Source organism: Streptomyces sp. SM10, assembly GCF_002910915.1.
Lineage (GTDB): Bacteria > Actinomycetota > Actinomycetes > Streptomycetales > Streptomycetaceae > Streptomyces.
The window spans coordinates 1-43,848 of sequence record NZ_NEUF01000162.1 but is presented as its reverse complement, the minus strand read 5'-3'; the positions used below and the strand labels follow the sequence as shown (position 1 = coordinate 43,848).

Below are 43,848 nucleotides of genomic sequence, written 5' to 3'. Positions count from 1 at the left end.
CGGACAGGTTCACGTTCGGTCTGTGGACCGTGGGCTGGCGTGGCAACGACCCGTTCGGTGAGCCGACACGTCCCGCGCTGGACCCGGTCGAGTCGGTCGAGCGGCTCGCGGAGCTCGGTGCGCACGGGGTGACGTTCCACGACGACGACCTGATCCCGTTCGGGTCCTCCGAGACGGAGCGCGCCCGGCTGATCGGCCGGTTCAAGGACGCCCTGTCCCGCACCGGGATGAAGGTCCCGATGGCCACCACGAACCTGTTCACCCACCCGGTCTTCAAGGACGGCGGGTTCACCGCGAACGACCGCGACGTACGCCGTTTCGCGCTGCGCAAGGTCATGCGCAACATCGACCTGGCCGCCGAGCTCGGCGCGACCACCTACGTCGCCTGGGGCGGCCGCGAGGGCGCCGAGTCCGGCGGCGCGAAGGACGTCCGTATCGCCCTGGACCGGATGAAGGAAGCCTTCGACCTGCTGGGCGACTACGTCACCGAGCAGGGCTACGACCTGCGCTTCGCGATCGAGCCCAAGCCCAACGAGCCCCGCGGCGACATCCTCCTGCCCACGATCGGCCACGCCCTGGCCTTCATCGAGCGCCTCGAGCGCCCCGAGATGGTCGGCGTGAACCCGGAGACCGGCCACGAGCAGATGGCCGGGCTGAACTTCCCCCACGGCATCGCCCAGGCCCTGTGGGCCGGCAAGCTCTTCCACATCGACCTCAACGGACAGTCCGGCATCAAGTACGACCAGGACTTCCGCTTCGGCGCCGGCGACCTGCGCCAGGCCTTCTGGCTCGTCGACCTCCTGGAGACCTCCGACTACACCGGATCCCTCCACTTCGACTTCAAGCCCGTACGCACCGACGGCATCGACGGCGTCTGGGAATCCGCGAAGAACTGCATGCGCAACTACCTCATCCTCAAGGAACGCGCCCTCGCCTTCCGCGCCGACCCCGCCGTCCAGCAGGCCCTGACCGCCTCCCGCCTGGACGAACTCGCCCAGCCCACCGCCGACGACGGCCTCAAGAGCCTCCTCGCCGACCGGTCCGCCTACGAGAACTTCGACGCCACCGCCGCAGCGGAGCGCTCCATGGCCTTCGAAGCCCTCGACCAGCTCGCCATGGAACACCTCCTCGGCGTCCGCTGACCCACCCCCCGGGGCACCCGGCCCACCACCGGGCGCCCCGGACCTCCCTGCCGTGACACCGCCGGATCCGCGCAGGGTCTTGACCACCAGCCCGTGGGAGCGTTCCCATGGGCACGGCCCGGCATCCCCTCCCACCGCAAGGGCACCACCGTGACAGAACCCTCCCCGGACGGACGGATACGACCTCGCAGCCGCCGCACCAGGCGGATCGTCGTCCCCTTCACCGTCGTCTCCGCGATCGTCGCCGGCACCGTTCTGTCGGGGTGCGGCCAGCAGCGGGACGAGGACGTCTACACCGTCATGAACTCCTCGACCGACGAGTCGTACCACCGCTGGGACGGTGACACCCTCAAGCGCTGCAGCAAGGAGCTCGGGGTCACCATCGAGCAGCAGAGCGTGCCGGCGGCGCAGCTGATGACGAAGGCGCTGCGCATGGCGTCATCGAAGTCGCTGCCGGACGTCCTCCAGCTGGACGCCTCCGAGATGCCGACGTTCGCCGAGGCGGGCGGGCTGATACCGCTCAAGGACCTCGGGCTGACCACGACGGACATCCCCGAGGGGATCGTCGACTTCGGTTCGTTCGACGGGGAGTACTACGGGGCCGCGCGCACGGTGAACACCCTGGCGCTGTTCTACAACAAGGACACGCTCGACAAGGCCGGCCTGAAGGTCCCCACCACCTGGGCCGAGATGCAGTCGACCGCCAAGAAGCTGACCCAGGGCAAGCGGTACGGCCTGGCGCTCAGCGCGGGCGGCGCGGAGGACGGCGTCTTCCAGTTCACGCCGTTCATGTGGTCCAACGGCGGTGACGAGTCCAAGCTCGACACCCCCGAGGTCGCGGGCGCCCTGGACTACTGGAAGGGCCTGCTGAAGGACGGTTCGCTCTCCAAGTCCACGGTCAACTGGACCCAGGCCGACGTGAACGACCAGTTCATGGCCGGCAACGCGGCCATGATGATCAACGGTCCGTGGCAGGTCGAGACCCTGAACTCCAAGAAGGGGCTCGACTGGGGCATCGCCGAGATCCCCGTCCCCGAGGCGGGCGACGACTCGGTCGGTCCACTGGGCGGCGGTGTGCTCACCGTGCCCAACACCGGTGACACCGAGCGCGAGAAGATGTCCGCCAAGATCATCGGCTGTATGTCGGGTGAGCAGGAGGAGATCTCCTACGCCATCAACAGCTGGATGGTCCCGGCCAACACCAAGGCGGCCGACATCTGGCGGAAGAAGACCCCGGAACTGGCGGCGCTGGCCGACCAGGTCGCCACCGCCCGTTCGCGTACCGCGAAGGTGGGCGCCCAGTGGTCATCGGTCTCCCTCGCCCTGCAGAGCGCCTTCCAGTCCGCGCTCACCGGCGAGTCCAGCGAGGCCGCGCTGAAGCGTGCCCAGCAGCAGGTCACGAGCGGGAACTGAGGTAACGAACCATGTCATCCACCACTGCCTCGGCCGCCGCGCCGCCGGCCGACCCGAAGGCCCCCGCGGCCCGTGCGGTCAGGAAGCCCGTGAACCCGCGGAGCGCCAAGCGGCGCAGGACGCTCGCCCAGTGGGGGTTCATCGCCCCCGCCGTGATCTTCATGGCGCTGTTCTTCGGCTACCCGCTCGTCCGCAACATCGTCATGAGCTTCCAGGACTACTCGCCGTCCACGTTCTTCACCGGCGAGGCGCCGTTCAACGGCCTGGACAACTGGAACAACGTCTTCAGCGACGGGCTGTTCGGCAAGGCCCTGTGGCAGACGATCCTCTTCACCGTCGGGTCGCTCGTCGGCCAGTTCTGCATCGGTCTGGCACTCGCCGTCTTCTTCACCCGCCGCTTCCCGCTGAACGGCATCCTGCGGTCGCTGATCCTGCTGCCGTGGCTGGTCCCGATGGTCGTCTCCGGCATCGTGTGGCGCCGCATCTTCGACCAGGACACCGGTGTCCTCAACTCCTTCCTGGGCACGGTCGGCCTGCCCGTTGACACGCCGTGGCTGACGAGCACGGGCATGGCGCTGATCTCGGTGATCCTGGTGAACATCTGGATCGGCATCCCGTTCAACATGGTGATCCTCTACGGCGGCCTCCAGGAGGTCCCCAAGGAACTGAACGAGGCAGCAGCGCTCGACGGCGCCTCGGCCTGGCGCACGTTCCGCTCGGTGACCCTGCCGATGCTCAAGCCCGTCATCACCGTGGTGCTGGTGCTCGGCTTCATGTCGACGGTCAAGATCCTCGACCTGGTCCTCGCCCTCACCGACGGCGGCCCCGCCGACTCCACGCAGACGCTCGGCACGCTCACGTACCAGAACTCCTTCGTCCAGATGGACTTCGGGGCCGGTGCCGTGGTCGGCAACATCCTGATCCTGATCTCCGCCGTCTTCGCGGTGTTCTACCTGCGGGTCAACCGCAACGAGGGGAAGTGACCGGCATGGCGACCACCACCCAGATCCCCGCCGCCCCGGCTCCCGCGGTCCACCGGCCGGGGCGTCGCTGGGGTGCGACCGTCTTCGGCGTCGTCGTCCTCGCGGTCATGCTGTTCCCGCTGTACTGGATGATCAACACCGCGCTGCAGCCGGACGCGGGCCTCGTCGACGTGGGCCCGGTCCCGACGGGTGTGGACTTCTCCGGCTTCACCTCGGCGATCACGGAACAGGGCGGCAACCTGCTGACCTCGCTGGCCGTGGCGCTCGGCGCCGTGGCCATCTGCCTGGCGATCTCCGCGCCGGCGGCGTACGGCCTGGCGCAGTTCAAGCTGCGCGGCAGCAAGACGATCGTCTTCGGCACCCTGATCACCCAGATGGTGCCGGGCATCGTCATCGCCAACGCCCTGTACAGCGCGTACGTGGACCTCGGCCTGGTCAACTCCTACTTCGGCCTGATGCTGGCGGACGCCTCGCTGGGCATCCCCTTCGCGATCGTGCTGATGCGTTCGTTCATGGTGTCGATCCCGCGCGAGGTCATCGAGGCCGCCGAGGTCGACGGCGCGGGCCGCATCCGTACGTTCGTCCAGGTCGTCCTGCCGATGAGCCGCAACTCGCTGATCACCGCCGGGCTGTTCTCGTTCCTCTACGCGTGGAGCGACTTCATGTTCGCGCTCACGCTGAACACGACCGACGACGTCAAGCCGATCACGCTCGGCATCTACCAGTACATCGGCGCGCACGTCGGTGACTGGGGATCGGTCATGGCGGCCAGCGTGCTCTCCGCGGTGCCCGCGGCGGTCCTCCTCGTCCTGTCCCAGAAGTACATCGCCGCCGGGATCACCGGCGGCTCGGTCAAGTAAGGGTTTCCATGACTGACTTCCCGGTCTTCCCGCCCGGATTCGTCTTCGGCGCGGCCACGGCCTCGTACCAGATCGAGGGCGCCGTGGAGGAAGACGGCCGCGGCCCGTCCATCTGGGACACCTACAGCCACACGCCCGGCAGGACGGACGGCGGCGACACGGGCGACGTCGCCTGCGACCACTACCACCGCTACCCGGAGGACGTCGCGCTCCTGCGCGACCTGGGCGTGGAGTCGTACCGATTCTCGATCGCCTGGTCCCGGATCCAGGCCACGGGCAGCGGGGCTGTCAACCCGAAGGGGCTGGACTTCTACTCCCGGCTCGTCGACTCGCTCCTGGAGGCGGGGATCGAGCCGGCCGCCACCCTCTACCACTGGGACCTGCCGCAGGCCCTGGAGGACAAGGGCGGCTGGCGGGTCCGGGAGACGGCGGAGCGCTTCGGCGAGTACACCGCGATCATGGCCGAGCACCTGGGCGACCGCGTGCCGCGCTGGATCACCCTGAACGAACCCTGGTGCAGCGCGTTCCTCGGCTACTCGGTCGGCCGTCACGCACCGGGCGCCCAGGAGGGCCGCGGGGCGCTGGCCGCCGCGCACCACCTGCTGGTCGGCCACGGCCACGCGATGAACGCACTGCGCGCGGCCGGTGTCCGCGAGGCGGGCATCACCCTCAACCTGGACCGCAACGTCCCGGCGACCGAGTCGGACGCCGACCTCGCGGCGGTCGTCCGCGCGGACACCCAGCACAACCTGGTGTGGACCGATCCGCTCCTCGGTGGCCGCTACCCGGCCACCGAGGAGGAGACCTGGGGCGAGCTGATCACGGGCCAGGACTTCCGCCGCGACGGCGATCTGGAGCTGATCTCCCGGCCGATGGACTTCCTGGGCATCAACTACTACCGCCCGATCGTCGTCGCCGCCGCCCCGCACCGCGAGGCGGACCCGGCGCTGCGCGTGGCCACGGACAACCGGTACGCGGAGGGCCAGTACCCGGACGTACGGCGTACGGCGATGGGCTGGCCGGTCGTCCCGGAGTCGTTCACGGACCTGCTGACCGCGCTCAAGCAGACGTACGGCGACGCCCTGCCGCCCGTGCACATCACGGAGAACGGCTCGGCGGAGTTCGACAGCGTGGAGGCGGACGGCTCGATCCACGACGCGGACCGGGTGGAGTACCTGCGCACGCACCTGACGGCGCTGCGCGCGGCCATGGACGCGGGTGTCGACGTGCGCGGCTACTACGTGTGGTCCCTGCTGGACAACTTTGAGTGGGCGCTGGGCTATGCGAAGCGGTTCGGGATCATCCGGGTCGACTACGACACCCTGGAGCGCACCCCGAAGGACAGCTACCGCTGGTATCAGCAGCTGATCACGGCGCACCGGGGCTGACCGGCAGATTCCCCGTCGGGGGCGTACGCGCGCAGCAGCGGCGCGTACGCCCCCGTCGGCGTGTCCGGACCGTTCGGCCTGCCGCACCGCTTCGGAGGCCAGGGCGATCGCCACGCCCGGGCTCGCGAGGACGGCGCCGGCGACAAACACGGGGCAGCTCCCCAGGCACCGATGGCAGCGCCGACCAGCGGGTAGCCGAGGGGGGCAAGACCGACCATGGTGAGCATGACGACGGAGGTGACCCGGCCGAGACAGGCCGGGTCCGCCGCGTTCTGGATGAGGGCGTCGTTCCGGCCGTCATCAGACCGATTCCGAGATGTACCACCACCTCCTCCAGGTCCCACACCTGTCCTCGCGAAGGCCGTCGCTCACCACGACGAGACCTCCACACGGCTGGTCACCGAAGCCGGGGGACCTGAACCGATACGCGCGGGGCGATCACGGCCGGTGGCACTCGGGGCCTTACGCCAGGTCCGCCCGAGCTCGCCTGTCCTCGACGTGGAGGACGCCCAGTTCGGTGCCGTCCCGATGACGTTTGGACCGTCCGAGCACGCCGACGGCGATCTCCGACTGATCACGGGGCTCATCAGGGCCGACATAGGTGAGGATGTCGTTGTGATGCCCGGTGACAACCCACCCCTCGACGTCCTTGGGGTGGATCACCCCGAAGTCTCCTGCCGAGGATCCGGCACGCGCCGGGCCGAACTGCTTCAGTAGCTCGGTGGCCTGCTCAGCGAGCTCTCCGTCCGGAGCGGTCAGGACGACACACGTGCCGTGCTCGAACAGCACCCAGGACTTGCGGGGGTCGGCGAGAAGCCGCTGCCAGACGTCTACCAGTATCTCGGTGTCCACGGCGGTCATCATGCCGCAGAGCGCCGACACAGGGCCACGGTCACCCGGGACCTGACTGTGTGTACGCGACTCCTCGGCCTGTGCGCCCACCAGGCTCACCCCCGGTCCCGGCCCACGTTCGAGGACGCCGCGTCCCGGACGTCGGCGGCCGCGTCGGCGGGCAGGAGGTGACCTTCACGCACCGCGGAGGCGCCCGCCGCCGCGACCCGGGCGACATAGCGGGTGTGCGAGGGGTACAGCCGGTTCAGCTGTTCGCCGGTGAAGGGCAGGTGCGTCCCGAACAGCACGCAGAAGGTCTCCCCGGTGTTGTCCCCGGTGTTCAGGGCCGTGGGGGCCTCGACCTGCGGGAGTCTGATGCCGCCCCGGGCCAGCCCGTCGGCGTCCCGGGCCTTGGTACCGTCCGCGGCGAACTCCAGCGGCGGCGCGGCCGGAGGAAGCACACCGCGCTCGACCCAGCGTTCCAGGTGCGCGTAGGCGGCCGCGATCACGTGGTGCAGCGGCACGTCGCTGTACGGCGGCCTGTCGCAGGAGAACGTGGGCGCGGAACCGAGGTCACGGGTGAGCAGCGGTTCACGGTAGGCCTGGCCGAACCGGCCGGAGTGCGCGGCGCCGGCCACCTCCCAGCGCCGGTAGCCCTCGTCGTCGGCCCGCCGGACGGGGGCGCGGACATCGGTCTCCGAGAGCACGTGGAAGACCGGCTCGCCGCCCCTGCGGCCGGGTGCGGAGCCGACGACGAAGCCGTAGCCGTCGAACACCGGCTCGGTCTGCGGCAGTACGTGGTCGTAGTAGACCGTCATCCGGCCGGCCGACTGCGACGCGCCGATGCCCAGCAGCGTGCGCGCCCGGAGCGGGCCGAGCACCTTGCCCGTCCCCGCCCGCAGGGCGGCGGCCGCTTGCGCGTAGACGTCGTAGGACATCTCGTCGGCGGTGAAGCGTCCCTGGCCCGTCACGTCGAGCCCTCCGTAGCGGGCGGGGCTCCACTCGCGGAGCTGGTCCACACCGACGCGCTGGGCGGAGACGCCCACCCAGGCGTACCCGGCGCGCATGATCTGGTCGGGCGCCCAGAGAGCGTCCAGGTCGTAGCCACCGCTGACGTTCTGCCACTCCGTCAGCACCGTGCCGTTGAACCGGGCCGGGCTGCCCGGCCGCCGTACGACGACGCGGGTCGTGTACGGGACGTCGTCCGCGAGCCGTTCCCCGGTGGGTCCGTACGCATCGGCGTCGCCCGTCAGGTAGAACTCCTCCTCGACGTATCCCGCCCCGGCGAGACCGGGTGCGGAGAGCCAGGGGTAGGTGCCGGCCGGGTCCGCCGCCTTCGGGTCGCCGGGCACGGAACCGGCTACCGGGCCGTGCACCGCCGCCGGTGTCCCCGCCCGGGGCGCCGGGCCGGGAGTCCCCGCAGGGACCGCCGTCGCCGTCGCGCCCGCGCCCGCGCCCGCGCCCGCGCCCAGAAGAACGGTGGCCAGGGAGACCGCTGCCAGCCGTAAGGGTGTGCGCCACAGGACCATGAGTGTGCCTCTCTCCCGGCGGCGGGCCGTGCGCCCGCCCTCACCCACGACGGTCCCGGCAAGTCGGCGGCCACGCACCGGCGAAACCACCGGCCACGTGGCGCGGCAGACGGTCGTCGAAGCCAGGGCGGTCGGCGACGGGCAGCGGGAACCGGACAGCGGGGCCAGTTGCTCTCGCGCCGGGCGCCCGGGCTACGACGAGCGGCCGTCGAGTGGCACGACGACCTGGACCAGAAGGCGTTGGGCGGCATGTACCGGCAGATCTTCGAAACGGTCATGGCCTCTGGTGGCCCGCCGGACGCGGCCACAATGGCAGACATCGCGGGGCGGGGAAGGGAGACACTCGCCGTGGACGAGCCAAGGCGCCCTGGGCTTTGTGATGACCATGCGCATCCGGGTCCGGGTTCCGGACCTGAGAGGTGAGGCGTCGGGCGATGAGGAACGATCAGGAATCGGCTCCTGCCCCTGGCCCGAGATCAACCTGTTCGCCGACATCCGTTCGATCCCGATTCACCCGCGGTCGTCCCCGCCGCAATCGGCGGCCGCAGGTGTGACACCGGTAGCGGTCCACCCCGCGAGCGCCCCGAGCAGTCGGAGTGGATCGGCCCGGCAACCGGCCGGGCCGAAGGTCGCCCTCGACCGGCCGGTCGCCGTCCACACCCCGCCGGCGAAGGGCACCCGACGCCGCGCGTGCACCTGCACTCGGCCGGGTCACCTCAGGGCGTACGCCGCCGGGTTCTCCATCACCTCGTACATCACCCGGGCCGCCGCGCCCCGCGCCGCGTCGCCGGAGACGGAGGACGCCCGCAGCCGGCTGCCGTTCTCGTGCCAGCGGCCGGAGACGACCCGGGCCGTGAGCTGGGCGTCGGCGGACTTCTCCAGCCAGGGGATCAGGGTGCGGTACAGCCCGCCGAGGACGACCGCCTCCGGGTCGAACAGGTTGACCGCGCCGGCCAGGACCACGCCGAGTCGGTCCCCCGCCTCGCTCAGCGCCGACACGACCCGCTCCTGGCCGGCCGCGGCGCGCTGTTCCAGCTCGGCGATCCCGCGCACCCCGGTGTCCGGGTCGATGCCGGCCGCCCGCAGGAGGGCTGCGCGGCCTGCGTACTGCTCCAGGCAGCCGTGCGCGCCGCACCGGCAGAGCGGGCCCCGCGGGTCGACGACGACGTGGCCGATCTCGCCGGCGAAGCCGTGGGCACCCCGCAGCATCTCGCCGTTCACCACGAGCGCGCCGCCCACGCCGATCTCACCCGTGACGTAGAGGAAGGTGCGTACGCCACCGAGACCGCCGAACCACAGCTCGGCCAGGGCCGCCAGGTTGGCCTCGTTGTCGGAGCCGACGGCCAGGGCCCGCCCGGCGGGGCGCAGGGTGCTCAGCGCCTGCCCGAAGATGCCCTCGGCCGCGACCCTGCTCCAGCCGAGGTTGGGTGCCTGTCGGACGACGCCGCCGGAGACCAGGCCGGGCAGTGCCAACTCCACGCCGACCACCCGTAGTTCCTGTTCCTGGGTGGAGGCGATGACGCGGTTGGTGAGCCGGGCCGCGTGGGCCAGGACGTCGGCGGGCGGGACGTCGCGGTGGTCGGTGTGCTCGGTGACGCGGACACGGTCGGTGCCGGTGAGGTCGACGGCGCAGACGGAGACGTAGTCGATGTTGATCTCCACGCCGAGTCCGGCGGGGCCCGTCCGCGCGAGCTTCAGGACGGTGCCGGGGCGTCCGGCGGATCCGCTGGAGGTCTTGCCGGACTCACTGAGGCAGCCGACGGCGAGGAGTTCCTCGACGAGGGAGGAGACGGCTGCCCTGGTGAGCCCCACGAGGCTCGCCACCCTGGCCCGGGTGACCTCACCCTCGTCACGGACGGTCCGCAGGACCAGGCTGAGGTTGTGACGCCGCACGGACTCGTGCCCGGCCTTGGCCGCGGGAGAGGCGAGATTGTTCTTCATCAGACCCTCGAGCCTAACGGCGAAGGGCCGCACCCCATGGGTGCGGCCCTTACTGCCTACCGGATCCGTCAGCTGCGGATCAGGCTGCGGAGCACGTACTGCAGGATGCCGCCGTTGCGGTAGTAGTCCGCCTCGCCGGGGGTGTCGATGCGGACGACGCCGTCGAACTCGACGCCCGTGTCGGTGGTGACCTTGACCGTGCGCGGCGTGGTGCCGTCGTTCAGCTCGGTCACGCCGGTGAAGGAGAAGGTCTCCTCGCCGGTGAGGCCGAGGGACTCGGCGGTCTGCCCCTCCGGGAACTGGAGCGGGAGGACGCCCATGCCGATGAGGTTCGAGCGGTGGATGCGCTCGTAGGACTCGGCGATGACGGCCTTGACGCCCAGGAGCGCGGTGCCCTTGGCTGCCCAGTCGCGGGACGAGCCGGAGCCGTACTCCTTGCCCGCCAGGATGACGAGCGGGGTGCCCGCGGCCTGGTAGTTCCGCGAGGCGTCGTAGATGAACGACACCGGGGCGTCGCTCTTCGTGAAGTCGCGGGTGAAGCCGCCCTCGGTGCCCGGCGCGATCTGGTTGCGCAGGCGGATGTTGGCGAACGTACCGCGGATCATGACCTCGTGGTTACCACGGCGCGAACCGTAGGAGTTGAAGTCACGGCGCTCGATGCCGTGCTCCGTGAGGTACTTGCCGGCCGGCGTGTCGGCCTTGATCGCACCGGCCGGGGAGATGTGGTCGGTGGTGACCGAGTCGCCGAGCTTGGCGAGCACCCGGGCGCCGGTGATGTCCTCGACCGGGGTCGTGTCCATCTGCATGCCCTCGAAGTACGGGGGCTTGCGCACGTAGGTGGACTCGGAGTCCCACTCGAAGGTGTTGCCGGTCGGGATCGGCAGCGCCTGCCACTGGGCGTCGCCCGCGAAGACGTCCTGGTAGGACTTGTTGAACATGTCCTCGCCGATGGAGTTGGCGACGACGTCGTTGACCTCGGCCTCGGAGGGCCAGATGTCCTCGAGGAAGACGGGCTTGCCGTCCTGGTCGACGCCGAGGGCCTCCTTGGTGATGTCGACCTTCATCGAACCGGCGATGGCGTACGCGACGACCAGCGGCGGGGACGCCAGGTAGTTCATCTTGACGTCGGGGTTGATCCGGCCCTCGAAGTTGCGGTTGCCGGAGAGCACCGAGGTGACGGCCAGGTCGTGGTCGTTGACGGCCTTGGAGACCTCGTCCGGGAGCGGGCCGGAGTTGCCGATGCAGGTGGTGCAGCCGTAGCCGACGAGGTTGAAGCCGACCTTGTCGAGGTACGGGGTCAGGCCCGCCTTGTCGAAGTAGTCGGTGACGACCTTCGAGCCCGGGGCGAGGGTGGTCTTGACCCACGGCTTGCGGGTCAGGCCCTTCTCGACGGCCTTCTTCGCCACGAGCGCCGCGGCGACCATGACGTACGGGTTCGAGGTGTTGGTGCACGAGGTGATCGCGGCGACGGTGACGGCGCCGTGGTCCAGCTCGTACGTCGTGCCGTCGGGGGCCGTGACGGTGACCGGGTTCGAGGGGACGCCGTTGGAGGCGGCCGGGGAGTCGGAGGCCGGGAAGGACTCCTTGCCCGCCTCCTCGTCGTCCGAGACGTAGTTGCGCACGTCCTGGGCGAACTGCGCCTTGGCGTTCGCGAGGACGATGCGGTCCTGCGGGCGCTTCGGGCCGGCGATGGAGGGGACGACCGTGGAGAGGTCGAGCTCCAGCTTCTCGGAGAAGTCGGGCTCGGCCGCCGGGTCGAGCCAGAGGCCCTGCTCCTTGGCGTACGCCTCGACGAGCGCCACCTGCTGGGCGTCGCGGCCGGTCAGACGCAGGTACTTCAGCGTCTCGTCGTCGATCGGGAAGATCGCGGCGGTGGAGCCGAACTCGGGCGACATGTTGCCGATGGTGGCGCGGTTCGCGAGGGAGGTGGCGGCGACGCCCTCACCGTAGAACTCGACGAACTTGCCGACGACGCCGTGCTTGCGGAGCATCTCGGTGATGGTCAGCACGAGGTCGGTGGCGGTGGTGCCGGCCGGGAGCTCGCCGGTCAGCTTGAAGCCGACGACGCGCGGGATGAGCATGGAGACCGGCTGGCCGAGCATCGCCGCCTCGGCCTCGATGCCGCCGACGCCCCAGCCCAGCACACCGAGGCCGTTGACCATGGTGGTGTGCGAGTCGGTGCCGACGAGGGTGTCGGGGTAGGCCTGGCCACCGCGGACCATGACCGTGCGGGCCAGGTGCTCGATGTTGACCTGGTGGACGATGCCGGTGCCCGGGGGGACGACCTTGAACTCGTCGAAGGCGGTCTGGCCCCAGCGCAGGAACTGGTAGCGCTCCTTGTTGCGGCCGTACTCCAGCTCGACGTTCTGCGCGAACGCGTCGTTGGTGCCGAACTTGTCGGCGATGACGGAGTGGTCGATGACCAGCTCGGCCGGGGCCAGCGGGTTGATCTTCGCCGGGTCACCGCCGAGCTCCTTGACGGCCTCACGCATGGTGGCGAGGTCCACGACGCACGGAACACCCGTGAAGTCCTGCATGATCACGCGAGCCGGAGTGAACTGGATCTCCTGGCTGGGCTGAGCCTGCGAGTCCCATCCACCCAGCGCCCGGATGTGGTCGGCGGTGATGTTCGCGCCGTCCTCGGTGCGGAGCAGGTTCTCCAGCAGCACCTTCAGGCTGTAAGGGAGGCGCGCGGAGCCCTCGACCTTGTCCAGCTTGAAGATCTCGTACGACTCGTCGCCCACGCGCAGCGTGCTGCGGGCGTCGAAGCTGTTCGCCGACACGACAGTCTCCTTCTTCAATGTGCGCGTTCAACCGCGCCGCGCCTCATGTGCGGCCGGCGCCGCCTGCGGCCCCCACCATCCGCTAAGGTAAGGATTAGTTAGGTAACCCTTACCGAGCGGCGGCTGCGGTGCGCTTCGGCAGATATCTCGATGTCGAGATAACTCTAGTACATCGCCGCCGCGCGGTCATGCCCGGGAGTCCGTGTCCGGTGCCACTCCGCGATGACGCACGGCCACGAACCAGGTCCGGACGGATCCCGTCCGGATCCGGAGGGGCCGTCCTCGGCGGTGCGGGCGGACCGGTGCGCCCGAGCGTGACGCGTGATCACCGTGCGCAGCACTCCCCGGTGCCCGGAGAGGCAGCGGCTCACCGACCACCCTCCGCCCAGAGAAGGCTCGCATGTTGTTCACCACCACCTCCGAGGCCGTGCGGGCGTGGGTCCACGGCTGGGCCCTCTCGCGCGGCGCCGGCGAACCGAGCTCGAAGCCCTGGGGCTTCACGGTGACGATCGGACTCCCCGGCCACCCCGTGAGCCACATCCTGCCCTCCGCGGACGAGGCGAACGTACGGGCGCTCACCGCGAGCGCCACCGTCCCCGGCGTCAGGCTCAAGGCATTCGTGCCGGCCGAGTCGCTCGCCTCCTGGATCGCGCCGGGCTGGGCCCTCACCGGCACGCCCGGTTTCCTCATGTCCACCGCCTTGCGTCACGACGCCGTCCGCACACCACCGCCGCTCCCCACTGGTTACCGGCTCCGTACCTGGACCCGCTCCGGCGTCGCCCACGCACGGGTGCACGACCCCGACGGCACCACCGCCGCACACGGCCAGGTCTCGATCGACGGCACCGCGGCCGTCGTCGACAGGGTCGAGACCCACCCGGCCCACCGGCGCCGCGGGCTCGGCCGCGCGGTCATGAACACCCTCACCGGAACCGCCGCCGAACGGGGCGCCACGGTGGGCCTGCTGGCGTCGACGACGGCGGGCCGCGCCCTGTACGAGGCGACGGGGTGGCGCGTGGCGGCGCCGCTGACCAACGCCCTGCGGGGGCCGGACCCGGGCCGGGAAGCCCGGGCCGGGCATTCGTCGGCCAGCGCCGCCGCCGCCTTGAACGCATCCTCGGAGCAGTAGAAGAGGTGCTCCAGGCCGACCCAGGAACGGACGCGGCCGCCGGGAGCCGTTGCGGATCAGCGTGCGGGGGTGACGGGAGCTCATGCGTCGGCCCCCGTCCAGAAGCCCTCGTGGACGGCCGCGGCGGCGGCGTGCAGGTACGGTCCGGAGACCTCGACGGTGCGCTGTCCCGCGGCGAGGACGGTACGGCAGGGCAGGGCCATGGTCGGGTTCTCCTCGTCGGCGCCGGGCAGAGCGAGGAGCTCGTCCTCGCCGAGGGCGTGCGCGTCCGGGTCCTGGCAGCGGTGCGCGGAGCACCTGCACGTCCACGTCAACACCCTGCGCTACCGCCTCCAGCGCGTCGAACAGCTCACGGGGCACAGCCTGGCCACCCTGCACGACCGGGTGGACTTCGTCCTGGCGCTCGGCATCAGGTGAGCAGACCAGCCTGACCGTGTCACGCTCCGGCTCCCCCGGCACGGCGGAGCCGGCGACTTCAGGAGATCTTCGTCCTGCCCCCGCGTGATCCGCCGTCCCACCCATCCGGCCACCGAGTCCCGGTCAACTCAACCGCGAACCGCGCGACTTCGCCTCGCCGAGCACCCCATCCACGGCCGACGGAGGTCCGGTGGGACCACCATGGAGCCCCCCGCGGGCCGCCTCACCGCCCGACGGGACAGCTGACCGAAACGTGAACAGGGGTGGTCCCGACCCTCAGTGCGAAGTCAATCTCCACCGGTCGGCATCGAAACGGCGGAATTCTCCGCCGCATGTCGTGCCCCTCGCCCCCCGGAGACCCGGCGTTCCTCATCCATGCCCCATGCCCCGACATCTACCCAGCGGTGAGTCTCACTCCTCGGAGGTACGTGTTGTCGCCTCGTCCTGCACGCACGGCCTGACGCACCTGCTCGACGCACTCCCCTGCGAGGCACGCGGACGGTACGCGCCGATGGAGTACACGGACAGCGTGCGGTTCGCCGTGGACACGCTGCTGCCCCGTCTCCCCGAGCCGCGCAGGCTGGCCTCCCTGGCGCTGCACCCGACGTGCTCGACCGTCCACCTGGGGAGCGGCGACGCCCTGGTCGCGCCCGGCCGGGCGGTCGCCGACACCGCGGACGTGCCCGACAGCTGGGGCTGATGCGCCTTCGCCGGTGGCCGCGGGCTGCTGCACCCCGAACTGAGCGCCTCGGCCACCGCCGCCCAGGCGGCGGAGGTCGTGGCCGGACAGTACGCGGCGCACGCCTCGTGCAACCGGACCTGCGAGATGGGGATGACCCGGGCGACGGGCCCGCCCCTACCGCCATGCCCTGGAGCTGCTGGAGGAGGCGGCCCGGCCGAGGGTGTGACGCCGGGGCGTGACGCCGGACGCCGGACACGCATGAGCGGGCCGCTTCGGGATACCCGCACCCGTGACAGAGGAGGCACAGATGCCGCTCACATTCCGCAAGAGCTTCCAGATCCTTCCGGGCGTCCGGCTGAACATCAACCGCCGCTCGTGGTCCGTCACGACGGGTGGACGGCACGGCCCGAAGCGCACCCACAGCAGCACCGGCCGGCGCACCACGTCCATGGACCTGCCGGGGCCCTTCGGCTGGCGGAAGACGACGCGTCGCCGCCGGAGCTGAGCCCACCCGTTCGGCGCAGTCCGGCACGCCGGGCCGTGGGGCACGTCCGATGCTCGAATCGGGCGCCCGCCCTGCGGTCCGGCACACGACGGTCACCCGAACCGCACACCCCACCGCGATCTTCATCTCATATCTGAGATAGCGTGCAGGCATGGAAGACGACTACCTCGCACGCATCGGCAAGCTCATCCGTGACGCCCGCCAGCACCGTGGCTGGACACAGAGTCAGCTCGCCGAGGCGCTCGCCACGAGCCAGAGCGCCGTCAACCGCATCGAGCGCGGCAACCAGAACATCAGCCTTGAGATGATCGCCCGTATCGGTGAAGCCCTCGACAGCGAGATCGTGTCGCTCGGGTATTCGGGCCCCATGCATCTGCGGGTGGTCGGCGGGCGCCGGCTCTCCGGCTCCATCGACGTCAAGACGAGCAAGAACGCCTGCGTCGCGCTGCTCTGCGGCTCCCTGCTCAACAAGGGCCGCACCGTCCTGCGCCGGGTCGCCCGTATCGAGGAGGTCTTCCGGCTGCTGGAGGTCCTCAACTCCATCGGTGTCCGCACCCGCTGGATCAACGACGGCGTCGACCTCGAGATCCTGCCGCCCGCCCAGCTGGAGCTGGAGGCCATCGATGCGGACGCCGCGCGCCGGACCCGCTCCATCATCATGTTCCTCGGCCCGCTGCTGCACCGGCTGGACCGCTTCACCCTGCCGTATGCCGGCGGCTGCGACCTCGGCACGCGCACGATCGAGCCGCACATGATCGCCTTGCGCCGCTTCGGCCTGGAGATCGCGGCGACCGACGGGCTCTACCACGCACAGGTCGACCGCGGGATCAGGCCCGGCCGCCCCATCGTCCTGACCGAACGCGGCGACACGGTGACCGAGAACGCCCTGCTGGCCGCCGCCCGCCACGACGGCACGACGGTCATCCGCAACGCGTCCTCCAACTACATGGTCCAGGACCTGTGCTTCTTCCTGGAGGCGCTCGGCGTACGCGTCGACGGCGTCGGCACGACGACCCTGACGGTGCACGGGGTGCCGGAGATCGACGTGGACGTCGACTACTCCCCCTCCGAGGACCCGGTCGAGGCGATGAGCCTGCTGGCCGCCGCCGTGGTGACGGAGTCCGAGCTGACGATCCGTCGCGTCCCGATCGAATTCCTGGAGATCGAGCTCGCGGTCCTGGAGGAGATGGGCGTCGACTGCGACCGCACGGCGGAGTACGCCGCCGACAACGGCCGCACCCGGCTGGTGGACCTGACGGTCCGGCCCTCCAAACTCGAGGCACCCATCGACAAGATCCACCCGATGCCCTTCCCGGGCCTGAACATCGACAACGTGCCGTTCTTCGCGGCGATCGCCGCCTCCGCGCACGGCCAGACCCTGATCCACGACTGGGTCTACGACAACCGCGCCATCTACCTCACCGACCTCAACCGCCTGGGCGGCCGGCTCCAGCTCCTGGACCCGCACCGCGTCCTGGTCGAGGGCCCGACCCGCTGGCGCGCCGCCGAGATGATGTGCCCGCCTGCCCTGCGCCCGGCCGTGGTCGTGCTGCTGGCGATGATGGCGGCCGAGGGCACGTCGGTGCTGCGCAACGTCTACGTCATCAACCGCGGCTACGAGGAGCTGGCGGAGCGGCTGAACTCGGTGGGGGCGCAGATCGAGATCTTCCGGGACATCTGACGGGCGGGGTGTTGTGCCCCTTGGAGGCAAGGGGCACGGCACCTAAACATGCCAGCTGACCTGCGGATACCTACCTTCACAGCCCTCCACTGATCACTGTTGTTTTTCAGCACCTTGTGCAACGCACGTGCAAGATGATCTTGAATGATTGACGGTACGTCAGGGAAGCCTGAGTACCCGTCAGCCTTCACGGAGGGTTGTCGCCGAAGTGGCCTCGCAACGTCCGATGTCGGCCGTGTCACGCCCACCACGTCTGGTCGACGAGGTGAACCGCCATCTGCCCCGACGTCTCCGGCCTCGCGAGCCTGGGTCCGGCCGCGCATCCGAGTCCTCCGGCTGACCACCAAGCCACGCAGAAGAGGACCCGCACACGCGGGTGCGGGTCCTCTGCCGTAGACGGGCGCCGTGTCAGCAACGGACCTGCGCTGATGAAGCGACCGTTGGCCTGGTCGTACTCCCGCGCGGCGATGTGCGTCAGTCCGGTGGGGGTGTCGATGCCGGCACCGGGCCTTGACCCGGTCAATGCCGCCAATCTCTCACGTTGCCACGATCCCCGTCGGTGTCGATGGTGAGACGCGTGAGGCTCTTGGCCCCGTCCCCCACGATCAGGTGTCGTACGGCTGCGCCCCCGCGAGTCCCGTTCTGGTGTCGGTTGCAAGGACGCGGCCGCCGAGGCGGATGTGCTGGATCTGCTTGGTGATGCCGTCGGCCATGGCGACGGGCATTTCGGGGTGCAAGCCACTCCTACGAGCCCGACTCACCGACCAGGCCGAGGGTTTCACCCGGCCGGACGGTGAGGTCGACGCCCTTGAGGACTTCGGTGTCCGGGGCGCGCCATCCCTTGCCGGGGAAGGAGACCCGCAGGTCCCGAACGGCGAGCAGGTCGTCCGTCGGACCGGCGTTTTCCTGGGTGCTCATGCGGTGGCGGTCCTTGCTGCTCGGTGTTGCCAGGGGGCGCGGGTGGGGGCATCGTCGAGTACGGCATCGAGCAGGCGCAGCAGGCCGAGCACCTCCGCCTGGACCCGTACGTCGAGTGCGGTGGTCGGTTCGTCCGCGATCAGGAGTTCGGAGTCGCAGGACATCGCGCCAGCGATGAGGACGCGCTGGGCCATGCCACCGGAGATCTCGTGCGGGTAGAGGCGCAGGGTGCGTTCCGGCTCGGGAATCTCCACGAGGCGCAGGAGTTCCAGGGCACGGGCGGTGGCTTCCTTGCGGGTGAGCCCGAGGTGGTGGCGGAGGGGTTCCATGAGCTGGCTGCCGATGGTGAACGCGGGGTCGAGATTGCTCATGGGTTCCTGCGGGGCGTACCCGACGGTCTTGCCGCGCAGGGCGCGGTGGTCGCGTTCGCTCATGCCGACCGCCTCCCGGCCATTGACCGTGATGCTGCCGTGCGTGGCGCGGCCGCTCTCGGGCAGGATGCCGAGGATCGAGAACGCGGTCTGGCTCTTGCCCGAGCCGGATTCGCCGACGAGTCCGACGATTTGTGCCGTCGGGCTGTGCGTAGGCGACGGCGAGGCTGCGCACGGAGAGAAGAGCCCCACGGGGCGTTTCCGGCCAGGCGGAAACCTCCGGGACTGCGGCCGCCGCAGGGGCGGGCGCCTGCGGCGGGCGGACCGCGGTCGGGGGATGTTCCTCCAGCGCGTCCCGCACGGCCCCGGCCATGAGAACGAGCGCGCAGTTGGTGAGGGCGAGCCCCGGCCACAGGATGAGCAGGGGTGCGTGCTGGATGTTCTGGAACGCCTCGTTGAGCATGGCGCCCCAGGTGGCCGTCGATCCGCTGCCGACGCCAAGGAATTCGAGACCGGCCTGGAGTGCAATGGCGATGGCGGCGACGAGCGCCACCTGGATGATGATGGGGCCGCGCACGACGGTCAGTACGTGCCGGGCGACGATTCGGGCGTCGGACAGCCCCGAGACCTTCGCGGCGTCCACGTACAGCTCGCCCCGCACGTTGGCGACGATGCCGCGCATCAGGCGGAAGAAGTTGGGTGCCACCAGGACGCCGAGCACGGTCATCAGGACCCAGACGTTGGGGCCGAGGATGACGCGGGAGGCCAGCAGGACGACCATGGCGGGCAGCGCCATGACGAGATTGACGGCACAGTTGGCGACGGAGTCGAACCGGCCGCCGCCCCCGGCGGGCCGCCGAGCGTGACCTGCTCGGGCGGGCGCGGGTGCACCGCCCCCGTCCCCTTCGACAGCACGGCGCGAGCACGGGTGTGGGACTGGGACGACCTGCCCGAGCTGATCGCCGCGCTCGGCGTAGACATCACCGCAGCGGCGTAGGCGTAGGTGGGGGGCCCCGATCACCGGCCCCCCACCATCACGACTTGATAACACTGTGGCCAATCCGACCCCGCCGCTCCCCAGTTGGCGCGAAAATTCACCACAGAGCAGGACCTTCAGATCTTACTTGACCTTACATTATTTAGTTTGACTAAGTAAATCTTTAGGTCTGTACTCGTGCGTGAACTTCCTGGAGGGATGAATTAAATGAAGAACCATTGGGGGCGGGTAATTCGCGAGGCGCTCCAAAGCGGCGACGGCACACTGCGGCTCGTCTTCCTGCTGGGCGCCGGCGTCTTCGCCGCCGCGACGGCCGTAGCACTGCTGATCGCCGCACGGGTCACCGGATTGCTCTAGGTGCGACCACGCCGAGCGGGCAATGCTGCATCACATGCGTGAGGTAACAACGTTATTGCGCCGTGATCTGCGGCAGGCGGCGCGTCCTGCACAGCACGCCAGAGATCACTTGCGTCGTTATTGTTACGTGACCCAATGTGGGTGGATCCTCCGGCGTGCCCGGAAACAATCCGCTGATCTTCGCCCCGCCACCATCCCCCGGTGGCGGGGCGTTCGCGCGCCCGGGAGGTGACCCCGTGGCCGACCCGATCACCGACGCCGACCGCGAGACGGTCCGCCGCCTGCACGTCGAGGGCAAGTCCCGAAACCAGATCGCCCGGGAGACCGGCCGCAGCGCCGTCACCGTCTCGAAGCGCCGCCGAGCTCGGCCTCGCATTCAGCGGCGGGGCGCTCGTCGCCGCAGCCACCGAGGCGCGACGACAGCGATCATCCTCGGTCGCGTCGTCCACCTCGTGGGCGCGAGCGACGCTCGGGCCGAGGGCCGACTGCGAGGTCTGACCGCCTCGCTCGCCTACTGCGACGAGATCACTGGGTTGCCAACAGCCGCTCCGGCTGATCGACGTGAGGCTCAAGATCTGACGGTCGACGCGCACATGTACGACCCAGGGGCCTTGTGATGTCATGGACTCGTTCCGAAGAGCTCCTAACACGATCATGATCGGGCCTTCTTGAGTGGTCTCCAGCAGATCAAGCCGCAGGCGAGGGAGACGAAGGCGTCGTGGAGTTCGGTCCGGCGCTCCCATCGGACAGCGAGGCGCTTGAAGTGGTGGAGCAGGGCAATGGTCTGCTCGACGACGTAGCGGAGCTTGCCCAGGCCCTTGATGTTCGGTGATCCCTTGCGCGAGATGGCGGGCAGGATCCGTCGGTGACGCAGCTCGTCGCGGTTGGGGTTGGAGTCGTAGCCCTTGTCGCCGAGCAGGACTGTCGGTCGTCGCCGGTGCCGGCCGGGGCGGCCCGCGACGGGCGGGATGCCGTCGACCAGGGCAAGAGTCTCAGTGACGTCGTTGACGTTGGCCGCGGTGGTGATGACTTTGAGTGGGGTGCCGCGTCCGTCGCAGATCAGGTGGTGTTTGCTGCCCGTCTTCCGCCAGTCGACCGGCGACGGACCGGTGTCGGGTCCCCCTTTTTTTGGCGCGGATGTGGGAGCCATCCACGCACGCGCGTGACCAGTCGAGTTTGCCCGCCGCGTTCAGTTCGGCGAGCAGGATCCGGTGCAGCCGGTCGAAGACCCCTGTCTTCTGCCATCGGTCCAGGCGACGCCAGCACGTCTTCCCTGAGCCGAACCCCAGCTCCAGCGGCAGCAGTTGCCAGGCGATGTCGTTGCAGAGGACGAACAAGATGCCCTGCAGACAGAGCCGGTCCGACACCGGCCGAGGCCCCGGTGACCGCTCCGGCCACGGCGGCAGCAACGGCTCGATCAACGCCACAACTCATCGTCCACGATCCACGGTCGAGTACCCACACCCTCACGAACGGCCGAATCGTCACACCGGTAACGCCCAACCAGGACACTTCAACAAGATCGCGTTACGAGCTCTATGCCGTTGCGGAGACCACTGAGCGCTCACTGAGCTCTTCTCATCCTGGGCCGTGGGGGTGATGACGGTTGCAGGGCGGGGTCTGTGACGAGGCGAAGCTCCATGGTCGTTGCGGTGGTGTTCTCTACGCACCCACGCTTCGCCCGAGGAGCCTCGTTGGTCCCGTATCGTGCCATGCTCGACGCCCCGCACGAGGTCGTACGTCTCCTGGCTCATCCACGCCCGAAGGCGTGAACTGAACTCCCGCCAGCGACGACTGGGTTGCTTCCAGCAGGCCCTGCTCACCCTGGCCCACCTGCGCAATGCGCACCCCCTACAAGGGGCGTGAACTGCCCAAGCAGTACAAACAGTTCAACAAGGACCATGCCCGCCTGCGGGCGCCGGGCGAGCGCGCCTTCGCCCGCCTCAAACAATGGCGGATCTTCCAAGGGCCCGATGCAGCACCAACCGGATCGGCCGCACCCGCATCTGGCCCGCGAGGAGCTCAAGGCCCGCTCCCGGCTTTTGCCGCGGCGACCCGCGCCCGCGACACCCTGCGCATCAGTTGGCACGGGAAGCCGAGCCCGTACCTGCCCGGGCAGCGGCCGCCGCGCCGCGAGCAGCACGCCATCGAAACCCTCAATGTGACTGACGTCACTGCAACCTGGACGGTCTCCGAAATGTCGTTCATCGGGGTGGATGTGGTGTGCGACCGGGGAGGGGTGACAAGGGCGCTATGGGAACGACGCGTGCCGAGGCCATGGCCGCTTGGCAAGAGGGCAAGGAGACCAGGCGACAGGCAGCCCGGGAGGCCGGGCAGGGGGACCGTCCCTCAGGTTTCCGCGTGCGCGCCTGGCGTCGGGCCGGGGTGTTCGGCGCCGAGGCGGTCCAGCGGGTGGAGCGCCTCCTAACCGATTTGTTGAAGGCAGTTCCGGGCGATTCCGACGCTGATGCCACGGTGGCTGCCGCACGGGTCGTCGTACGGACAAATCTCGAAGGTGAACCGACTCCTCAACTGGTCGGAGCCGTCCACGCCCTGCTCTGTGAGGCATCACCCGAGCACGTCGCGCAGACCCTGCTCGCCATCCATGCGGCGCATCTGCCTTGGCTTTCACCGCTGGGTACGCAGCGGTTGGAGGCTCTCGTCGACCCGTCCTGCCCGCCGCTGGCTGTAGCCGTGCGCCCCTCTCTGAGCGAGGATCCGGCGGGTGCGTTCGCGCTGCACGCGGCACTGTGCTCCGGCGACCTCGGTGAACTCAGCGACCGGACAATGCAGCGGATCGTTCACTGGGCACCCCTGGCCGTTCTCGACGAACTCATCGACCTGGGGCGGGTGACAGCCGCTTATGCGCCTTGGCGATACCGCCCCGACGCCGATGACGACGAGCGCGCCTACCTCAGGGCCAGGCTCGAGCCGGAAGCAGTCGAGGAGATGCAGGCGCGGGCGCTGGGCTGGAGGGAGGCGGTCGAACATCACGCCTTTCTCGCGGGTCGGGTCGAGGAACTCACACCGGGCGGATGCTACGACCTGCTGCGCCGGGCCGGCGAGGGCGACAGCGCCGTGCTGGATGAGCTTGAGGCGAATCTCACACGCGACGCAGTGCTCGAACTGCGTGCCGTCAAGGGGGGTGCCTTGAGCGGAAATTGGCCGACGCGAATGCTGCAGGACCGATCGCTGTGGCGCTTGCTCGCCGCTCTGTGGGAGCCCTCCGTGCCGATCAACCCGGCGCGCGGACCGTTCTACGCGTACCGGGCACTGTGCTATGCCCACACGCTCATCCTGAGGAGAGACTTCACCAAGGCGGCAGCCCAACTCGAGCGGTTCCAGGACGTCGAGGTGGCTGCTGAGATGAAGCGCGAGATCAACACCATGCACGCCTACGTTGCCCTGCAAGGCGATGACCTGGGACGCTGCGTAGAGCTGCTGGCTTCGGTGGGTGAGGACTTCCCCGCAGGGCGCGCCAACCGGGACCTCATCCTCGCCCGCGTGTCGACTCTACGCAACGAACGACAGCATCCGAGCAATCCGTATCTCGAACTGGGCCTGCCCCACTACCATCCAGACTGGAAGAGCCGCTACCGGGAGTTGCGCCGAGCAAGCCGTCGACTCGCGGATGAATCGGCCGAGCGTGCGGAAGTCGCGCGACTCAACCGGGCAATGAAGCGCATCGAGGAGGCGACCCGCGCCGATGACTGGTCCGGCTTCTTCGTTCTGCCACTCGACCCCGGGGTACTGACCCCCTCGGCTGCCCCGCTGGCCGTCCTGGCGCCTGTGCTGCCGCCCCTGGTGCGCAGGACGGCATTGGATGATGCAGACGCACTGCGGACGGTCAGAGACCGGGCGCTTCCCGGCCTCCTTGACACCTTCCTCGCGGCGCCCCGGCGTCCGGACCACCAGATCTGATGTGAAAGGCACCATGAAGCAGCCGTCCAGCAAAGAGCATCGGCAACCCTCGGTGAAGGAACTCCGAGGGGGTGCACGGGGCAAGAGGCCGCGAGTGATCAACACGGAACTGCTCACCTACCAGCCGACTGAGCTCCTCAGCCCGGTCGCGATCCTGGAACGCTTTTCCGAGCGAGCCGGCGAGCTGATTGCGACACTGCCGGAAGATGGGCGGCCTGCGCAGGCCGCTGTGACGGCAGCCCTGCGGCAGGCGGTTCTGGAGGCTTTCCGCACCCGTGAGGAGCACCTGGCCCGAATCGTCGAGATGGACCTGGAAGCACGTGGCTCCGGTAATCGCCAGACTACGATTGCCTCGCGGGTATCGGTACGACGTGCACTGCTGGCCCTCGGAGCCGCTGTCGACGAAACAGGCGAAGTATCCGACCGGTTCGTCGTGGTCGAGGGAGAGGGCGAGTCCTTCGAGGTCCTCCGCCCCGCATATTTCGACCAGGCGACCGGAAAGCTGATTCTTGCCGGACAGCTCCGGCGTGTTCCCGCTCCTGCATCCGGCGAGGAGCCGGGCGCCAGACAGCCCGAAAGGGGTCCGCGGTGACCGCCACCGGAATCGACTTCGGCACCACCAACTCGGTGGTCGCCCAGTGGCACGGCGACGACGTTGAGGTGTTGCCACTCGACGCGCATCACATCGACGCTGACTGGCGCCACCCCGGCTTCGAGCACCTCTTCCCCTCCGTCGTCGGTGTTAGCTCGCTGCGCCGCGGACCGCTCTTCGGTTGGGAGGCCAAGGTGCGCTCCGAGGAAGCCGTCGAAGCATGCAAGCGGATGCTCAAGAGCGACGAGTACGTCACCGTACAGGGGCGCAGATTCGCCGCCACCACCGTGGCTGCTGGCGTCTTCGGCGCCATGCGGGAGGGTGCCCGAGAAAACCTCACAGAGATCGACCGAGCGGTCATCACCGTCCCTGCCAACGCCACCGGCGCCGCCCGCTACCGCACCCGCGCCGCCGCACGTTTCGCCGGAATCGACGTCCAGGCACTCCTCAACGAGCCCACCGCTGCCGCTATTTCGTACGTCCATGAAGCCAAGAAGGACTGCCAGCTCGTGGTCTTCGACTGGGGCGGCGGCACCATCGACGTCACCGTCCTCGACTACACGGACGGATTCTTCGAGGAGCGGGTTTCACGTGGAGTCACTGAACTCGGTGGCCTGGAGATCGACCGACGGCTGCGTGATCTGGTTCTTCAGCGCTCGCCCGCCCGAACGGAGTGGAGTACCGCGCAGCGGCGCCAGTTCCGGCTCGACATCGAACGCGGCAAGATCCTGCTCTCCTCCCAGCCGTCCGTGCGGATCCACACGCCCGATGGCAGGAGCGTCGAGGTGTTCCAACAGGAACTCGAGGAGGCCATCGGCGACTTGGTGGACCGGGCACTCGCCCCTCTCCAGCAGTGTCTCGATGAGCTACGCATGGCGCCATCGGACGTTGACGACATCCTGATGATCGGTGGGACCAGCCAGATCCCCAGCGTTCGCGCCGCAGTCGCCGAGGTCCTGCAGAACGATCCCGTGCCCACGGCTCTTTGCGACCCGCTGACCGAGGTGGCTCGCGGGGCGTCCATCGCTTCCGCGATCCTCGCCCGCGAAATCGAAGCGGAGATCACGGTGGCCAGCAGCCATGCGTTGGGCACCGTGGTCCATGATGCTTCGGGGCAGCGCAAGTTCAGCCAGGTCATCCCTCGTAACTCCCCGCTCCCCTGGAGTGAGCGGAAGAGCTATACGCCGAAGAAGGACAACATCCACCGGCTCTCACTGGAGATCTGGGAGGGCGACCCGGACAAGGACTTGGACGATCCGGACAACGTCAAACTTACCGAGCTCTCCCTCAAGTACCCTGAACGCCGCTCCCGCAAGGAGTCCAGCTTCCTGCTGGAATACACCTACGACACGGACGGCCTTCTCCATGTCAAGGCCATCCTGGAGCACACCGGTCAGACCGTGCTCGACGAGCCGGTGCGCAGCTTCGGGTCAGGCGGCCCCACTCCCGAGGTCCGTGAGGAACTCGAAAGCCTCCTCGCCCTGGCCCCGGCGCCAGCCGTCACGGCCGCCGTCCATCCTGCGGAAACCGGGCGTCCTGTGTCCGTCGTCCCCACCCCGCGCACCGGTGACGACGGTCCAACCACGCTCGTCGTCGATGGCTCGAACCTGGCCTGGATCGGCCACTCGCCACGTCGGATCGGGGTGTATGAAGAAGCCGACCGGCCCAGTTACGCCCAGCTCACCGCTGCGATCGAAGCCCTGAAGAAGAAGTTCTCCCGGGCCGATATCCACGTGGTGGTCGATGCCACCTTCCGCCATCGGGTCGCCCCCGAAGAACGGGACGCGGTCGTGGAGGCCCTCGCCAAGGGGGACCTCAGCCAGCCGCCCGCGGGCACCGAAGGGAAAGGTGACGCGCTCGTAGCCGCTATCGCCGACGAGTACGAGGGCGTCGTCGTCACCAACGACAACTTCGCGGAACTCCAGGACCGGCATACCTGGCTCACAGAGGAGGGCCGCGTCATCGGTGCGACCCTGACGAAAGGGGCATGGATCTTCATACCCCGCGTCTGCGTACCGCGCCGACCACGCGTCGGTCACAGGAGGAATGCGTGATCAGAAGCCACTGCGCGAGTGACTGGGGTGGGCTTTCGGCCTGGTGACGGAGGAGATCTCGCACCTCAGTGTGGCAGGACCGCTCAACTGTTAGGTCAAGGACCTCGGCGATCTGGCCGGTGGTCAGAAGGACGCCGAGGGTTGGCAGACGGGCGGCCTTGTTGCCCGCCAACATGCCTGGGTTCCGCGAGCGGCTCGCCGAGGTACCAGGCGAGCACCGGGTCGCGGTCGCGGCGTACGAGGCCGTCAGCGTCGCGGGTCCCGGCCGGGTAGCCAGGGGCGGGGTGCCATGGACGCGTAACGAGTCGGTGGCGCGACCTCCTCGGCGGTGACCCGCTCGGGGAGGTAGGCGAACGCCTCGCCGAGCAGCATCGCCGTCGGGCGTCATGGGCGGCGCCGAGCAGCTCTTACAGGAGCTTCCCGGCCTCGTCGACACCGTCACCCCCCAATGGAGAGCTGGCCGAGGAGGAGAGTTCGAGCGGCACGTGGCTGAGTTCTACTCCGGTGAGCTCAACGACTCGAAGAGCTGAGCCGCAGCCCGGGTGGGTCCTGAGGCGCCCCCGACGGCCCGAGGACTCAATGCTCCGGGTAGGTGAGCCGCACGCGCCCGATTCAGGGCAGGCGTCATCCCGTAGCCGTGCTACCTGCGTCTACGCCCCAGAGTCGGAAGTCCGCCGGACACCGTCCGGACGCTCGTTGACCTGTCAGGACGGGCACTCTCACAAGAGTCTCGGCTCCCGTCCTTCTTGGATTTCTGACGTTGCTCGGATTGCGCGAGGCGGCGCGCACGCATGAGGCATTGGCGCCAGCGGTCATCGGTGCACTCGTTGGCTGGCGGGTCCAGTCGAACGCGCCGCGGTCGCAGTCCCTTCATTCCTCTCCGCAGGCAAAGCCACGGGGGACCGCCCATCCCCAAGACGTAGACCTCGACTGGGCCCATTGCATCAGCGACTCGGAGAGGGCGGCCAGGTCGTCTGGATCAGCGCGAAACGTCAATCGGGTACGCACTGAGCCTTGGAAAGGTTCCAACGCGGCGCGAGTCACCTCGTCATTGACCACCTGGACCCAACTGTCCATCCCTGGCCAAACCACATTCCGTCGCTCTACACCCACGCTTCCAAGCATGACACAGGTCACATACCCCAACTAGGAGCCATATCTCAACCGAACATGATCGCGGCGTTCCCGCTGATCAGGAATGGTTTCAGCGGAGGACGGAGAGATCGCGCGTCCTGTTTCTCTTTGATCGTCGAGGGGCGCAGTCGCGTCGATGCTGGGATTACTGGAGGAGCGGGAGGCGGCTGCTCGTGCGCGGGCTGAGGACCTGCGGGAGGCGGCGGCGCTGGCGGCTGCGGTGCACTGGAGGCCGCCGCGTGCCATCGGCCGGCGACCTGCACCCCGCGCCGTCGCAACATCCACTGAAGGAAGATCTCCAGCACAGACAGCCTCTGAGCCGAAGATTCAGTTCTCGTACCGTTTGGCCATCAGCTTCTGGCCGCAACCTCCGAGCAGCGTGCCGCACCAGAAGACATCCGTCCCGTACTGGCGACGGAACTCGTCGAGATTGTGCGGCTCCTCGGGGAGGATGACGGGGCGGTCAGAACGCTCGACTACCAATAACGGCGGTCTGTACGAGCCGAGTGTCTGTCTGGGACACCTATGTTCCTCTGGCTGCGGTCTTCAGGGACGGGCGTCAAGATCCCTCAGCGAGCGGCGGGACCGAAGTCAGGGCGGACAGGGGACACCTGGTCTTGCCAGTCGGTGGCCCGCAAGAGCATCACTTGCTTTGGTGAGGATCACGAAGTTCCCCGCTGACTCTCTCGTAGAGAGCGCCTTCGGCCTCGTGCAGTTCCCGTTCCACGGCTTCGGTGAGGTTGGGATTGTCAATGAGGACACCGAATTCGACGTTGTTGTTCTCAGCGCTCCAGGAGAAGTTGGCGCTGGTGACCAGGAGGAGTCGATGGTCGATGGCGAGGAACTTGGCGTGGTTGCGGACGTATTTCCCATCGAACTTCCTGGTTCGCCACACCTCTGCAGGCATCAGGTGGGCGGCGACTTCCGACGTCGTCGGCGACCAGTGCTGATCGCTTCCGTCTGCTGCCTTCGTGTCCATGTAGACACGGACCTCGACCTCGACGCGTTGGGCCGCCTGTCGGAGTCCCTCCCAAAGCGCCGAACTGCGCTGGAAATTGAAGGTCGAGCAGGTAACCGCCTGGCGAGCGCCTTCCACGAGCTTGGGCACGGAGGTGGTGAGCGGCCCACTCTGCGCGAGGTGGCCAGGCATCGTCCACAGCGGGGACAAGGCCGTCGGCAGCGCTCGCGCTCCCTGCACCGCACGCAGGACCGGAATGTGGTGCCGGAACGCGTCATCCCCATGGGCGATGGCGTCGAGGAGACGTCGGGCTTCCGCTCGACGGCCGGCGGATACGACCTTGAGAGCCATGGTCACCGTGTCACCGTCGGCGAGGCGGTCGGCGATGCCCTTGGCCTCGGTGCCGGTGAGTAATTCGCCGAGCCGTCCGGCAGCCGCTATTGCCTCACTCATGAAGGGTGAAGAACCCGAGATCGCTGCCTGGGAGGTCAATAAGGAAGCGGCGCTCCAGGAACCGATTGGCCCTCTCGCACGAAGTCTCTGACGCCATGACGCAGCAGTGGCAGGCGGCACCGTGGAGGAAGTCCTCCGGGTCCTGGGGAGTGCGCATCGAGCAGACCGGGTCGGAGGAACAGCGCGCCGCCTTTTCGAGGGCATTGGCGACAACAAACTGGAGCCGGGCAGGCTCGCTGAGCTGAACCAGGCCGCCGAGGGTGCCGTCGGAGTCGGATGCGGTGGTGCAGATGAGGAGTCCGGCTGCTGGCTCCCGGCCTTCGGCGGCCGGCCAGGCGTAGAGGCGTTCACTGAGGCTGGCCGCGGAGTACCCGCATGTGATGGCGAGCTCGCGGATCAGAACATGGGCGAAGGTATGGATGAGCCAGTAGCGCGGCGGCTTCAGACGGGAGTCAGCTTTGACGTTCGCGGCGGTCTCGGAAAAGCGACGATTGAAGTTGCGTTCGTGGGCCGCGCGGTGGGCCTCCCAGAGGGAGGTGGCCAGGACTCGTTCCTCCCATGCGGCGACACCGGTTTCGTCGAGTTGAAGGAAGATGCCCTCGCCTCGGTCCTCGGTGGCCACCGTCCAGGCAGGCCGTGGCGTACGAGTCAGGGGGGCTAGCCGGCGCGGTAGGTCGCCGACTCGGTCCATATCGTCGATGCGGGTGAATCCGACCAACGCGTTGACCTTGCGGAGGCGTTCGACCGCAAGGACCCGGGTGATCTCGGGCTGGAGGGCGTGGTCTCGATCACGCTTGGAGAGGGTCAGGCCGCTCTTCTCGTCCTCCTCGCGGGCACCAAGGAAGTCTTTGAGCAGGTAGCGCCACTCAGGGACCAAAAGATCGACCGGGTCCCAGTCCCGGATCTGCTCTTCCTGCTCCTCCGGGGTGACGGTCGGGGCAGCTGCCGCTTCGACGGCCACTTCCAGCTCTTCGTCGGAGAGGTGCGCAACCTCCAGAGAGCCGTCGAGGAGGTCTCGGATCATGTCCAGGTTGTTGCGGTACTTGGCTAGCTTCTCGCCCAGGGTGGTACGGATGCGATCGGCGAGGTCGCTCGCCTTCTCCTGTTGGGACTCCGGCATCACGATGATCGACTGAGTGGCGGGGAACCACAGGTTGGAGGCACCGACGAGCATCAGTCGCGTCTCGTTGCCGCAGCCCTTGGGCTCGAAGGCGTCCAGGTGCGGGTGGCGGCCCCGGCACCGAGGCAGCTTGGTCTTACCGGCTTCGCCCTGGGCCTCGTTCATCGGTCGCTTCATGTCGCAGGCCCCACAGTGGATGACCGCCGAGGCCCCCTTACCGGCTGTCCGGTCGACCATCTTCAGCGCCGGATGCTGTGCCTGGCTGCACGGCTGGCCGCGGTGCACCCACAGCTCGTAGGGGAACTCGTCGAGGTGGCCGTCGGCGCAGGCGAGAAGGTAGCGGGCAGGGACTGCCGGGCGGCGGGCGGCTTTGCCAGTTCGCTTCCCCGCACGGCCAGTGCACTTGGTGTGCTCGAAGCAGGCGAGGTCGGTTCTGAAGGGGTGAGTGTTGCGGTAGTCGAACTGTGAGATCAACCCGAGCGTGTCGCACCCGGTGCAACGCAGCCACTGCGGGAACACCCGGGCCGGTACGCCGAGGTCGTTGCCCTCGGTGGACAGACTGAGGCGCTTGGGCTGCCAGGGGTGAGGCCGCAGCTGGACGTCGGGCGATCGCAGCAGCATGCGCACCACCTCGCGCAGCCGAGGCGCGTGGATCTGTGGGGGCGCGGCGTCGCGACGCCGCCAGATGCGGTCCCAGTCGTCAAGGCCGGTGGACATGATCGTGAACTGAGGGAGGTCCATGATCGAGCCGGGGCCATAGGTGTAGAGGAGCGAGGAGGGCCGGCCCGAGCCGACCTTGGCACGGTTGTGCTTGGCGGCCTTCTCCGCCTCTTGCTCCAGGTCACCGAGCGGGTCAACGGCGCTCGCGGCGTCGTAGACGAAGCGCGTCGCATCGGTCGTCATCAGGAGCTCTCCTCGGGCATCACCCATCGTGGGGCGGTGGGGGGCGCGATGTACACCAGGTTTTCCTTGATCGGGCTGACCAGGAGGTTGATCTCCGGCTGGACCTCACGCATCGAGTTCGCCACCACGAAGGGGGGTGCATTGCTGGTGTCGATGCGGGACTTGGCGTTCTCGGCGCTCATCATGAGCGCGTCGTGCCGGGTGTCGTCCGTGACCCTCTCGTAGACCAGGGACTTCCGCAGGTCCGCGAGGTGCTTGCGACGCTTGCCCCAGTGGTCGAGCCGGTTATTGAGTCGCAAGCGCGCCCGGTCGGCGGCGTCCTCGTCGGACGCCCTTCGAATGCGGCTGACGAGCGCGTCGATGAGGTCGTCCGCGAAGTGCTGCTCGGCCTCGATGCGGGCCGCTCCGCCCTCGGGGGAAAGGCTGTCGGTTCGTACGGCCTGCAGCACGCGGGCGGCGCTGACGAGCACGCCGTCCAGGCCGCGCTCCAGCGACGTCACCGAGAACGGGGTGACGGACAGCGCCTCGACCTGGGCGTAGAACGTCTCGTGGTAATGCCGGAACTGCTCGAAGTGGGCGAGGTCGCGGGGCCGTGCCCAGTTGCCGAGCGCGACGACCAGACCAGGCTTCCCGGGGTCACGGCCGACACGGGAGGACGCCTGGATGTATTCGGCGGTGTTCTTTGGCTGACCGACGACGAGCATCAAGCCGAGCCGGGTGACGTCCACGCCGACCTGGAGCATCGAGGTAGCCAGGACTACGTCGTAGGGATTGACCTCGCGCTCGGGTGTCTGCTTCTTCGCCTCGCGCAGTTCCCGTAGCTCGCCCTTGCCCGCGGCCGAGTCGAAGCGGGGGTCGAACGGCACTGCCATCTGGTCCAGGGTGGAGGTGATGTCCGCGCTGGCCACCCGCGAAGTCAGTTCTGCTACGTGAAGTGCCCCGTAGTTGGTTCCCGTGCGACTTGGAAGCTTCGACCATGGCCGCCGCTTGGCCAGGGCGGTCTGGATGTCGTCGCCCATGTATCGGGCCATACCTGCGAGTTCACGCGTGGCGCTGAAGTAGCCGACGAGGCTCATGTACGGGTCGGCCGCGTCGCCAGAGCGGTTCATGAGCAGTTGCGCGCCGGCCATGAGGACCTCGGAGACCCGGATCTCCGCCGTGGTCAGGCGAACCCCGGTCGTGCTGATCCCGACGTAGGCGCGCCCCGGGGCCTTCTCGGAGACCGGGAGTTCTTTGGAGAAGAACGTGTGTCCCGCATCGAGGACCTGCGGTGGGAAGACGGTGACGTCTCGGCCGTACAGCGCGCGTACCTGGTCAGGTGCGTTGCGAGCGGTCGCGGTGGAGGCGACGAGGAGCGGGCGGACGGGGGCGCCCTCGCTCGTGCGCCAGGCCGTCATCACGTCGATCGCGACCTCGAACAGGCCGACCGTCGTACCGAGCGCGCCGGTGATGAGGTGCAGCTCGTCCTGGATGATCAGGTCCGGGGGCCTCAGCCGGCTCACCGGGTGCACGGCGGCGGCTGGCATGCCCTCTCGCTTTGGATGCTTGCTGCCGTCCTTGATGTCGCACTGCTGGTAGTCGGGGTGAACGAAGTCGTGGCGCTCACAGCGCCGGGAGACGTACCCGAAGAGCGAGGCGGCCTCGCCCTCGCGTGCCAGGCGGGCGAACTTATCGACTGTGGCGATGACGAAGGCGGGCGCAAGCCGGTAGATCTCCTCGTCGACGGTGAGCACGGGCAACCCGTCGGCAACCTCGGCCCCCTCGGAGAACGGGCACTCGGCCAGCTCGTCCCCGCAGTAGACGTAAATGCGGCGCACGCTGGGGTCGGCGCGCACATCGCGTGCCTCGATCCGGGTGCCGCACCACGGGCAGCGCTGGATCTGCAGCACCGTCAGCCGGTAGCCTCGTCCCGCATTCACCTTTTCCAGCTGGGTCGCGGCCTCGTCGAACCGCTTCGGGCTCACATCTGTACCGACCCACAGCCCGATCCGGAACGGCTCGTCGCCCCACGTCGCCGTGTCCCGCATCCGCGCGAGTTCCGCCGCGCAGATCAAGGCCGTCGCGCGCTGAAATTGCTGCGCGGTGAGCAGCCGCAGCGTGTACCGCATCAGCACGGCTACGCCGGACCCGCCGTCCAGCGGCCCGTCGAAGGCGTTCACGACGCCCTGACGCCGACGAATGGCGAAGGTGTACGCCGCGAGGCCGAGGTATGCCTCCGTCTTGCCACCACCGGTGGGGAAGAACAGAAGCTGCGCCTTGGCAAGGTCACCGGAGCGCTTCTCGGCCGCTGGGTCGGACAGCAGCGGCAGCTGCATCAGCACGAACGCGAGCTGGAACGTACGCCACGCATGCGCCTTGGAACCCTTGTCATCGAGGATCGCCGTACGGGCTTCCTCAATGCTCTCCTCGGGGTGATTCGCCCGGCGCTGGGCCACCTGTGACTGAACACGCTGGTCGCCCATCACCAGATTCATGAACCGGAAGCACCGCAATGCCTCTTCGTCGCCGAGCAGGAACTCCAGCCCGTCGGCGAGCTGCCGCTGTACCCGCCGGGCCTCTGCTACGGCATCACGCCCCTCCGCCCGCAGGTGCTCCGGCAGCGCCTCGGCGCGCTCCTGTTCACCGTCGAGCCACGCGGTGTAACTCGCGACAATGGGCATTAGCCCGGAGCGCAGTTGATCGGGGGACGCGGTTTCCAGCACACGCATGTCGAGAAGCGCCGACTCGATCTCCTCGGCGGCCGTCTGCGGCGTCTGGGTCGTAGGCAGCCAGGTCGTCCAAACCTCACTCGCACGCCGGGAACCCTCGGCCACCGACCAGTCGACTGAGCACGTACGCCCGATCGCGAACTCCAGACGGTCCCGGTACTGAAGACGTAGGCGCCGTAGCTCGTCGTCCCGCTCGGGCCGGACGTCCTCCATTACGTCGGTGACGGGGAGGAACACCGCCTCGCCGGCAGCCGCGACGGAGATCTTCGTCTGGTACAGCCACGCCTCAACGGGGATCTTGCGTGAGGTCTCCCGGTCGTTGCAGAGCGCCACTTCGATCAGACGGCAGCCGCGCTGGGCGTCGTCGTAGCGGTCGATCCGCAGAACAACCTTGTCCTTGAGCTGAATCGTCGTTGTCCGAGATGAGAGGAGGTCGGTAACGGCGACCGTCTTGGCGATCTCAACCGGAGTCCGCTTGAAGCGACGCTGGCGCGAAGCCGGTACTACGTCGCCTTCCTCTTTGCCCTGGCCGTCCTTCTCGTTGATCGGCTCGTAGGTTCCCCAGGTCGCGGTCACCGTGAACACGTCGAGGTTGTCCGGGATCTGACACCGCAGCCCCATCGACGCGGGGATCATCAGCCCGCGCTTCTGCGGCTCGTCGTCGACACTGTCCTCGTCAGAACTCGCACTGCTGTCGTCCACTGCCGTAACCGGCACACCACGGCCCGCGTCAGCGTCGACGGCGTCACCGACATCTGTCGCGGCATCGCCCGAGCCCTCCTCGCTGGGATCCTGACGGTTGGAGGTGAGACGGACGGGGGCGATCCGGCCGATCAGGTATGCCGTGTCGGGCACACCGTCGAGGATTTCCTCGGGTCCGTTGGCCGGGCCGAGGAGCTCCCGTTCCAGAACATCGACGAGGTTTTCGCGAGCGGTCCAGGAACTACCGTCGGGCTCATGGGCGAGGAGGTAGGCCGCATCCTGCGGAGGCTTCTGGGATTGCGGGGTGGTCACTCGTCGCTCTCTTCCTCATCGTCGGTGTCAGTCGGGAGGGGGACGCCGACTTGCAAGGCTGCGCGGCGCTGGCTCTCCTCCAATAGACGGTCCAGGATCTCCACCCGGGCGTCCGGACTGAACGTCCACCGCTGCATCTGCCGGTAAGTGTGGAAGCCGTGATCGAGCGGGATGTCGCCCCAGTTGTAAGAGTCCATCACCGCCTTGTCCAGTTCAACGTGGATCTGCCGAAGACGGGCAGTATCCCGGTCCGAGGGGTCCGCGATGCCCGGGTCATTGACAAGGTTGTACAGCTTGGTGAGACCGAGACCTCGGCGGAGCATGATCTCGCGGCGTTCGGTGTCGAGGGTGCGACCGATTTCGGTCAGATCTTCCGTGGGTCGGGGTCGGGGCAAGGTGAGGAATGCATCCGATGGGGTGTATCGAAATCGCGTTTCCAGGGTAGAGCCGTACTTGATGGCCCAGGTCTGATGCACCGATGAGGACAGCACAGCCTGATCTGCATAGTTATCGGTAGCGAAGATGACAACCTGCTCACTGGGAACAGCACTGGCCTTCATGCGGAACGGCATTACCGACTTACTTACCCGCGCAAGAGCGAGCACCTCGTCCAGATCAGCGACCGCTTCTCGCATTGCCGGGGCCGTCCTGGCGAATTGCCACCAGTCTTCGCGACGATGCCTTTCCTTGTTCTTCGCTCGTTCAGATTTCACCTGCTCCAACACCCGCTGGTACGGCAATCCGTACTCCTTCGCCTCCGCCTCTGACCGTGTGTCGAAGTCAATGACCCACCGAGCAGGCGACCCGTCCGGGCGGGAGTTGAGGTCCTCCCCGTTGAGGTACCGGCGCACCACCTCGGCATTCGCGGGATCGGCCTCCAGCCATACCTTCGCCTCTTCGGAGTTCAGCACGAAGCCCATACCCAGGACGTAGCAACCGATGAAGGCGACCCCATCATTCTCTCGCAGGCGAATCGGATCACCGTCGACTCGGCCGCCGGGCTCCAGCAACGTGGAGATGCGTTGCGTCGGGATGCCGTCAGCCACCCGGGGCACTACTGGGGCCACTGCCCCTCGTGTACCCCAGCAGGCCGCATACTCCAGGTTCGCGCTGGCTGCTGGCCAAGTTCGACTCTGAATGGCTCGGGTAATCGTGAAGCCACTCTCAACGATCTGATCGAGGCCGACATTGCGAGTGTCGCCCTGCGCCACCGTGTTTGTCGCGATCAGGCCGAATGCACCCCTCTGCGTCAACAGGGCATGTGCACGCAGGAGAAAGTACGCGACGAGGTCTGCGCTGCCCTTACGTCCGGAGGCGAGAGTGTTGACGAACCAGTCGCGGACGTTGGTGCCCATGGAACCCGTCAGCTTCTGACCGCCGAGGAACGGCGGGTTGCCGACAACGGCATCGAAGCCACCCCGCTCCATAACGTCTGGGACAGCGAGGATCCAGTGCAGCGGCTTCCACGTCGCGTAGTCCGTCGAAACCGTCGGAGTAAGCCCAACTTCCAGAATGCCGTCGAGCATCGCCCGGTTCGGATCGTCACCACCGGCGGGGTACGCGTGCTCAACGGCGATACGCAGGTTCTCGTACGCGGCCTTCAGGTGCTTCCCCGGCTTGCCGCCGAGGGTCATCCCAGCTGCGATCACACCGTCGGCGACGTCCGCAAGCTGCGCCGTGAGCTGCTGGTAATCGCGCCACTGCCGTCGCTTGGTGGCGGCAGAACGTTGCGGGTCGCTGTCGTTGACCTCGGTGGCAAGCTGTCGGCGTAGGCGGGCGGCGCGGCCCAGGATGCCGTCCACGTCCAGAGCGAACATGCTGATCCGCTGATCGGCAGCGGTGGGGTCGACATGCAACTCCCGTAGCTGCCGTGCATCAGTCAGCCCCAACAGCGCGTTGCCGTGCAGCACCTTGTCGTCGACGAACGAGAACGGCAGTCGGGGGTCGAGGGAGACCAGCCAGAGCGACAACTTGCACATTTCCACGGCCATGCCGTTGATATCGGCGCCGTAGAGGCAACTGGCGACGACCATCCTTATGGCGCGGGTGCGGAGGTCGTGCGGGGAGCCGGTGGCCGCGCCCTCACGGTGCCACGCCTCCACAAGCCGGTCGGCGAGGTAACGGGCGGCGGCGACGAGGAAGGCGCCGGAGCCGCAGGCGATGTCGGCGATCTTGAGGTCGAGAATCTGCTCGGGAGAAATGGGCCGCCAGGCCTCCTGATCGGCGGTCTGGTGCGGGCCAGGTGAGTAGACCAGCGGTTGCAACGCGTGGAGGACGACCTCTTCGGCGAGCCTTCGAGGCGTGTAGTGTGCGCCAGCCGAAGCACGGGAGGGCGTCTCGACGACGAGCACGCCGCCGGGCTTCACAACCAGAGGCCGCTTGCGCAGGTCGCGGCGGATGACACCGAGAAACGGGCGCAGTCGCTCACGGAGTTCAGCGTCGTCGGAGGCTACAGCGCGCAGGGCTTGCTCGGCGTCCTCGACGGTCTCGGCCGAGCCGAGGGCCTTGGCGAGTGCGGTCTTGGACGGCGGTTTGGCCGCCGGCTGGTTTTCCTTGATCCAGGCGAGGATCGCGGTGGTCAGTGCGGCGTCGTTCTGCTTGGTCTCCGCGAGGGATTCGATTACGAACAAAGGGATTTCGGGTTCAGCGCCGGAGGCGCCGATCAGACCGACGAAGACCTGGTCGACGTCCTCGCAGGAGTAGCCGAGCAGACCCTCGTAGATGTAGCCGATCTGCTCGACGTCAATGTCACGGAAGGAGATGCGGCGCGCAGGCTCGCCCTTGAGGCGGGCGTATTGGACGGCGCGCAGGACTTCGAGCATGACACGGTCGCTGACCGTGATGGCCAGGGTGCCCTGGGCCTTGCAGGCAGTGAGGAAGGGAAAGCGGGCGGGGTCGAAGAGCGAGCCGCCGTACTCCGGGAGGCGCAGGTCCTCGAAGGACGCGCCGCGGTACAGGGCCTGGGAGGTGGCCAGAAGGCGGTGCCAGGTGAGGTATGTGCCGTCGAGGGCCTGCTCACCTTCCTCATGCTCTCGGGCGTCGAGCAGGTCAAGTTCGTCGCTTACGCCGTAGCCCATGGCGAAGAGTTGGCTCTGCGGGAGCAGGCCACGTTCCTCGGCGAAGAGGAGGAAGACGACGCGCATCATCACGGTTACGGCCGCTTCGTAGACGTCTCCACGTCGGGCAGGCAACGGATCGGGTTCGCCACGTCGGCTTGCGTCCAGTGCACCGTCGGACAGGGCCTGGACGATCAGTTCGACTGCTCGGCGCACTTGAGTGCCGAGTGCCTCGGTGATCTCCTCGGAGGCCGTTACGGACTCCTTGAACAGGGCGGTGAGGCGGTCCTCGGGCTTGCCGCCGATGAGGCGTCGGCGCTGGAGGAGCTCAATGAAGGCGTTGCGGGCCTGGGGTTCTTCGATCCAGGTCTGGGCGTCAAAGATGCCGGAGGCGACCATGGTCTCGTCACGGGCGCTGACGATGGCCCACCAACGTCCGTCAGTGACCACGCCGACGGGGACGCTGGTTGCCCGGAGGAGTTCTTCCATCCGGTCGACGGGGCTGGCCGCCCATCCGTCGGTGAGCGGGTCGCGCAGGGAGTCGGTGGGGTCGACGACCAGGACGAGTGCGCCGATCGTCTCGCCATACACCAGCGCGCCGTCGGCGTGGACAGTGATGGCGTGGTTAGGAGAGCGGACCTCACCCACGGGGGCTGCGGAGTAAGTGGTGCCCCAGCGCAACACCTGACGCAAGACGGTGTCCACCCAGGCGTCGCGGGCTTCGCGGTAGAGATCGAGGGCAGGCTCGTCGCTCTGTTTGTCCCAGTTCTCCCATGCCTTCTCGAAGGCGGGCTTGGAGTCCCTGAGCGCGGCGAGGGCGCGCGCGTCGGGCTGGTGAATGCCAGTCGACCAAGCACGTTTGAGGGCGGGGACTGCAAGGAACGGCCCGTCCGTGTCGACGAGTTCAAGCCATGAGCGATGCAGGTCCGCGACGGTCGGAGGAAGGTACGTGCGGCTCATGCCTGAATCATTCCGTTCTCGGCGTCCTCGGGGGTCAGCGCGAACACGACGGCAGCCGCCGACACGTACGGCTTGATGTCGCTGTACCGCTCGCGGATCGCGGCAACTTCTCGATCTTCCTCTTCGCCCAGACTCTCCAGCCGCTCCTCCATGGCTCGGAGGTCGCGGCGGCGCTGCCTCTGCTGATCGTCCGTGAAGAGCAGCTTGTCCTCCGCCTGGATCTTGCGCTCCAGGCGGTCTCGGGACTCATTCAAGTTAATTCGGAAGGCGGCGAAGATCTCGTGAGCGCGGGTGATGTCGGAGTCTCGGCGCGTCTGGAGCGCCTCGGTGACCTTCTCGCGTCGGCTCTCGCTCTTGCGAGTCATCGCGGTGAGCAAGCGGGTCCGCAGTCGGGCGTCATCGACGTTCCACAACTCGGCGAGCCAGGTGCGTACGTCGTCGTCGGCCAGGACGAGGTTCTCGGCGTCGAGCGCTTCATCCAAGACCTGCTCGGCCTTGGACTCGGCAAGCGCCTGACCCCGGAGCCGGACGCCGGTGAGGAACACCTCCTCGTGCAAGCGCAATCCGCCGCGCCCGACGAGCACAAGGCGCGAGACTGCAGCGACGCACGATTGCGGTAGTTCGGGCGCGACGACGGCGGATACTCGGTTGACCGGGGAGGCAATGCTGAACAGCGCGCTGCGCAGGGTGCGGGTGGAGCGCTGCATGAGGGCGTGGCCGAGGTGGATGTGAACGAGGTCGGTGCGGTTCTGCGCCGCCTCGTCGTCGAAGGTGATGGGGCGAAGCACTCCCGGCTCGAGGCGGGTGTCCAAGCCGCGCAGTGACCGTTGCCAAGACTGACCCAGCGTCGGGATCGCGAAGACCTGCGCCTCGGTACGGTCGTCGCCGATCTCCTCCAGCGGGGGCTGGTCGGTCAACGCCAGGGCAGTGTCCACCACACGGCGGGCATTGCCGGGTGTGAGGTGCATGCCGATCTTGGTGTCCTGGTAGTTTCGCGTCAGGTCGGTGAGCTGCCGATTCAGCTCGACGCCGCCGGCCAATGCCCGGTTGATGACCGCGCTGCCGGTGTCGGGCGTGATCAGCCTCGGGGCGCGTCCCGTCTTGAGCGGGCTGAAGTGCTCCTGAACGTCGGCGTCGATGACCGGGTTGATCGGGCCTAGGTCGCCTGCCGCGGTACTGACCTTCTTCGCGATCTTGCCCAGGAAGCCCAGGTCGGCCGCGTAGGTGGTGGACGTCTCGGCCGGCTTGAAGTGGTAGATCTCCGGGTTCTTCGTCTGGCCGTAGCGATCGATCCGACCGATCCGCTGCTCCAGGCGGGAGGGGTTGAAGGGGATATCGAAGTTGACCAACCGGTGGCAGTGGGTCTGGAGGTCGATGCCCTCGCCGGCAGAGTCAGTGGCGATGAGTACCCGCACCTTGTGCTTGGCAGGGTCCTCAGTAAAGCGGGCCCTGATTTCCTCGCGCTTTTCGGCGGGGGTCGAGCCCTGGATGGTCTCCAGGACGTCCTTGTAGCCGCGCTGCTGGAGTACGCCCGCGATCCAGTCCAGAGTGGCGGCATACTCGGTGAACACCACGACCCGGTTGTTGGTCCAGAGGTGTCCGTCCGGGCGGCAGACCGCGTTGAGATAGTTCAGCAGCGCTTCCAGGCGGGAATCCGGCTTGTGTTCGTAGCGCCGCCCCCACTCGATGAGCGAGGTGATTTCGTCGCTGGTCGCGGCCACCAGGGCATCTGAGCCCTTGCTCTGCCGCAACGCGGTGAACTCGGGCTGCTCGGCCTCCCCCTCCTCCTCGTCCGACTGCGCGCTGCCCAGGACCTCCGTGTAGTACTCCGCCTCATCGTCGATCTGGAGCTGACGGTCGTCGTCGGCGGCCTCCTCATACAGCTCCAGGGTGCGGGCAAAAGCCCATGGGCTGGACAGGAAGCGCTTCTTCAGGAGCATCGAGACGATGTCACCGGACCGGTTCTTCCCGTTCGACCGCGCGCTGTCGGCAAGCAGTCGCTCCAGCCGGGCGAACTGGCGCTGTTCCTCCTCGGCCGGGGTGAAGTCGAGCGTCTTGATCTGCCGGATCTTGAAGCCCTTCTCCGGCAGGTCTCGCTTGAGCCGGCGCACCGCCACCTCGCCGAGCGCGCGCTCGTCGATGTCCGCGCCGCGCTTGAACCGCCGGCCGTCAATCATTTCGAGGAGGGCGGTGAACGACTCGGAGTAGCCATTGTGCGGGGTAGCGCTGAGGAACAGACGGTGCTCGCAGACCTCCGCGAGCGCTTTGGTTGCTGTCGTGCGGTTGCTGTCGACGGCGTACCCGCGCTGACCCGGCGCCGAGGTGGGGCTCGCCGGGGCAACGTGGTGAGCTTCATCGACGACCAAGACGTCGAAGGCGTACCGCCGGGCCGTGGAGGTTCCTCGTACGTCGGCCATTACGTCGCGCAGCAGGCGCTGGGCACGGATCGAGGGCAGCCAGGCCATGCTGACGATCACGCGGGGGAAGAGACGGAACGGGTTCGCGTTCAGGCCGTGGGTGCGGCGGACCTTTGCCATCAACTCGCTGTTGACGATGACGAAGTCCAGGCCGAACTTTTCGCGCATCTCGTCCTGCCACTTGAGCGACAGGCTCGGCGGGCAGACGATGACAACCGAGCGGGCTCGGTGACGCAGCAGGAGTTCCTGAACGACCAGCCCTGCCTCAATAGTCTTGCCGAGGCCCACGTCGTCGGCGAGCAGCAGGTTCGTACGCGAGGACTGCAGCGCCCGGCGCAGCGGTTCCAGCTGATATGCCTCAACGTTCGCGCCACTACGGAACGGGGCCTGGTAAGAGTTGGCGTCCGCCGAGGTCACCGCACCCCAGCGGACGGCATCGACGAACGCGGCCAGCACGTTCGGATCGTCGAACCCCTCCGCCCGGATGGCCTCCGGAAGCCCCTGGTCGGGCGCGACGGTGTGGCCGACCTCCAGCTCCCAGACCACGGCAAGCTCCTGGCCCAGCCGATCCTCCTCCAGCGACTGCATGGTCACCACATGAGCGAGGCTGGCGGTACTTTCGTCAGCCGGGCTCCGGGGAAGGCCCTGCTGGCGCACTTCAGTAACCGCCCAGTGCGAGCCCCTGACATTGACCACCTGGCCCGGCTCCGGAACCGGCGGCAGAGGCCGAGTGTGCCCGGCACCTGTCGGTACCCCCTGCGGAAACTCCGTGGCAGTCGCCATCCGAGCAGACTCCTCCATCAACACCATGATCCCGATCGGGCCCCAGGTCCGCTGGCTCACGCTCAAGGTCACGGAAGGGCCGGAGAACCCAGTATTCCTGATCATCTACGAGGCGTTCGGGCCGATGGCCGAAGTGCTTCACACCGACCTGGGCATCACGCGAACACCGTGGGCATGAGATGCCGTCCCAGCCCCAGGATCGCAGGTTATGGAGTAGGGCCCTCCGCAACACAATTGATCAAAAACGCGACCACAGGCCGTATGACGCGGTCATCATGAGGACGGGAGCGGAGAGGTCGCCGTCTCACAGGCCAGCGGCCACGAAGGGGGAAGCGCATGTCAATCTCTGTGGTGACGGTGCCGGAGTCAGGGGGCAGGCTGCTCGACGCGGCGGTCCCTCTCTGACATCGTTGGGTGAGACGTCCCGGCGTGGTGAGTTAGCCTGGGTGGACAGAACGAGCAGGAGATCACCCGTATGACCAGCACCAGCGGTCCCGGCGCCGATCCGGCGCCGAAGCCGAAGCGCCGCACCTTCACGGCTGAGTACAAGTTGCGGATCGTTGCCGAGTACGACACCGCTCCGGCCGGTGAGAAGGGTGCCGTTTTGCGCCGCGAGCGCCTGTACCACTCGCACATCATCGAGTGGCGTGCCGCACGCGATACCGGCGCGCTCGCGCAGCTGACCGACCACCGCACCGGCCCTGCCCGCCCCAGGAAGCACCCGGCCGAGGCCGAGAACGCCAAGCTGCGGCGGGAGAACGAGCGGCTGCGCACGGAGGTGGACCAGAAGAACGCGGCACTGGAGGTGCTGGGAAAAACACACGCGCTCTTGCAGTCACTGTCCAGGAGCGCGGACTGAGCCACGTCCTGGACGGCCATCTGCACGCGGCGGTCGAGGAGTTGAGGCTGCTGGTGGGCATCGTGGATGCCTGCCGGATCACCGGACGTTCCCGGGCGACCCACCACCGGCGGCTGCATCCCAGGCCGCCGGCACCTGGGCGACCGCGTCCGGCCCCGGTCACCGCACTGTCGGCCGCAGAGCGGGCCACCGTGCTGGCGCTGGTGAACAGCGACGAGTACGCCGAACTTCCGCCGGCCCAGATCTACGCCCGCGAACTGGACGAGGGCCGCTACCACTGCTCCGAGCGCACGATGTACCGGATTCTGAAGGAGGCCGGGCAGGACGGCGAGCGGCGCCGGATCGCCACCCATGGTGCCAGGACCGTGCCCGAGCTGGTCGCCGACGCCCCTTCGCAGGTGTTCACCTGGGACATCACGAAGCTGGCGGGTCCGGACAAGGGCATCTGGTATCACGCCTACGTCATCATCGACATCTACAGCCGCTACATCGTCGGCTGGACAGTGGAGCGGGCCGAATCAGCCGACCGGGCCGAGGAGCTGATCCGCGAGACGATCCTGCGCAACGGCATCGTGCCCGAGACCGTGCACGCCGACCGGGGCACCTCCATGACCTCCAAGAAGGTCTCCCAGCTGCTGATTGACCTCGGTGTCACTCGCAGCCACTCACGCCCCAAAGTGAGCAACGACAACCCCTACAGCGAAAGCCACTTCAAGACCGCCAAGTACCAGCCCGACTTCCCGCGCAGGTTCGACTCGCTGACGCACGCCCGGGAGTGGATGGACGGCTTCATCAGCTACTACAACCACGTCCACCGGCACTCCGGGATCGGCTACCACACGCCGGCCAGCGTGCACTTCGGCACCGCGGAACTGGTACGTGAGCAACGAGCCACCACCCTCACAGCCGCCTACGAACGGCACCCGGAACGGTTCAACCGCCGCCCCGTCCCACCATCGATCCCCCGCCAGGCATGGATCAACGACCCC

At 68.1% G+C, this 43,848-nt stretch carries 31 protein-coding genes and 6 pseudogenes; 21 read left to right on the top strand and 16 right to left on the bottom strand.

Going from position 1 to position 43,848, the window contains the following annotated elements; genetic code table 11:
* The 5 genes from xylA to B9S57_RS26910 form a co-directional block, all read left to right on the top strand.
* A partial coding sequence (gene xylA, locus B9S57_RS26930) for a xylose isomerase (protein ID WP_103515886.1) occupies nt 1-1,142 on the top strand: 1,142 nt, incomplete at its 5' end.
* Nucleotides 1,143-1,292: 150 nt separating this feature from the next.
* Complete coding sequence (locus B9S57_RS26925) at nt 1,293-2,555, top strand: sugar ABC transporter substrate-binding protein (RefSeq protein ID WP_103759814.1); 1,263 nt, start codon at nt 1,293-1,295, stop codon at nt 2,553-2,555.
* A gap of 11 nt (nt 2,556-2,566) precedes the next feature.
* Complete coding sequence (locus tag B9S57_RS26920) at nt 2,567-3,538, top strand: carbohydrate ABC transporter permease (RefSeq protein WP_103759808.1); 972 nt, start codon at nt 2,567-2,569, stop codon at nt 3,536-3,538.
* A 5-nt stretch (nt 3,539-3,543) separates the two neighbouring features.
* Nucleotides 3,544-4,398, top strand: a complete 855-nt coding sequence (locus tag B9S57_RS26915) for a carbohydrate ABC transporter permease (RefSeq protein ID WP_103759813.1) — start codon at nt 3,544-3,546, stop codon at nt 4,396-4,398.
* A gap of 8 nt (nt 4,399-4,406) precedes the next feature.
* Nucleotides 4,407-5,786: a GH1 family beta-glucosidase gene (locus B9S57_RS26910; RefSeq protein WP_103759807.1), complete on the top strand. Its 1,380-nt coding sequence runs from the start codon at nt 4,407-4,409 to the stop codon at nt 5,784-5,786.
* A 72-nt stretch (nt 5,787-5,858) separates the two neighbouring features.
* On the opposite strand, the pseudogene B9S57_RS35880 reads toward B9S57_RS26910, so the two are convergent.
* The 5 genes and pseudogenes from B9S57_RS35880 to acnA form a co-directional block, all read right to left on the bottom strand.
* Nucleotides 5,859-6,076 (bottom strand): annotated as a pseudogene (locus tag B9S57_RS35880) (MFS transporter); the annotation flags it as partial.
* Between the two features lie 172 nt (nt 6,077-6,248).
* Entirely contained in the window at nt 6,249-6,647 is a 399-nt protein-coding gene (locus B9S57_RS26900; protein WP_103759812.1) for a hypothetical protein, read from the bottom strand.
* Nucleotides 6,648-6,733: 86 nt separating this feature from the next.
* The gene (locus B9S57_RS26895; RefSeq protein ID WP_219818596.1) at nt 6,734-7,993 is read right to left on the bottom strand and encodes an alpha/beta hydrolase domain-containing protein; all 1,260 of its coding nucleotides are present in this window, start codon (nt 7,991-7,993) and stop codon (nt 6,734-6,736) included.
* An 864-nt stretch (nt 7,994-8,857) separates the two neighbouring features.
* Nucleotides 8,858-10,087, bottom strand: a complete 1,230-nt coding sequence (locus B9S57_RS26890) for an ROK family protein (protein ID WP_103759806.1) — start codon at nt 10,085-10,087, stop codon at nt 8,858-8,860.
* A gap of 68 nt (nt 10,088-10,155) precedes the next feature.
* Entirely contained in the window at nt 10,156-12,870 is a 2,715-nt protein-coding gene (gene acnA / locus B9S57_RS26885) for an aconitate hydratase AcnA (RefSeq protein ID WP_103759805.1), read from the bottom strand.
* 400 nt (nt 12,871-13,270) lie between these two features.
* Between acnA and B9S57_RS26880 the strand changes: the two genes are divergently transcribed.
* Nucleotides 13,271-13,999, top strand: coding sequence for a GNAT family N-acetyltransferase (locus B9S57_RS26880; protein ID WP_103759804.1), 729 nt, complete (start codon nt 13,271-13,273; stop codon nt 13,997-13,999).
* Nucleotides 14,000-14,079: 80 nt separating this feature from the next.
* Here B9S57_RS26880 and B9S57_RS35875 read toward each other — a convergent pair whose 3' ends face one another.
* A complete protein-coding gene (locus B9S57_RS35875; RefSeq protein WP_258036635.1) occupies nt 14,080-14,202 on the bottom strand; it encodes a hypothetical protein in 123 nt (40 codons plus the stop codon).
* Here B9S57_RS35875 and B9S57_RS26870 point away from each other — a divergent pair.
* From B9S57_RS26870 to B9S57_RS26855, 4 genes are all read left to right on the top strand, one after another.
* The gene (locus B9S57_RS26870; protein WP_103759810.1) at nt 14,201-14,416 is read left to right on the top strand and encodes a helix-turn-helix domain-containing protein; all 216 of its coding nucleotides are present in this window, start codon (nt 14,201-14,203) and stop codon (nt 14,414-14,416) included. The genes B9S57_RS35875 and B9S57_RS26870 overlap by 2 nt on opposite strands.
* Before the next feature lie 511 nt (nt 14,417-14,927).
* Nucleotides 14,928-15,116, top strand: a complete 189-nt coding sequence (locus tag B9S57_RS35870) for a hypothetical protein (RefSeq protein WP_103759803.1) — start codon at nt 14,928-14,930, stop codon at nt 15,114-15,116.
* A 289-nt stretch (nt 15,117-15,405) separates the two neighbouring features.
* Nucleotides 15,406-15,603, top strand: a complete 198-nt coding sequence (locus tag B9S57_RS26860) for a DUF4236 domain-containing protein (protein ID WP_103759802.1) — start codon at nt 15,406-15,408, stop codon at nt 15,601-15,603.
* 151 nt (nt 15,604-15,754) lie between these two features.
* Nucleotides 15,755-17,284 (top strand): UDP-N-acetylglucosamine 1-carboxyvinyltransferase, encoded by a 1,530-nt coding sequence (locus B9S57_RS26855; RefSeq protein WP_103759801.1) that lies wholly within the window; start codon nt 15,755-15,757, stop codon nt 17,282-17,284.
* 605 nt (nt 17,285-17,889) lie between these two features.
* Here the strand turns inward: B9S57_RS26855 and B9S57_RS35865 are convergent.
* From B9S57_RS35865 to B9S57_RS26850, 3 genes and pseudogenes are all read right to left on the bottom strand, one after another.
* Nucleotides 17,890-18,021 (bottom strand): hypothetical protein, encoded by a 132-nt coding sequence (locus tag B9S57_RS35865; protein ID WP_258036634.1) that lies wholly within the window; start codon nt 18,019-18,021, stop codon nt 17,890-17,892.
* 7 nt (nt 18,022-18,028) lie between these two features.
* On the bottom strand, nt 18,029-18,202 hold the full coding sequence (locus tag B9S57_RS34655) for a hypothetical protein (protein WP_181011487.1): 174 nt from the start codon (nt 18,200-18,202) through the stop codon (nt 18,029-18,031).
* A pseudogene (locus B9S57_RS26850) lies at nt 18,199-19,465 on the bottom strand (ATP-binding cassette domain-containing protein); the annotation flags it as partial. The pseudogene B9S57_RS26850 and the gene B9S57_RS34655, both read right to left, overlap by 4 nt.
* 312 nt (nt 19,466-19,777) lie before the next feature.
* Between B9S57_RS26850 and B9S57_RS34650 the strand changes: the two are divergent.
* Together B9S57_RS34650 and B9S57_RS35860 are read left to right on the top strand one after the other, a co-directional pair.
* The gene (locus B9S57_RS34650; protein ID WP_181011484.1) at nt 19,778-19,927 is read left to right on the top strand and encodes a hypothetical protein; all 150 of its coding nucleotides are present in this window, start codon (nt 19,778-19,780) and stop codon (nt 19,925-19,927) included.
* A gap of 236 nt (nt 19,928-20,163) precedes the next feature.
* A complete protein-coding gene (locus B9S57_RS35860) occupies nt 20,164-20,544 on the top strand; it encodes a helix-turn-helix domain-containing protein (RefSeq protein ID WP_234460772.1) in 381 nt (126 codons plus the stop codon).
* Nucleotides 20,545-20,579: 35 nt separating this feature from the next.
* Here B9S57_RS35860 and B9S57_RS36530 read toward each other — a convergent pair.
* A pseudogene (locus B9S57_RS36530) lies at nt 20,580-21,371 on the bottom strand (IS5 family transposase).
* A 314-nt stretch (nt 21,372-21,685) separates the two neighbouring features.
* On the opposite strand from B9S57_RS36530, the pseudogene B9S57_RS36525 reads away from it, so the two are divergent.
* The 6 genes and pseudogenes from B9S57_RS36525 to B9S57_RS26820 all read left to right on the top strand — a co-directional run.
* Nucleotides 21,686-21,778, top strand: a pseudogene (locus B9S57_RS36525) (IS5/IS1182 family transposase); the annotation flags it as partial.
* Nucleotides 21,768-21,922: pseudogene (locus tag B9S57_RS36520) on the top strand (transposase family protein); the annotation flags it as partial. The pseudogenes B9S57_RS36525 and B9S57_RS36520, both read left to right, overlap by 11 nt.
* A 46-nt stretch (nt 21,923-21,968) precedes the next feature.
* A pseudogene (locus tag B9S57_RS36515) lies at nt 21,969-22,040 on the top strand (DNA helicase); the annotation flags it as partial.
* A gap of 248 nt (nt 22,041-22,288) precedes the next feature.
* Nucleotides 22,289-23,848 (top strand): hypothetical protein, encoded by a 1,560-nt coding sequence (locus B9S57_RS26830; protein ID WP_146057817.1) that lies wholly within the window; start codon nt 22,289-22,291, stop codon nt 23,846-23,848.
* A gap of 94 nt (nt 23,849-23,942) precedes the next feature.
* Complete coding sequence (locus tag B9S57_RS34645) at nt 23,943-24,440, top strand: hypothetical protein (RefSeq protein ID WP_181011483.1); 498 nt, start codon at nt 23,943-23,945, stop codon at nt 24,438-24,440.
* Entirely contained in the window at nt 24,437-26,494 is a 2,058-nt protein-coding gene (locus B9S57_RS26820) for an Hsp70 family protein (RefSeq protein WP_103759799.1), read from the top strand. The genes B9S57_RS34645 and B9S57_RS26820 overlap by 4 nt, the downstream gene beginning before the upstream one ends.
* Nucleotides 26,495-27,955: 1,461 nt before the next feature.
* Here B9S57_RS26820 and B9S57_RS34640 read toward each other — a convergent pair.
* The 6 genes from B9S57_RS34640 to drmD form a co-directional block, all read right to left on the bottom strand.
* Nucleotides 27,956-28,111 (bottom strand): hypothetical protein, encoded by a 156-nt coding sequence (locus B9S57_RS34640; protein WP_181011482.1) that lies wholly within the window; start codon nt 28,109-28,111, stop codon nt 27,956-27,958.
* Nucleotides 28,112-28,271: 160 nt separating this feature from the next.
* Entirely contained in the window at nt 28,272-29,039 is a 768-nt protein-coding gene (gene drmC, locus B9S57_RS26810) for a DISARM system phospholipase D-like protein DrmC (protein ID WP_103759798.1), read from the bottom strand.
* The gene (gene drmB, locus B9S57_RS26805; protein WP_103759797.1) at nt 29,032-31,062 is read right to left on the bottom strand and encodes a DUF1998 domain-containing protein; all 2,031 of its coding nucleotides are present in this window, start codon (nt 31,060-31,062) and stop codon (nt 29,032-29,034) included. Before drmB ends, drmC begins: the two co-directional genes overlap by 8 nt.
* Nucleotides 31,062-34,784 (bottom strand): DISARM system helicase DrmA, encoded by a 3,723-nt coding sequence (drmA, locus tag B9S57_RS26800; protein ID WP_103759796.1) that lies wholly within the window; start codon nt 34,782-34,784, stop codon nt 31,062-31,064. The genes drmB and drmA overlap by 1 nt, the downstream gene beginning before the upstream one ends.
* Nucleotides 34,781-38,800, bottom strand: a complete 4,020-nt coding sequence (locus B9S57_RS26795) for an Eco57I restriction-modification methylase domain-containing protein (protein ID WP_103759795.1) — start codon at nt 38,798-38,800, stop codon at nt 34,781-34,783. The genes drmA and B9S57_RS26795 overlap by 4 nt, the downstream gene beginning before the upstream one ends.
* A complete protein-coding gene (gene drmD, locus B9S57_RS26790; protein WP_103759809.1) occupies nt 38,797-42,000 on the bottom strand; it encodes a DISARM system SNF2-like helicase DrmD in 3,204 nt (1,067 codons plus the stop codon). Before drmD ends, B9S57_RS26795 begins: the two co-directional genes overlap by 4 nt.
* Between drmD and B9S57_RS34265 the strand changes: the two genes are divergently transcribed.
* The 3 genes from B9S57_RS34265 to B9S57_RS26780 form a co-directional block, all read left to right on the top strand.
* Complete coding sequence (locus B9S57_RS34265) at nt 41,987-42,178, top strand: hypothetical protein (RefSeq protein ID WP_146057816.1); 192 nt, start codon at nt 41,987-41,989, stop codon at nt 42,176-42,178. The two genes, drmD and B9S57_RS34265, sit on opposite strands and share 14 nt — an antisense overlap.
* Nucleotides 42,179-42,475: 297 nt before the next feature.
* Nucleotides 42,476-42,859, top strand: a complete 384-nt coding sequence (locus tag B9S57_RS34985; protein ID WP_146057815.1) for a transposase — start codon at nt 42,476-42,478, stop codon at nt 42,857-42,859.
* Nucleotides 42,856-43,848 (top strand): IS3 family transposase (locus B9S57_RS26780; RefSeq protein WP_308457423.1); only part of this gene is annotated, 993 nt, incomplete at its 3' end. The genes B9S57_RS34985 and B9S57_RS26780, both read left to right, overlap by 4 nt.

What these genes read in the sequence shown, in the direction of transcription:
- B9S57_RS26920 (WP_103759808.1), top strand. Translation starts at nt 2,567, where the DNA reads ATGTCATCCACCACTGCCTCGGCCGCCGCGCCGCCGGCCGACCCGAAG.
- B9S57_RS26915 (WP_103759813.1), top strand. Translation starts at nt 3,544, where the DNA reads ATGGCGACCACCACCCAGATCCCCGCCGCCCCGGCTCCCGCGGTCCAC.
- B9S57_RS26910 (WP_103759807.1), top strand. Translation starts at nt 4,407, where the DNA reads ATGACTGACTTCCCGGTCTTCCCGCCCGGATTCGTCTTCGGCGCGGCC.
- B9S57_RS26900 (WP_103759812.1), bottom strand. Translation starts at nt 6,647, where the DNA reads ATGACCGCCGTGGACACCGAGATACTGGTAGACGTCTGGCAGCGGCTT.
- B9S57_RS26890 (WP_103759806.1), bottom strand. Translation starts at nt 10,087, where the DNA reads ATGAAGAACAATCTCGCCTCTCCCGCGGCCAAGGCCGGGCACGAGTCC.
- B9S57_RS26880 (WP_103759804.1), top strand. Translation starts at nt 13,271, where the DNA reads ATGTTGTTCACCACCACCTCCGAGGCCGTGCGGGCGTGGGTCCACGGC.
- B9S57_RS26870 (WP_103759810.1), top strand. Translation starts at nt 14,201, where the DNA reads ATGGTCGGGTTCTCCTCGTCGGCGCCGGGCAGAGCGAGGAGCTCGTCC.
- B9S57_RS35875 (WP_258036635.1), bottom strand. Translation starts at nt 14,202, where the DNA reads ATGGCCCTGCCCTGCCGTACCGTCCTCGCCGCGGGACAGCGCACCGTC.
- B9S57_RS35870 (WP_103759803.1), top strand. Translation starts at nt 14,928, where the DNA reads ATGGAGTACACGGACAGCGTGCGGTTCGCCGTGGACACGCTGCTGCCC.
- B9S57_RS26860 (WP_103759802.1), top strand. Translation starts at nt 15,406, where the DNA reads ATGCCGCTCACATTCCGCAAGAGCTTCCAGATCCTTCCGGGCGTCCGG.
- B9S57_RS26855 (WP_103759801.1), top strand. Translation starts at nt 15,755, where the DNA reads ATGGAAGACGACTACCTCGCACGCATCGGCAAGCTCATCCGTGACGCC.
- B9S57_RS34655 (WP_181011487.1), bottom strand. Translation starts at nt 18,202, where the DNA reads ATGAGCACCCAGGAAAACGCCGGTCCGACGGACGACCTGCTCGCCGTT.
- B9S57_RS34650 (WP_181011484.1), top strand. Translation starts at nt 19,778, where the DNA reads ATGAAGAACCATTGGGGGCGGGTAATTCGCGAGGCGCTCCAAAGCGGC.
- drmC (WP_103759798.1), bottom strand. Translation starts at nt 29,039, where the DNA reads ATGAGTGAGGCAATAGCGGCTGCCGGACGGCTCGGCGAATTACTCACC.
- drmB (WP_103759797.1), bottom strand. Translation starts at nt 31,062, where the DNA reads ATGACGACCGATGCGACGCGCTTCGTCTACGACGCCGCGAGCGCCGTT.
- B9S57_RS26795 (WP_103759795.1), bottom strand. Translation starts at nt 38,800, where the DNA reads ATGAGCCGCACGTACCTTCCTCCGACCGTCGCGGACCTGCATCGCTCA.
- drmD (WP_103759809.1), bottom strand. Translation starts at nt 42,000, where the DNA reads ATGGCGACTGCCACGGAGTTTCCGCAGGGGGTACCGACAGGTGCCGGG.
- B9S57_RS34985 (WP_146057815.1), top strand. Translation starts at nt 42,476, where the DNA reads ATGACCAGCACCAGCGGTCCCGGCGCCGATCCGGCGCCGAAGCCGAAG.